The sequence below is a fragment of the Staphylococcus sp. AC872 genome (genome assembly GCF_979255425.1).
Window position 1 is genome coordinate 230,687 of the sequence record NZ_CEEDKW010000002.1, and the last position, 57,671, is coordinate 288,357.

The following is a 57,671-nucleotide window of genomic DNA, read 5'->3' on the forward strand; positions in this document are numbered from 1 at the left end:
GAATACAAATCAAACTTCCTATAATACCTGTTCCTAATACTTCACCAACAGCAGCCATAAAGATATGCTTACGATACATATAAAATAAACTAGCTAAGAATACACCAATCATACTGCCTGGAAATGCAAACACACTCCCTGTACCAAATGTTACGCGTAAAATGGATGATATTAAAGCTTGTGCTAATCCATACCAAGGCCCTACAAAAACTGCACAAAGTACATTAACTAAGTGTTGCATAGGTGCTGCTTTGATTGGACCAAGCGGAATGACAATGATACTGCTTAAGATGACATTAATCGCTATCAATAGCGCTGTTATGGTTAATTTTCTAATATTCAATGCATTGTCTCCTTATCCAATTTATTTGTCGTGGTAGTTCTCATTATGCTCATTTAAGCGATTTTCCATCGTTTTAATCATCATTTGTAATAGATCATTAGCTTCATATTGTGACGCACGAAATTCTTCAACAATTGGTAATTCATTGATTTCATTTTCTAATTGATGGATTTGATCCTCTGATTGATGAAACGCCGTTTCTTTACCATAATTTTGTAAGTTAACTGATTGTTTTTGTTGCTTTTTTAATTGATTCATTTTATTTTCAATCGCTTTATTATTATGAATTTGAGATTCAATTGATTGATATTCTTTAATCATTTCTAAATTTTTAATCTTCTGTGCTAATTGATCCGCATTAGAAAGTATTTGTTTTTTATTATACATTATTATTGCATCACCAATTCTCTTTGATGTTCTCCTATAAAAGTACCATTTAAAGAATATTGTTTAGCTTCATCAATTTTAACATCTACTAACTTACCAACCATTTCTTTTGGTGCTTTAAAATTAACTAATTTATTTTTTGAAGTATATCCCGCTAAAACAGTATCATTTTTTTTACTTGAGCCCTCACATAAAACTGTAACAATTTCATTTTCATATTGGCTCATAGCTTTTTGAGAGTACTCACCGACCTTTTTGTTTAAGCGTTGTAGACGTTCTTTTTTAACATCGGTAGGTACATTGTCTTTCATTTTAGCAGCAGGTGTACCGTCTCTTTGAGAATATAAATAAGTATATGCATGTTCAAATCCTACTTCATCATATAATGTTAAAGTATCCTCAAATTGTTCTTCAGTTTCATTAGGGTAACCTACAATAATATCTGTCGTTAAGGCAATATTGGGAATGGCTTCTTTTATACGAGATACTAAATCTAAATAACTTTCTCTCGTATATTTTCTACCCATAATTTTTAATACTGCATTATTTCCTGACTGCACTGGCAAATGAATATGCGGAACAATATTACCTCCATTAGCAATTACTTCAATCATACGATCTGTAAAGTCCCATGGATGACTAGTTGTAAATCTTACTCTTGGAATATCAATTTTAGAAATATCTTCTAGTAAATCGCCTAAACCATAGTCAAGTCCTTCAATGTCTTTACCATAAGAATTAACATTTTGGCCTAATAATGTAATTTCTTGATACCCTTCTCTTGCCAATTCTCTTACTTCATCAATAATGTCTTCTGGTCTACGACTACGTTCTTTACCTCTCGTAAATGGTACGATGCAATATGTACAGAATTTATCGCAACCATACATAATATTTACCCATGCTTTAATATGACCATCACGAACTTTAGGGAGATTTTCAATAACATCTCCCTCTTTAGACCATACTTCTACAACCATTGCTTTTGATAAGTAGGCTTCCTCTAAAATTTCTGGTAGACGATGTATATTGTGAGTACCGAAAATCATATCGACATTTTGATATGATTTTAATATTTTGTTTACAACTGATTCTTCTTGAGACATGCAACCGCATACCCCAATTAAACAATCTGGTCTTTCCTTTTTTAAATGTTTCAAATTACCGATTTCACTGAACACTTTATTTTCTGCATTCTCACGAATTGCGCAAGTGTTGATTAAAATAACATCAGCAGTGTTAATATCAGTCGTTGCACTATAACCTAAAGCTTCTAAAATCCCCGCCATCACTTCAGTATCATGTGCATTCATTTGACAACCGTACGTTTTAATTAAAAATGTACGTTCTTTACCCATGCCACGATATTTTTCATCTATTTGAAAGTCTCTATTGTACTCAACTTCTTGTTTTCCACGTTTTTTTGCTTCTTTTAAATTCGGTGGTTGATACACATGTTCAAAATATTTGCTATAATCTTTTTCTTCTTTACGATTACGTTCTGCTAAAATATCTATCGTACCAGCTTTTCTCTGCTCTTCATTCACTATTAAAAATCCTTTCTATATGCCCATATATCATTTCTACATTATATTAAATTTAATACAAAAGTGCAAAAAGCGTCACCATTCATTCAAACAAAAAAAGGCTAAAACCAAAGCTACTAGCATCATTGTCTAAACGGATAATATGAAAGAAAAGCTTTCTTTCTGACTACATTAAAAATTTGTTAGCTACAATAAACATAATTGAAATGAATTTATGCTTTGTACATATAACTAATTATTATCCGATTGGAATACCATCATTTGCCACTCAAAACAGTAAAGCTTTTGGTTTTGCCTTATTTGTCCACTATTATTTCTATAAATTTTATAATTCGTTAGGAATTGCAGTAAATCATTTTAATTTTACTCTGCATCATATTTTCCTGTTAATGTTTCTATTTCAATACCTTCAGGGACATGATAAAACTTAACTTGACTTATTGTACTTGGACACTCTAGTTCAACCATTCGTTGATTTAATTTTTGTATTAAAATTAGACATTCATTCATGTCTCCTTGGACTGTTGTCTCGAGAGGACCAACACGGTAATGTAATCCAGATTGGTCAATGATTTTAATTGCTTCATCCACATAAGGAATAACATCTTCATTGTTTGGTGTTTTAGGTATAATTTGAATACTCATCAATGTATCGATCATTTTTTGCACCTCAATTTATATTATATATCGTTTTATATGCTTATTTACATTCTTATCTAATTTTCCACTTTATCAAGTGCTGTTGCAAGTGCATTAGCAAAATCATATAAAAAATCATCCCAATTGCTTTTCTCTTCTCTACTTTTCCGACCAATTTTTCCATCTTTAAAAAATTGCTTTCTTAAAGATTTCGTTAATTCAAGTTGAACGCCACCCTTAATACGAGTTTGATTCACAATATTCTCTTTTTGCTTACCAGACATTGTAGAAGGCGCATGCTCCACATTCACACCAATTTTATCAAGTTCTGATGTGATAAGTTCAATTAACGCTTCATCTTTCCCACCGATGTAAGCGACTGATTCATGTCCAGTACATCCATGTATTGAAATAGCTCTTTTACTTTTTTGAGTCAATTGACAAGCCGTATCATTATCGTAGTGTATAGATGTCACATGTAATTCATTATTACCTTTACTTCTATCCCCTTTAAAAGTAAAAAAATTATAATCATTGGTTTGCGCAGTGACTAATGCTAATTCGCTAGTTGCAGGTTCGATACCACCGCCATGAATAGCTAGAATAGTAACATCATGATGATTATCTATGGATTCGATATGCCAATCTTTATCTTCATTAGTATATTTTTGTAATTCATTCATCGTACTATATTTATCCATACCTAAACCTCCTCAGTTGATCTTTACTATTCTATTCCACAAACATTATATATTTAATGCTAATTTACAAAATCATTATAATACTAACAAATTTATAAAAACGAAAATGCCCTTTTCAAATTATAAAATTGGATATGTAGTTAGTTAAATATTTCTTATGATTTCAAACTTTAAATGTATAAGTCAAAAATATAATTAGCCTGAGACATCTTTTATGCTCCAGGCTAAATAATCAAAGTTATACAAATTGTTTAGTTAAATCATTAAATGTTTCTTCAGAAATGTGAATGTCTTTTTTAGCTAATGCTTCGCCTTCCATTTCTTCAATTTGTGACTCATATGAAGGTGTCTCAGTATCTTGATAAACAATACCTTTAACTAGTGATTCGTGTTCCAACACAGTTTGAATGGCTAGTTGTTTATTAGTTGGATCATAATTTTCAATATCGTCAATACTAATTAAGTTTTCTTTAAACCAGTCATACGTATTAATTTTATTATAAGTCACACAAGGTGAAAATACATTCACAAATGAAAAGCCGTCATGGTTGATTGCATCTTCAATTAATTTCGTTAGTGCTTTGATATCACTTGAAAAACCTTGAGCTACAAACGTTGCACCAGATGATAACGCTAATTCTAAAGGTGCTACATTTTTCTCAATATTTCCTTTTGGCGTTGATTTTGTAACAAAGCCTACAGCTGATGAAGGTGATGTTTGTCCTTTAGTTAAACCATAAATTTGATTATCCATAACAATATAGGTCATATTCATATTTCTACGTAAAGCATGAATTGTATGTCCCATGCCAATAGCATATCCATCACCATCTCCACCAGAAGCGATGACAGTTAAATCTTTATTAGCCATTTTTACACCTTGTGCAAGTGGTAATGCACGACCGTGTATCGCATGGACCCCATATGCATTAATGTAACCAGATAATCTACCTGAACAACCAATTCCTGTAATGAGTGCAACTTCCTCAGGTTCTAGTCCTACATTTGCTGCTGCTTTTTGTATAGCAGCTTGAACAGAGAAATCGCCACACCCAGGACACCAGTTTGGCTTAACATTATTTCTAAAATCTTTAAATGTAGCCAATTAGACCAACTCCTTTAATTCTTTGGCAACTTCTAAACCTTTATCTTCAATTTCATGTGGTAAGAATGGTGTGCCATCATATTTCGTTTGATTCACCAATTTATCTTGACTATTAACGTTCATTTTAATAATACTTGCTAATTGCCCTTGATAGTTATGTTCTGCAATAATTACTTTTTGAGCTTTATCAATTGCATTTTGGATCGTTTCTGTAGGGAAAGGATGCAGTTGTCTAATTTGTAACGTATTAACAGCAACATTTTGATTATTTAAACGTTGTGCACCTTCTTGAATTGCCCCTTTACTAGAAATAAATCCAATATATATAATATCTGCTTGTTCATGATTTTCAGTAAGTTCTACTGGATTTTCTATTAGAAGATTTTTCGTTTTTCTCATACGTTTATCCATTTGTTGTTGACGATTTGCAGCAGCTTCACTTGTCTTACCTTCTTCATTATGTTCAACACCGGTAATGTGATGAATGCCGCCTTTAGTACCTGGAATAGGTCTAGGTGAAATACCGCTTCCTGTTAATGCATATCTTCGGAAGTATGTTTTGTCATCTTCTTCTCGTTCTATATCAGATTGAATGAGTTCTCCGCGTTTAATTTGAATTCTATTATAATCTAGATTTTTAACAGTTTGTTTACCTAATGATAACTGTAAATCGCTTAATATAATTACAGGACATTGGTATTCTTCTGCTAAGTTAAATGCTTCCATGGTTAAATAAAATGCATCTTCTGCATCTGTTGGCGCAACAACGATTTTAGGAATATCGCCATGTGTACCGTATATCATTTGCATTAAGTCTGCTTGTTCTTGTTTTGTAGGTAAACCAGTTGATGGACCACCACGTTGTGTATTAATCACAACAAATGGCGTTTCAGTCATACCTGATAAGCCTATTGATTCCATCATTAATGATAATCCTGGACCTGCACTAGCTGTAAAACCTCTAACGCCTGCATAATTTGCACCAATGGACATCGTTGCAGCTGCTATTTCATCTTCTGTTTGAACAACTGTTCCGCCCACTTTAGGTAAATTAGCAATCATGTACTCCATAATCTCAGATGCTGGTGTAATAGGATAGGCAGCCATAAATCTTGAACCTGCTGAAATAGCACCTAATCCAATAGCATCATTACCAATCATATAAAGATGTGGTGCTTCATTACTTTCCTGTAATTCAAAGTCACCATTGATATCGGTTAATTGTTCTTTCATTAGCTGATATCCTTGATTTAATGCTTGAATATTCATTTCAACTACTTTGTCACCTTTTTTAGTGAACATATTAGTAATTAAATCTTCAAACGTAGATGTATCTAAATGCATTAATGCTGATGTAGCACCGATTGCCACCATATTTTTCATTAATGCAGTACCTAATTCTTTTGCAGTACTTGTAAACGGTAAATCTATAAGTTGTGCCTGACAATTTTCAGGTTTAACTGGTTTCGCTTTTGAATCGGCGATAATAATACTATCTTCACGCATCTCATGATGATTAACTTCAATAGTCTCTTGGTCAAATGCTATTAAAATATCTAAATCATCACTTATCGCATGTACTGGAGATGTAGACACACGAATTTTATTGTTTGTGTGTCCGCCTTTGATACGACTTGAAAAGTGTCTATAGCCATATAAGAAATAACCTTTTCTATTCATTGCCGTCGCAAAGATTTCACCAGTTGATTCAATACCTTCACCTTGTTGTCCGCCCACTTTCCATGATATTTGTGATTTCATATCATAAGCCTCCTGTGGTTTTAATTCATATTAAATGATAACAAAAAGAACCACTGTATTACTATGTAAACAGTGGCGTGTTTTTAAATTCATACTAATGGACGATAACTAATTGTAACTGTAATGTCACATGTCTTTTACTATCATTTCATAGGATTATCGTCATTAATCAGTATTCTTTCAATGTTTGTCGTTTTACCATTTTTATCAATATCAATGATAACACCTGATAACACACTTCGACCATTGTCAGGCACTACATGACGTTGAGGTAAACTTGTAATAAATCGTTCAATTACTTCATCTCTATTAATACCTAATATGCCATCGTAAAATCCAGTCATACCTACATCAGTAATATATCCAGTGCCACTAGGTAAAATACGATTATCTGATGTTTGGATATGAGTATGTGTACCTACTACTGCACTGACTCGACCATCTAAATACCATCCCATAGCATTTTTTTCCGATGTTGTTTCAGCATGAAAGTCTACAAAGATATAAGGCGTCACCTTTTGCGCTTCTTTAACAAGTTCATCAGCTTTTTTAAATGGATCATCTATATCTTGCATAAAAGCTCTACCTTGTAAATTAATAATCGCTAATTTAATATCATTGATTTGAATAATTCGCATACCAACACCAGGTGCTTCACTCGGGAAGTTAGCTGGTCTGACCATTCTTTTAGCTTCATCGATAAATTCATAAATCTCACGTTGACCGTATGTATGATTGCCCATAGTCATAAAATCAACGCCTTCACGAAGCAATTGCTTATATATTTTTTCAGTCAGTCCTTTACCATGTGCTGCATTTTCTGCATTTACGATGGAAACGGTAGGACGATATTCTTGTTTTAACTTGGGTAAATATGTTGAGATTGCATTTCTACCAATCTTACCAACGATATCTCCTATAAATAATATTCTCATGCCATGTTCATCCTCTCATACAAATAAGTTTAATAGATAGATAACTTTATTTAAAGTACTCTTTGAAAATTATTTATTTGAGTATTAACTGTCTTTGCTTTTTTATCAACATATATTATGTTAATATATGTTTATCAAAAGTTTAGGAGTTGTAAATAATAAATGTCTATTAATATCGATCCTGAAAAATTTGCAGAATTAGTAGTAAGTTCTAACCCATCTAAATCAGAAGATGTGGAAGATATCGCAAAAGATAGCTTAAAATTATATATCAACGCATATCGCTTAGCTGAAAGATACGCTAACATTGCTACTAACTGTTATGACACAGCTGAAATTATCCAAGAATTGAAAAAAACAGATTTACAATTAAAATAAACAATTTTAATATTAACACAATACAAATATCAGTGCTTATTGATTTTCATCAAATCAATAAGCACTTTTTTCTTTATATTAAAAGCCCCTAATCATCAATACGATGATTAGGGGTAAGAAATTATTTAGCATATTCTACTGCTCTAGTCTCTCGAACAACTGTCACTTTGATATGACCTGGATATTGTAATTCATCCTCAATTTGAGTTTTAATATCTCTAGCCAATCGGTATGATTTTAAATCATCTATTTCTTCAGGAGATACGACCACACGGATTTCTCTTCCTGCTTGAATTGCGAATGCTTTTTCAACACCATCATAACTTTCAGAAAGTGCTTCTAAACGCTCTAAACGACGAATATAATTTTCTAATGTTTCTTTACGAGCGCCAGGACGAGCTGCTGATAATGCATCAGCTGCTGCAACTAAAATTGAGATAATAGATGTTGGTTCAACATCACCATGATGAGAATGAATAGCATTAATGATTGTTTCATTTTCACCATATTTTTTCGCCAATTCAACACCTATTTCAACGTGACTGCCTTCAACTTCATGGTCAATTGCTTTACCTACGTCATGAAGTAAGCCAGCACGTTTCGCTAAGGTAACATCTTCACCTAATTCTGCTGCTAACATTCCTGATAGATGTGCTACCTCAATTGAATGTTTAAGCACATTCTGTCCATAACTTGTACGATAATTTAAACGGCCAAGTATTTTAACTAAGTCAGGATGCATGTTATGAACATTTATTTCGAATGTTGCTTGTTCACCAGCGTCTCTAATGATATCGTCTACTTCTTTTCTAGCTTTTTCGACCATATCTTCAATGCGTCCAGGGTGGATTCTTCCATCTGAAACTAGGTTAACTAAAGCTGTTCTAGCGATTTCTCTTCTGATAGGATCAAAACCAGATAAAATGACAGCTTCTGGTGTATCATCGATAATTAAATCGATTCCCGTAAGTGTTTCAAGTGTTCGAATATTTCTTCCTTCACGTCCGATTATTCGACCTTTCATTTCATCATTTGGCAAGTTTACAACTGAAACAGTTGACTCAGTTGTATGATCTGCTGCTAATCTTTGTACCGTAGTAGCTAACAATTCTTTTGCGGTTTTATCTACTTTTTCTTTAGCTTCTCTTTCTTTTTCCTTAACAAGTATTGCAATATCTTGTGACAGTTCTTCTTCAACTCGTTGAAGTTGCTCTTTTACAGCTTCTTCTTGAGTGAGACCGGAGATGCGTTCTAATTCTTGTTCATGCTTCATTATTAATGTTTGAACACTACTCTCTTTTGCATCTACTTGTTGTTGTCTTTCTTCAATTTTTGATTCTTTTTGCTCTAAAATCTCATCTTTTTTATCTAATAGATCAGATTTTCGCTCTAAGTTCTCTTCTTTTTGAAGAAGTCGGGTTTCTTGTCTTTGTAATTCACCACGTCTTTCACGTAGTTCATTTTCAGTTTGTTCTCTTAAAATTTGGTTTTCTTCTTTTGCTTCAAGCAACTTTTCTTTCTTAGTGTTGTCTGCTTCTTTGTGTGCTTGATTAACAATGTCGTCGGCTGTTTGTCTAGCCTGAACTTGTTTCTGATGCAATAAATTTCGGGCAACAACATACCCTACAACAACGCCTAGAATTATACCCAGCAAAATGAGTAGGAGGCCTAATAAATTCACATAAACACCTCCTTTATCTAGGGTTTGCTCTGTATATCAAAATCAATATGATTATATGAAATTATATAAGAATCATACATACTAATTGTACGGTTTTACACTTATAAGTGTCAAGATATCAATTTGAACTTATCAGTATCATAAATGTATTAAATGCGTATATTACAAGATTTAATTTTTAACTTTTAAATTTCTATATAAATAAAAAAGAGGTGAAGACATAAAGTTTTGGTACTCTGGAGAACCGATAACCGGTATCCCAACAGTAGGATTTATCTACAGTGCTATTAGTTTTCATATAAAAAAACCACCTAACACTGCATGTTGAGCAATAAAATTCTTATGATTCAACAAACATTTAAAAAGTAAGTTTGCTCATCATACAGTTCTGCTCATATCCTAAATACTTTTGTCTTGACCTCATTCAATCAATACATTAAATTATTTTATTCTTCATCAAATAATGACTTCGGTGCGTCTTCTTCTTTTTCTTCTACATCACCATCAAAAATACCGAGCTTCTCACGTAGTTTTTGATCGATTTCATCTTTAATTTGAGGATTTTCTTTAAGGTAAGTTTTAACGTTTTCTTTACCTTGTCCCATTCTTTCACCATTATATGAATACCAAGCTCCAGATTTATCAACGATTTCATTTTCAACACCAAGATCAATCAGTTCGCCTTCTTTAGAGATACCTTGACCATACATGATATCAACTTCTGCAACTCTGAATGGTGGTGCAACTTTGTTTTTAACTACTTTAATCTTAGTTCTATTACCAACAATCTCTTGTCCTTGTTTCAATTGTTCAGCACGACGAACTTCTAAACGAACAGAACTATAGAATTTTAATGCTCTACCGCCTGGTGTTGTTTCAGGGTTACCGAACATCACACCTACTTTTTCACGAATTTGGTTAATGAAGATGGCAGTCGTATTTGATTTGGAAATAGCTCCAGATAGTTTACGTAATGCTTGTGACATTAATCTTGCTTGCAAACCAACATGAGTATCTCCCATTTCACCTTCAATTTCAGCTTTAGGTGTTAATGCAGCTACTGAATCGACTACTACGATATCGACTGCACCACTACGAACAAAAGCTTCAGCAATCTCTAAACCTTGTTCCCCATGATCAGGTTGTGATAAATATAGATTATCAATATCTACACCTAGTGCTTGAGCATAAACAGGATCTAATGCATGCTCAGCATCAATAAATGCAGCAACGCCACCGTTTTTTTGTGTTTCTGCAATAGCGTGTAATGCAACTGTAGTTTTACCAGAACTTTCTGGTCCATATATTTCAATAATTCTTCCTTTAGGATAGCCACCTACACCTAATGCGTTATCTAATGTAACTGAACCACTTGATGTACTTGAAACTCTGCGACCTTTATTATCGCCTAATTTCATTACTGCACCTTTACCAAATGATTTTTCCATATTTTTTATTACTGTATCGAGAGCTTTTTGACGTTCGTTATCCAAAGCGAGACCTCCTAAATTGAGAATGTTTTCTGTTTAATATCTTAATTCATACTATACAAGCTTTTAAATCAAATTACAAGCATTTTGCGAATATTTGTTCGTGTTATTTCGAGGCTTAGTTACACAAAAACGAACAAACGTGCTATTAATTCCAACAGTAATTGATTTATTTCGATTGTTCTAACCATTTTAACAATTTAATTAATGCATAATTTTGACTTCTGCTTCTAAGTAAATTTCTGTTTTGAGACATTTTAAATGATTCAATTTCCAATTCATCTCCAACAAGTTTTCCTAAATAAACTTCATTGTCATCATGCAATAATGTCATACCCATTTCTACTTTAAACAAATCTTTGACGTATTTAGCACTCTCATATATTTGTTCATTAATATTTTGTTTTACATCAATAAATTGTGAAGAATGTGGTAATGCACCTTTTAATAATTGACTGTCATCTACATTTTTCAACCGAGTATATAATGCCCCATTCGTGACGCCATCATATATTGCAAATGAAGTGCTCATATATTTCATCACTGATTCTTCTATACTGATATCATCAGATCCAAAGTAATACTCGCCAATTCGACTTAAAATTTCATTTTTAATCGGTTGAATTAGTTTCTGACATTGTTCTATAGTTTCTGCATTTGCAGTTAATCTAATATATACTTCATGTGTCCCAGCAAGTGGCGCAATAGTAGGATTAGTTTGTTGGTCAATTAAATCCAATAAGATCGTCTCAACTTTAGACTCACCTATTCCCGCAAATTTAAGTTGTTCTGAGAAGATAACTTTATCATCATCTAATATAAGTGGTAATAACTCATTTTTCGCCATTGGTTGCATTTCTTTAGGTGGTCCAGGTAATAATACTACCTTCTTTTCTGCAATTTCCACTAACATACCTGGTGCCATGCCATTTTTATTTGGAAGTACAGTAGCTCCCTCTATAACAAGCGCTTGTTGTTTATTGTTTGGCGTCATCACTTGTCCTTGGTCCTCGAAATAACTTTCAATATATTGTAAAGAAGGCTCATCTATAACTAATTCTTTATTTAATACTTTTGCAACAGTGTGCTTTGTAAGGTCGTCTTTAGTTGGACCTAAGCCACCAGTTAGTACAATCATGTCAAATCGCTCTAGTCCTTGTCGTATAGTGTACTCTAAACGTTCAGGATTATCTCCAATTACAGTATGTTCAACGACGTTTTTACCTACTCCGTTCAATAATTTAGATAAATATTGAACGTTTGTATTAGCTATTTGACCTAATAATAACTCTGATCCTACTGCAATTATTGAAATATTCATAACATATTTCTCCCCTTTTGATACTCATATATAAGTAATATCACTATTATAAACGTTTGAAAAATTAAAATCTAAGAATGAGATTACTCAATAGCTAGACATTTCAAATCAACCTATAAATCCAAAATAAAAAACGAGTTGAAATAAAACGCCATTCCAACTCGCTAATATATTAATGTTTAAATACATCTCTACCTTTATAAAAGTATTCAATACCAGATAAAATAGTGAAGAATACACCGATATATAATAATACCTGTCCAATTGGGAATCCAATCCAAGTTGCTAAAGGATCACCTAATAAAATCCAAATAATGGCAACCATTGTAACTGCTGTTTTGATTTTACCTAATTGACCGGCTGCACTGACAAATCCTTGTTCAATTTGTAATAATCTAAGCCCAGTCACTGCAAATTCTCTAGCAATAATGATAATAGCAACAACAGAATTGGTTAAATCAAGTTGTACCATCACAATTAATGCACTAGCAACTAATAATTTATCAGCTAATGGATCTAAAAATTTCCCCATGTTTGTAACTAATTGCCATTTACGAGCTAAATAGCCATCTGCGAAATCACTTAATGATGCAATGATAAAGATAAAACCACTTATTAAAAGTTCTATTTTAATATCATATCCGCCTAGGAATGATATTTTCCCAAAACCAAAATTGACTAATGCAAATAAGATAAATACTGGTATGAGTACAACTCTAAATACCGTTATCTGATTTGGTATATTCATTTAAAATCCTCATTTCTAATACTTTTTTATCTAAAATAATAGTACTGCTATAATCCACAACATAAGTGTAACCAAAATCACTAACCCAATAATTACTGCTACTTGTATGGATTCCTTTGACTTTCTTCTATAAGGAGGTGCTTCTCTATTAGCAAATGAATGAATCGCATCATCTAATTGAATACGATTATCCGGTATTTCATCTTGATGAACTTCAATCAAATGATTAGGTTCAATATTAACAACACTGGCATACTTTCTAATAAAACCTTCAGTATAGTTACTGTTTGGTAATTGATTAAAGTCATTATTTTCAATTTGTTCTAAAGTATGACGTTTGAGTTGAGTACGTTGTTCTAATTCATTTAGAGTCATACCTAACCTTTCACGTCTACTCTTTAAAACTTCACCTATTGTTTTCAAAATGATGCCTCCTTAAAAAACTATTCAAAGAATCCAAAACCTCCACCAAATGGGTCACCAAAGTCTAAATTATTTTTACTTTTAGTTTGAACCGTTTGCTTTTTCATCTCTTCATATTGAATTTCTTGATTTTTATTTTCACGTAATTCTATGATGTAATCAAAATCATCCATACTATAATCACATGCTTCTACAAATAAATCAGGATGTTCTACTACTTTTACTGAAGGAAGTGTCATGATTTCTTTGACTAAATCTTGATGTTTCATATTAGATTCACGTGCTGTAACAGCGCCATCAATAATATAAACATGATTTGAATCATATTCACCTTTAATCAGTGAACTTCTAACTGTTTGTTTAATTAAAGTTGAACTAATAAATAACCAACGTTTGTGTGCACAGACACTGCCAGCAACAATTGATTCAGTCTTCCCAACTCTTGGCATACCACGAATTCCTATTAACTTATGTCCTTCTTCTTTAAATAATTCTGCTAAGAAATCTACTAATAGTCCCAGGTCTTCTCGTTCAAAACGGAATGTTTTTTTATCGTCTGCATCTTGCTCTATGTAGCGACCATGTCGGACAGCTAATCTGTCACGCAATTCAGGTATACGTAATTTAGTAATATCAATTTCATTAATTTCTTTAACTATTTGTTCGAAGCGTTCTACTTTTTCTAGTTTGTCTGTTTTAATTAATAAACCACGTTTACCTTGGTCAACACCATTAATCGTAACAATACTAATTCCTAGCATACCTAATAAACTTGAAACATCACCTAACAAACCGGCACGGTTCATTGTAATTTCATATTCGAGATACCATTCTTTTCTTCTCTCTGCAACTGACACCAATACCCACCCCTTGTTTAAACACAACTAAAAGTTCAATTTCAATGATTAATAATAATCACATTATAACATCGAATTGAATATCATGTACTAGAGAAATCACGTTTTATAGTTAATACTATTAATTGAAATGATTATAAATACCATCCACCATTCACTTTTTGTATGGTCCCTGTAACACTTTTAGCCCTCGGATCATATAAATAGGCACAAGTGTGTGCTATTTCGCAAGGTTCTATCATGCGATGTTGAGGGATATCATCTAGAATCTCTTCTAATTCTTCTTCTGACCACTTCTGGCTCATATTACCTGAGACAAATCCTGGTGTAATTGCATTCACTGTCACTGTTGTTTGAGCTAACTCTTGACTTAATGCTTTTACAAAACCTATTTGTGCACTTTTCATTGCTGAATAAATAGTTTCCATACTAGCACCCATTTCACCCCATATAGATGAAATCACTATAATTCTACCATTTTCACTTTGTCTTAAAGTATCAACAAAAAACCTACTTAGTCGAATGAATTGTCTCACATGGATATGGTAAGATTGATCAACTTGACCATCTGTTACATCTTGTATCATGCCATACAATGCTGTACCTGTTGCATAAATCATACAATCAAGATGATTGATATGACCAAAGAACTTATCTAAATTGATATCCTTAGATAAATCACATTGTATTAAATTAACAGGTTGATTTAGATATCGTGTAACTAACTTTGATTTATCGGCTGAAAAAAATTGTAAATCTACTTCATAACCATCTTCTAATAACCGATCAACAATTGCAGTTCCTATTGACCCTGAACCACCTAATACTAATGCTCTCATTTGTTTTTAAGCTCCAAACGGCTATCTACCATCTCATCTAAATCTAAGCATAACTGAGACGTTTCATTGACACTTTCAAGCGTGATATTTTCTACGATGTTTAACATATCAAATACACTAACGCCTTCAAAATATAACTTTGCGTATTGGTTAGCAATGTATTCAGGAGAATTAAGACTTGAAATAAATTCTCCTATAAATTGTTTTTTCAATAAATCAAATGCTTCAACGTCAGTAAGATTACCTTTGTTATCCTTTAATTGTTTGATAAGCAACTGTTTTAATTGATCTGGATGATTGGTTGCACTAGTAATAATTGAAAAGCTATAAGTTGGCTCTAAAACAAATTGATAACCAAATGTTTCATCAATTAAATCATCATTCAATAATTCTTGATAAAACTCTGTTTCTTCTCCAAAAATAAGTTCATAGAAAAATGTCATTTCTAAATCACGTTGAACATATTTTTCTGGTGATTCATCTAAAGGTTGATTTTTAAATCCTAGCATTAACTTAGGAGATTGTAGTTTCATTTCTTCAGATACAACATGTTGATTCACTGATTTTGGTTCATCAATCAATGCACGTTCAATTTTAGGTTGATTCGTTTTATCTCTAAGGTTTTCATGTTCTTCTACAATATCAACAATATACTGTGGTTCTACATCGCCTACTACGAAAAGCACCATATTAGATGGGTGATAAAATGTTTCATAGCAAAGATATAAATCATCTTTTGTAATATCATAGATACTTTCAACACTACCTGCGATATCAACTCTAATAGGATGTTTTTCATACATAGCTCTTAATGTATTAAACATGAGTTTATATCCAGGTTGTTCTTGATACATTTTAATTTCTTCAGCAATTATACCCTTTTCTTTGTCTACAGTTTCTTTTGTAAAATAAGGTGTTTCAACCATAGTCAATAACCGTTTGATATTATTCTCAAGATGATCTGTCGCACTAAATAAATAACTTGTGCGGTCAAAACTAGTAAAAGCATTGGCTTGTGCATTTTCCTCAGCAAATGCAGTGAATAAATCTTCTTCTTCTTTTTCAAATAACTTATGCTCTAAGAAGTGTGCAACACCATCCGGTACAGTTACAAATTCATCTTTACCTAGCGGTTTAAAACGACTATCTAGAGAGCCAAATTGAGTAGTATAGGTAACAAACGTTTTTTGAAATCCTGGTTTTGGTATGACAAATAAACGCAGTCCATTTTGTAATTCATGTTCATAAACTGTCTCATCTATGACATCATAATAATGTTGTTTCACTACTCATTCCCTCCTTTAGTAAGTACATAAATTGTATCTAATACTGCTTCATTAGCTAATTTTATAATATCTTCTTTAGTCACTTTATCTATTTCATTTAAGAAAGCTTCATCACTTTGAGGCTCATCTAACAAAATTTGATTATGTGCTATTTCAATAATACTCTTTGGTCTGTCTGCAGATTCATGTCTTTGAGATGTAATAATTTTTTTAGCTAATGCAAGTTTATTTTCGTCAAATTCACCTTTTTTGAATTTATCAAATTCTTCTAAAATCGTTTGTTTCGCAGTTTCATATTTATCTGCTGATACGCCACTTAGCACAAATAAAAATCCATTTTTACCATCAATTTGAGAATGTATAGAATATGCTAAACTTTGACGCTCACGTACTTCATTAAATAATACTGATGATGGATCTCCACCGAACATGATATTAAACACAATAAAAGCATAATAATTACTTTTACCATAATGAGTTGGGAAACGATAACCTAAATTAAGTTTAGCTTGATCGACATCATCAGTTTCAACTATTGTCTTTGGCAGTTGTTCAATTTTATTGTCTAATTTTTGTGCTTTATTATCAGAAACTTCAAAAGTAAACGGTTTAATTTCGAATTTAGATTGGATTTGATTATAGACTTGTTGTTTATCAACATTACCAACAACATAAATAGCACAGTAGTCGTTTTCAATCATAGATTGATATGTATCATACAGTGATGCAGGTGTTACATGTGGCACTTGTTCAATTTGACCAGTTGCTAAATATTGATATGCTTCATTTTCAAACATATTTTCTAATAATTTTAAAAATGAATATTGTGCTTTGTTGTCAATCATCGCTTCAATCTTTTTACCTAACAATGATTTTTCTTGTTTCACAAATTTGTCGTCAAACTGTTTATTATGTATTAAAGGATTCCATATTAATTCATTTAATAAATCTAATCCATGCTCAAATAATGGTGTTTGATCTTTTAAATATCGTTCATTGACTATTTCTAAAGAAATAGTGATGACATGTTTATCTTTAAATTTCGAAACAAAGCTATTTACATATGCGCCGTAAAGTTCAGATAAACGACGGTTCAGTGCTTTATCGTCCTGCCATTTTTGAGATGCGCGAACAAGTACTTTGCTTAATACTGAACGTGCTGTTATTGTTTCATATTCAAGTGGTGCCATAAATTTAAAAGTAATCGTTGTTGTTTTAAATTTCTCGGTTGGCAACACATGTATATGATTATTTTGATTTTCGTTATGCAACTGCAATACCTCCATTAACATTTTCCATTATTTTTCTCTTGTAATTCTAAATTTGACTAAACTACTCTTCATATAATTTAAAGAATATAAAATTGGATTATTTTGTTCATCAAAATGAGTAACCTTAAGTAACATTAATCCTTCATGTGGTGAGGCATTTAGCATTTCTGAAATATGTGGTTCATAATTAACCGCTTCTAAATCAGTTTCAGCATAAGTGACTGTATGTCCTGTAGCATGTTTAATTGCATTTAACATTGATCCATTACTTTCTTGATAACCTGTACATGTTAAATAGTCCTTTGCAATCTTGTCTAAACAATAAACTACTGGTTGATGATTAGCAGTTTTCAATCTTTCTATAATAGTTACCGGTTGTTTCTCATTAATGCCTAAACGTTTAGCATCTAATAACGTTGCAGGTTGTTCATCAAAGTTTAAATATTCTGTACCAGATTGATAACCAGCACTGTTAATCATTTCAGTAATACTAATTAATTCATTTAATGGATAAAAGAAAGGGGGCAGTGATTTGACACTGGTACCCTCTTCAAAATTATCTACAACTACTTGTTCAGTAATTAATTCTCCTATACCTTCATAAACATCGTCTGTTTTAATATTGAGTTCTCGAGCAATAGCTAAATTACTAGGTAGTTTACTACCAAACTCTAATTCTCCAGACTTAATTTTGTTTAGAATATATTGTTTCACTCTATAAATAGCATTCATTTCCGCCATAATTACACCTCATCTTTATCAATATCAACTAAAATTTGTCTTGGTTTACTACCTTTTTGTGGACCAATCACTTGGTTTCTTTCAAGATCATCCATCAGTCGTGATGCTCGGTTATACCCAATTCTAAACTGTCTCTGTAATAAAGATGTACTTGCTTTTTGTTTTTCAATTACAAATAAATAGGCTTCATCATATAAGGCATCTTCACTTTTCATTTCTGACTTATCTACTGGTGCATCAGGTTCCATTTCTTTGACATAATTTGCTTGTTGTTGCTCAACAACATAGTTAACTACATCTTGAACTTCTTGGTCGCTTAAGAATGCACCTTGTATTCTTGTTTTAGTTGAATCTCCATTTCCAACGTACAACATATCACCTTTACCTAATAATTTTTCAGCTCCACCAGATCCAATGATGGTTCTTGAGTCTGTTTGAGAACTTACAGCAAAGGCAATTCTTGATGGAATATTATTTTTAATAATACCTGTGATAACATCCACTGATGGTCTTTGTGTTGCAACGATTAAATGTATACCCGCTGCACGAGCCATTTGTGTAATACGTTGAATTGCATTTTCGACTTCTTTACCAGCTACCATCATCAAGTCAGCTAATTCATCGACAATGACTACTATATAAGGTAACTCAGCTTGTTTTTCATCTAATTCTTTATTTTGTTTTCTAATAAATTGATTGTAACCCTCAATGTTTCTAGTTGATGAATGTTGGAATAAATCGTATCGTCTCTCCATTTCAGCTACTATTTTTTCCAATGCTTGTGCTGCTTTATGTGGATTAGTTACAACTGGTATTAATAAATGGGGAATACCATTGTATACATTTAATTCTACCATTTTTGGATCAATCAGCATAAGTTTTACTTCATGCGGTTTCGCGTTTAATAACAAGCTTGTAATAATTCCATTGATACATACTGATTTACCACTACCTGTAGACCCTGCTACTAACAAGTGAGGCATTTCATTTAATTGAATGGTAATAGGGTCACCTGAAATATCTCTACCCAAACCTACTTCTAATTTATCATTAGAAGGAAATTTTTCTTCTAAAACTTCTTTGAGTGCCACAAGAGAAATTTTATCATTTGGAACTTCAATCCCCACTGCTGAACGACCTGGGATTGGTGCTTCTATTCTTACATCTTTAGCTGCTAACGCTAAAGCAATATCATTATGCAAGTTTACTATTTTATTGACTTTCACACCTTGCGCGGGTTGTACCTCATATTGTGTTACTGCTGGACCTATTTTAATTTGCGTCACTTTAGCATCTACACCGAAGTTTTTCATCGTAGATTCTAGAACTTGTCCTTTTCTTTTCACTTCTGCTTTTGATGTCGATTGCTTATGTGTAGGTTGGTTTAATAATGATAATGGTGGCACTACATAAGCTGCATTCATTTCTTCTCCAGCTTCTGAAATAGAATTTTCATTATCTTCATCACTAGACTGTTGATGATTTTCTGGCTCATCTACTGTTGATGGTTGTGAAGTGTTCTGAATGTCGCTTGCCTTTGGTGACATTTGTTCTGAATCATTACTAAATGATCGTTTTTTTCGTCTAGATGGGGTAGGTTCTTGCTCAGAATCACTGTGCCCATAAATAGGAATATCACTATCTTGAGGTACTTCTGGTAAATCTGAGACATCTTTGATTTCTTCTTTATCTTTTGTACGATGTCGTTTGTCTATTCTTTCAGCTTTATCTTTAGCTCTTTGTTCTTTATTTGATTTTTTGACTTCACGTTTTTCTTTTAAATTTTGAGTGGCTGAAATACTCGATGTTCTAATATTTTCAAAAACTTTTTTAGTTACATCTCTATGGCGTAAATTAAATAATAAAATAATACTTGAAGCAACAAGTAAAACAGTTATGATAAATACGCCAATAATAGAAATAAGTGGAATAAATAATTCTAATAAATAGTATCCAATTAAGCCCCCACCAAAATTAGGAAAGTGACTATGTTTGTATGATTGATAAACGTATGATAAAACGGGTTCTCTTTCAGATACGACACCTTTACTAAAGTGATAATATAGTTGAGAAATAAATAATAATGCTACTTGTAAAGTAATCGTTCCTACCGTACGTCTTGTTTTAGGAATTTTTTTAGAATATGTGATAAATCCTGTTGCTAATAATATTAATATATATGTTAAATAACGACTCATTCCGACAAAATAATTAAAGAAACTATCTATCATTCTTCCAACGATGCCTAATTGAAAAGCACCTAAAATGACTAAAATAACCACAATGATAGCAACAATATATCTTAATGGGCTCTCCGTTTGCTTTTTCTTTGTGGTTGATTTCTTTCTAGTTGTATTCGATTTTTTCTTTGTCGGCGATTTTTTCTTTGCTTGTGGCAAATTCGTACACCTTCTTTTTTTAATCTTTCGTATGTATCGTATTTATTTAAAGTTTTATTAAATAAGATGAAAGAGGTAAGGACGTCACACACATAATAGAACATCTGTATGATACAACGAATCTATCTTGATGCAGATTCGCATTTCAACATTTGTCTATTGAAGTCTGTAGTGATTGACATACTTAAACTACAAACAACGTGAGTTTGTCCCAACCTCTTTAGTTTATTTTATAATGATTATATTTCAGATATAACTGGAATAATCATTGGACGACGTTTTGTACTTTCGAAAAGTAATTTACTAATTTTATCTCTCATGTTTTGTTTGATTTCTGACCATTCAATTCGTTTTTCTTGTAAGCCAGCTTCTACAATTTCTCGCACTTTTTCTTCAGCTTCTTTTAATAATTCTTCGCTTTCTCGTACATAAACAAAGCCTCTTGACTGAATTTCAGGACCAGCAGCAATTCTACGGTTTTTAGGGTCCAGCGTTACAACAGCAATAAAAATACCATCTTCAGCTAACAAATGACGATCTCTTAATACAATATTACCGACATCTCCTACACCAATACCATCAATTAATACATTGCCAGAATGTACTTTTTCATTTAATACCATATTCTTGCCATCGTAATTGATGACATCCCCTTTTTCAACAAGGAAAATCTTTTCAGGAGCAACCCCTGCTTCAGCTGCTAACTTAGCATGCGCAATTTGCATTTTGAATTCACCTTGAACTGGTACAAAGTATTCTGGTTTCATGATGTTAATCATCATTTTTAACTCTTCCATGCAACCATGACTTGACGCATGTATTTTTTTATTATTTGGAATAATATGTGCACCAGCACGTACTAATTCATTTAATGTATCAGCTATAATGACTTCCATATTGGCAGATGCAGTAATCGCTAAGAATACTGAATCACCTTTTTCGATGTTCATAATTTTATGTTTTTGTTGAGCCATTTGACTTAACGCTTCTACAGGTTCGCCTTGCATTCCTGTCGCAATAATGATGACTTCATTTTTCGGATAATTTTCGACTTCGCTAATTGGAATAAGTAAGTCTTTAGGAATATCGAAATATCCCATTTTGCGTGCGATATTAAATGAACTTTCTAATGAACGACCTAAAAATGAGACTTTTCGATTCAATTGGCTAGCAATATTTAACACTTGTTGAATTCTTATAAAATTCGATGCATAACATGATACAATCAAACGACCTTTAACTTTTGCAAATGCATCATACATATGATGTTCGATGACATTTTCAGGTGTATTGTACCCCGGCTTTTCTGCTTCTGTAGAATCACTAATTAATGCAAATACGCCTTCTTCACCAATTTCCGCCATACGTTTGAAATCTGGAGAATATTGCCCTCTTAAACTTTGGTCAAATTTAAATTCACCAGTATAAACGATTGATCCATATGAAGTATGAATACAAATACCTAAACTATCAGGGATACTGTGTGTAGTATTAAAGAAACTAATATTCACATTTTTAAAACGCATCACAGATTCATGATTGACTGAATAGTAACGTACTTTTTTATTAATATTTCGAGACTTCATATTCTCTTTAACAAGTGCAATTGTTAATTTTGAACCATACACAGGTGCATCAACTTGTTCTAAAATATAACTTACAGCACCCATTGCATGCTCGTGACCATGTGTAAGGAATATCCCTTTTAACTTTTCTTTATTTTCAATGACATATTGAATGTCTGGTATTACTATATCTACACCTAACATTTCATCTTCTGGAAACATTAAGCCTGCATCTAGCATAAACATTTCATCGTCTACTTCAACGATATACATATTTTTCGCAATTTCTCCAACACCACCAAGTGGTATGATGCGAATGTCTTTGTTTTTTTTCTTTATTAAACTCAAAATGTTACCTCCTATAATTAATCCCCGTCCATATATAAACTCACCATTTATTATAAGTTAAAATTTGCTTGATGTACACTATTAATGCACGTCATGACTCTATATTATAATAGGATATTTGAATTCTTTGTATGAACTAAAAAAGATTGGAAACCTTTATTGGGTTTCCAATCTTGTAAGATATCATTATTTTTCATTAATTGCTTTGTGAGATGCATTAACGCGGCCTTGTTTATCAATTTCAGTTACTTTAACTTCGATTGAATCACCTAATTTTAATACATCTTCAACTTTATTAATACGCTCAGTTGAAATTTGTGAGATGTGTAATAATGCATCTTTTCCAGGGAACAATTCTACGAAGGCACCATATTTTTCAATGCGTTTAACTTTAGCATTATATACTTGACCAACTTCTGCTTCACGTGTGATTTCTTCAATAATTTCACGTGCGCGATCAATCATTTCTTGATCCACAGCACCGATGAATATTTGACCATCTTGTTCGATATCTAATTTAACACCTGTTTCATCAATAATTTCATTGATTTTTTTACCACCAGGTCCGATTACGTCTCTAATTTTTTCAGGTTTAATATTCATAGTAACCACTTTAGGTGCATATGCACTTAATTCGTTTCTTGGTTGATCAATTGTTTGTAACATATGATCCATTATCGCTAAACGACCTTGACGCGCTTGTTCTAAAGCTTCTTCAATTACTTCACGTGTTAAACCATCAATTTTAATATCCATTTGGATTGCAGTAATACCATCTTTAGTACCTGCTACTTTAAAGTCCATATCACCTAGCGCATCTTCCATACCTTGAATATCAGTTAAAATAGTATAACTATCTTCACGTGTAACTAATCCCATTGCAATTCCGGCAACTGGTGCTTTGATTGGTACACCGGCATCCATTAGCGCTAATGTTGAACCACAAATTGAAGCTTGTGATGATGAACCATTAGATTCTAATACTTCACTTACAATTCGCACTGTATAAGGGAAGTCCGATGTATCTGGAATAATATATTTAAGTGCTCTTTCACCAAGGGCACCGTGACCAATTTCACGACGTCCTGGTGCTCTTACAGGCCCAGTTTCACCTACAGAGAAGTTAGGGAAATTATAGTGATGCATGAAGCGCTTTTCTTCTTCAGGTCCTAGACCATCAATTAATTGATAATCTCCTAGAGCACCTAGTGTTAAAACAGACAATGCTTGTGTTTGACCACGAGTGAATAAGCCTGAGCCGTGCGCTCTTGGTAGAAGTCCTACTTCCGATTCTAAAGGACGGATTTCATCAGGTTTACGACCATCTGGACGTATTTTTTCGTCTGCAATCAAACGTCTAACTTCTTCTTTAACTAAATCATTTAAAATAGCATATACTTCTTTAATTAACGCTTCATTATCAGGATCTTCTTCATCAATAAATTCAGCAACGATATCTTCTTTCAAAGCGTCTAAATTAATGTCACGTTGTTGTTTATCAAAAGTTAATACTGTATCTTTTAATCCTTTAGCTTCAGTTAATGATTTAACTTTTTCAACAAGTTCTTCATCTCTTTCAACTGGAATAAACTCTTGCTTTTCCGGTTGAATATAATCAATGATTTCTTGTTGGAAAGCGACTAATCGTTTAATTTCATCATGACCAAAGAAGATTGCCTCAAGCATTTCACTTTCTGTGATTTCACTCGCACCAGCTTCAACCATATTAACTGCATCTTTATGGCCTGCTACTTCTAAATCTAAACGCGATACTTCTTTTTCAGCAACAGTTGGATTAATCACATACTTGCCATCTACATATCCTACATTCACACCTGCAATAGGCCCCAAGAATGGAATATCAGACACACTTAAAGCCATTGAAGAACCAATCATAGCGGCCATTTCAGGTGAACAATCAGGGTCAGCACTAAGCACAATATTCATAATTTGAACATCATGCTTATATCCTTTAGGGAACAATGGTCGTATTGGTCTATCTATTAAACGTGCAGTTAATGTTGCGTCATCTCCTGGACGTCCTTCTCTTTTTTTAAATCCTCCAGGAATCTTACCTGCAGCGTACATTTTTTCTTCATAATTAACTGTTAATGGGAAAAAGTCACCATCACGTGGTTCCTTAGAAGCTGTAGCAGTTGATAAGACAACTGTATCACCATAACGTACTAAAACAGCACCGTTAGCTTGTTTGGCTAATTGTCCTGTCTCAATTGTTAATGATCTGCCAGCCCACTCAGTTTTAAAAACTTTCTTCTCTTGAGACATTATGAATCTCCTCTCTAAATTCTATTATCTATATCATATCATTTATTACATTTAATTTATATTAGTTCTTATTTGTTAGACAATAAAAAAAGGAAAGTACCAATCGAATGGTGCTTTCCTAATTTATTATTAAGATTAACGACGGATACCTAAAGATTTGATTAATTCACGGTAACGTTGAATATCTTTACCACGTAAGTAGTTTAATAAATGTCTACGACGACCAACCATTTTTAATAATCCACGACGTGAATGGTGATCTTTTTTGTGCTCACGTAAATGTTCGTTTAATGCAGAGATTTCTGCAGTTAAAACAGCGATTTGTACTTCTGGAGAACCAGTATCTGTTTCGTGAGTACGGTATTCTTTAATTAATTCATTTTTACGTTCTTGTGAAATTGCCATTGTCAATTTCCTCCTTTAATTTGTATACTCCTTTATCCGAGTTAGGCGTCGGAGTCTCGACCTACTAAGAAAAAGGTTGTCTCTTAAACAAGTCTGTCTTGTTTTAATCAACTTTATATATTATATGATACATCGTCTCCAAAATCAACAGATAATAAATATTTAGCACGAGCTTTGTCATCATTCATCTGCTCTACTAATGGATCGATACCATCAAATTTTATTTCAGGGCGTAAGAAATGATGCCAGTATACCACTACTCGTTCTCCATAAATATTTTCATCGAAATCAAAAATATTAACTTCTATGACAACTTCTGCCTTTGCTGGATCATGGAAAGTGGGTTTAACACCAACGTTTGCAACGCCTCGATATAATTTTTGTTCGGTGCCAATTTCCATACTTACTGCATAAACGCCTTTTTTGGGTAACAAATAATCATCACTAGGATGAACATTAGCAGTTGGGAATCCAATTGTTCGTCCACGTTTTTCACCTTGAACAACAGTACCTTTTATTTTATATAAGTAACCTAATTCCTCATTCGCTTTTTGCAATTCACCGCTTTGTAATGCATCTCTAATCGCTGTAGTAGAAATTTTTTCATCGTCTAATTCTTGTTTGCCCACTATTGTCGTATTAAATGAATCAACCTCATTTAACACCGTCATATTACCTTTACCAAATTTACCAAACGTAAAGTCAAATCCAGCAATAACTTCTTTGACATTATTTTTAATAATATATTCTTCAATAAATTCTTCAGATGTTACATTTGCAAACCTAGATGAGAAATTAATAACGATACAGTAGTCCACATCATGTGAAGCTATCATATCAATTTTGTCTGAAAGTGGTGTTAAGTAAGTCGTTCTTTTGCGTTCAGGATTTAACACAACAGATGGATGTGGATCAAACGTCATAACAGCCTTCTTCAGTCCACGAGATTGTGCCTGTTGATCTAATGTTTGAAAAACTTTATCATGCCCTTTATGCATACCATCAAAGAAACCAAACGCCATCGCAACGTTTTCATTTATTCGTTGGTCATCTTGAATTGGATGGGTAATTTCTATCACTTTCATAATAAATCTCCTTTAATTAAATACTTTTTTAGGTTTTAATTCATCTGGTTTATCTGGATGTACAATGTATATTGCCATTGCTTTTTGAGTAGAATCATCAACAAATACAAATTGGTCATTCGTTATATTTTGAAATTGTTTTTTATAAAACTTTTGACCATTCAAAATGCGTTGTTTGATTTGTTCATTATCTATATTGATTTGCGGTAAACCTTTCAAACCATATTCTATAGGAAACAATTTATCTTGTAATGCATCATACTCATGTAATGAACGTATATCTTCAAGAGTCAGACTTTGTTCGAGGTCAAATCCCCCTGATTGGACACGTGTTAACAACGACATATGTGCTGGCAAACCTAATTTTGAACCTATATCCGTCGCTAATGTTCTAATATATGTTCCCTTACCACAATTTACTGAAATATCAAAATGACATTCGCCGTCTTTGAATCGTAAAGGGGATGTACGTGCAATATGTTTAATCGTTACATTTCTCACTGGTCGTTCCACAGTTTCATTATTGCGTGCATACTCATATAACCTTTTCCCTTTAACTTTAACCGAAGAGTACATTGGTGGAATTTGTTCTATCGTACCTTCAAACTGTCTGATAATATCGTCAACTTGAATGTCAGTTAGTTCATTTTCTTCTATTTTTTGATATTCAACTGTTTCGCCTGTCTGATCTTCTGTAGTTGTACTTCTACCAATTGTTACAGTTGCTTCATAGGATTTACCCATTTCCATAACATAATCGCTCACACGTGTTGCTGAGCCAATACATATAGGTAAGACGCCTGATACTTCAGGATCCAACGTACCCGTATGACCAACTTTTTTAGTTTTAAGTATCTTTCTTAGTTTAAAGACCACATCATGACTGGTTAATCCTCGGTCTTTATATACTGGTAATATACCGTTATACATGGTTTCACACCTTTTATTTTTCAAAATTGATATACTTATTTATTATAACATTTAACTATGAAATGGATGATATTGTTCATACTTTAATATTAAATGATTTTGATATGTATATAGCCTGAGAAACATTTTCCCAGGCTAAAATAAAATGATTATTATTTATCTTGTTTGTGTAAATCTTGGATCATACGTTCGATTTTATTACCATATTCTATTGATTCATCATATTCGAATGATAATTCTGGAATAATACGTAATCTCATACGTGAGCCAAGTTCAGATTTTATAAATCCTTTAGCTTTTTCCAATGCTTTAAAAGTATTATCTACTTCTTTTTGATTGCCTAGAACTGTTAAATAAACTTTACCTTGAGATAAGTCATTTGTTAATTCAACATCTGTAATTGTAATAAAACCAACTCTAGGATCTTTCACTTTATTATTAACGATATCCATGATTTCTTTTTTCATTTGTTCGCCAACACGTTCTGCTCTCATATTACTCATTTATTGTCACCTCTCTTATTCTTTAATTTTCAGTTTAAATAAGAGGTGAGACAAAAGACAATTATTTATTAGAACATTGTTTACCGCTCTAATATATATCGCCTGTCTCAACCTCCAAACTTCATCATAATATTAACGATTATCTTTTGATTTCAACCATTTCGAATGCTTCAATAATGTCGCCTTCTTTTAGGTCATTATATTTTTCAATCGTAATACCACATTCATAACCTTGTGCTACTTCTTTAGCATCGTCTTTGAAACGTTTTAAGGTATCTAATTCACCTTCAAATTGAACGATGCCATCACGAATGACACGTACGCCTGCATTACGAGTAATTTTACCTTCTGTAACATAACTACCTGCAATTGTACCAACTTTAGATACTTTGAATGTTTGACGTACTTCTGCTTGACCAATGACTTGTTCTTCATATTCAGGGTCAAGTAGACCTTTCATAGCTGATTCAATCTCTTCAATAACGTTATAAATAACACGGTGTAAACGCATATCTACGTTTTCTGCTTCAGCTGCACGCTTAGCACCTGCATCCGGACGTACATTAAATCCGATGATAATACCTTTTGATGCGTTGGCTAAAGTAACATCAGATTCGTTAATTGCACCTACTGCAGTGTGAATAATACGTACATTTACACCTTCAACATCTATTTTCATCAATGATGCTGCTAAAGCTTCTACAGAACCTTGAACGTCACCTTTAATAATAACGTTTAAGTCTTTCATTTCACCTTGTTTCATTTGTTCAAACAAGTTATCTAATGTAACGTTTTTACTTTCTTGACGTTGTTGAATGACACTTTCTTCATGACGTGCTTCACCTATACGACGTGCTTGTTTTTCATCTTTAAATACTACAAAGCGATCGCCTGCTTGTGGTACATCATTAATACCTGTAATTTCAACTGGTGTTGATGGACCAGCAGTTTTGATACGTTGTCCTAAGTCATTAACCATGGCACGAATACGACCATACGTATTACCTACAACAATTGAATCTCCTTGATGTAATGTACCATTTTGTACTAGTAATGATGCTGCAGGGCCTCTTGATTTATCTAATTCAGCTTCAATCACAGTACCTACTGCTTGTTTTTCAGGATTTGCTTTTAATTCTTGAACTTCTGCAACTAATCCAATCATTTCTAGTAAACTATCGATACCTTCACCACTTAATGCTGATAGTGGTACGAAAATCGTATCGCCACCCCAGTCTTCTGGGATTAAACCGTACTCTGTTAATTCTTGCATTACACGGTCAGGGTTTGCTGTTGGCTTATCTATTTTATTAACTGCAACAATTGTAGGAACATTCGCTTCTTTAGCGTGATTGATTGCTTCAATTGTTTGAGGCATAACACCATCGTCGGCAGCTACTACAAGAATTGTTATATCTGTAACTTGAGCACCACGTGCACGCATTGTAGTGAATGCTGCGTGTCCAGGTGTATCAAGGAAAGTAATTTTTTTACCTTCATTTTCGATTTGGTAAGCACCAATATGTTGTGTGATACCGCCCGCTTCGCCTGCAGTAACTTTTGTATGACGAATTGAATCTAATAACGTTGTTTTACCATGGTCAACATGTCCCATAATAGTAACAACTGCAGGACGTTCGATAGCATCTGGATCTTCAGTTTCATCGTCGAAGTAAATAGATAAATCTTCTTCTTCGATAATGACTTCTTCTTCAATTTCAACACCGTAATCATCTGCAATTAACTCAAGCGTCTCTTGGTCTAATGATTGGTTAATATTTGCAACAATACCTAATAAGAATAATTTCTTAACTATACCTGAAGATTCAACATTCAATTTATCTGCTAATTCTCCTACTGTGATGCCTTCTTGATAAGTAATTTTAGATGGCATTTCTTTAGGTTCTGCTTGTTGTGGAGAACTTTGCTTTTGATTATTCTTTTTATTATTTTTGTTGTTTTTGTTATTTTTATTATTCTTCTTATTGTTGTTGTTATTTTGATTATTTTGTTGTTTACCTTTGTTGTTATTATTCTGCTTGTTTTGATTATTTGATTTATTATTATTTTGTTTTTGGTTATTTTGTTGCTTATTTTCAGATTTATTGTGATTATTTTGAGTATTCTTTTGTGTTTCGTTACTTTGTCCTGGTTTGAACTTTTTGTCTAAAGCTTTAATTTGGTCATCTTCTAAAGCTTGCATATGGTTCGACACTTCAACGTTCATACTCTTTAATTCATCTATAATCTCTTTACTCTTTAGATTTAATTCTTTCGCATATTCGTAAATTCTTTGTTTACTCATATAATCACTCCTCACGATATTCATCTATCATAGACAGCAACTTTTTGGCAAAACCTTGATCTGTAATGCCAACGTTGACTCTCTCGCCTTTACCAAGTGCTATCCCTAATTCTTCTCTTGTTCCAAATACCCTTAAAGGCACTTTATAACTCGAAGTTTTATTCTTAATTAATTTCGTAGTGTTTGGAGAAGCATCATTAGCTAATATAACTAATTTAATATTGCCCTTTTGCATATCACTGACAATAACTGATTCACCCGTTTTCACTTTACCTGCTCTCATCGCAAGACCTAAAAAATTAAATATCTTCTCATTAATCATTTTGTTGGAATCTCTTCTCTATAAATTAAACGAATAACCTCTTTATATACAGGCTCTAATTGCTCTTTTGAAGCTTTAAAATATTTTTCTAAAACCTCTTTTTGTTGTGCTTTTTCTACTAATTGAACATCTTTTGAAACATAGGCACCACGGCCTTGTTTTTTACCAGTAGCATCAGCAAATATTTCGCCTTCTTTATTAATCACAACTCTAATCATATCTTTCTTAGGATGCATTTCATTAGATATGATACATTTACGCATTGGAATTTTTTTCTTTTTCATGTTCAATCATCACTCCAAACTATTTTTCTGTATCTTTATCTTCAGTAGTTACTTCATCCGTTTCTTCTAACGATTCATCAGTTTCTGCTGCTAATTCTGCAGTAGTTAAATTTGATTCCTCTAAATTCACATCATCAAATTCAATATCCTCATCACCTGAATTTACAACTTCATCAGCGATTTCTTCTGATTCAATAACAGGATAAACGCCTGCATCACGTGCATCACTTTCAGATTTTATATCAATTTTCCAACCAGTTAATTTAGCTGCTAAACGTGCGTTTTGACCACGTTTACCAATTGCTAAAGATAATTGATAATCTGGAACGACCACTACTGTTGATTGATTTTCTTCATCTACGATAACCTCTAACACTTGTGATGGACTTAAAGCATTTCTTACAAACACTTTAGGATCTTCGTTCCATTGAACAATATCAATCTTTTCACCACCAAGTTCTTCAACTACAGCTTCAACTCGAGCACCTTTTGAACCCACACATGCACCTACTGCATCGATTTCAGGGTTTTCAGAGTAAACACTGATTTTAGAACGATCGCCTGCTTCACGTGCAACTGATTTAACGATAACGGTACCATCAAAGATTTCAGGTACTTCTTGTTCAAATAATCGTTTTAAAAGGCCTGGATGACTTCTTGACACGTAAATTTGAGGTCCTTTAGTTGTTTGTTCAACCTTATTAACGAAGACTTTAATTCTTTCGTTAGGAATATAGCTTTCATTAGGACTTCTCTCTGCTTCAGATAATACTGCTTCAATACGACCTAAATTAACATAAACATATCTATGGTCTACACGGTCAATCACACCAGTTAAAATATCTTCTTCTTTATCGATAAATTCATCATAAAGAATTTCTCTTTCAGCATCTCTTAAACGTTGCATGACTGCTTGTTTAGCTGCTTGAGCACCAACACGTCCGAAATCTTGTGGTGTCACATCTTCTTCATATATGTCACCAATTTCATATGCTGGATTTTTAACTAGTGCAGTACTAATATCAACTTCTTCTCTATCATCGAATACTTCTTCGACAACTTCTTTTCTCGCAATTACTTTGAAAGTACCTTCATCCATATTAAGTTCTACCCTTACATTTCTGGCACTATCATAATTTTTCTTGTAAGCAGTAATTAAAGCTGCTTCAATGGCATCAATTAATACTTCTCTCGGAATTTTCTTTTCCTTTTCTAAATATTCAGTTGCTAATAATAATTCATTACTTGACACGGCTCTTCCTCCTCACCACGTTATAGCATTACTGCATGACGTGCTTTTGCAATTTTATTGCGTGGTATCTCTATCGTTTTTGTTTTAGATTTCTCTTTGACTTCTATTAATATAATATCCTCTTTGACTTCTTTTAAAATACCTAACCATTCTTTTTCATTTTCGATTGGTACATAAAGTGAAATAAAAATGGGATGTGATACTGCATTTTTAAGCGCTTTCTCATTCTTGATAGGTCTTTCTGCGCCTGGTGATGCTACATCTAAGTAATACATTTCAGGTATTGGATCATTTGCATCCATAGCTTCGCTTATTTTTTCTGAGGCTAACGTACAATCATTAAGATCAACGCCACCTTCTTTGTCTATTGAAATTCTTAAAAAATGATCTTTACCTTCTTTAACGTATTCAATTTCAACTAGTTCAAAGTTAAGCTCATCTAATACGGGTTGAATAATAGGTTCAACTTGTTCAGCTATTTTACTCATACAGGCCTCCCTTTTAGGCAAATAGAAAAGAGCGGGTATATGCCCACTCTTTTGCCTGAGTTACTAATTTTTTAAGCAAGTTAAGTATACCATAAGTTATGCAAGTAAACAAATCACACCCTAACAAATGGGATCTTAACTATATTTACATAAAAAATTAATTCACTTATTTGTTTTTTACATTACATATCAAAAATAGATAATTGTGCTTTATCAGGTAATCCTGGTAATGAACCTAAATCATCTAAGTATTCAATAACTTTTTGTGATAAACCTGCTTTTTTGTTTAAATCTTCTTTAGATAAAAACGGCCCTTCTTCTCTTGCTTCAACAATTCTTTTGGCAACATTTTCACCAAGACCTGGTACTGCTATAAATGGTGGAATCAATGAATCATCTTCTATAATGAAATCAAACGCTTGGCTTTTTTCTAAACTAATCGGTTGCATACGGTAACCTCGATGAGCCATTTCATTCATTATTTCTAATACTGTTAATACATCTTTTTCTTTTTTACCTAAATCCATATAGCGAGAGTACATATCTTTTACAGTGTTTTTAATACCTGTTTTATCTTTAATCATAGTAATTAAATCAAAATCAGATGCTCTAACTGTAAAGTAAGACGCATAATAATATAAAGGATGATGTACCTTAAAGTATGCGATACGGACTGCCATTAATACATAGGCTGCCGCATGGGCTTTAGGGAACATGTATTTGATTTTACGACAAGAATCTAGATACCAATCAGGAACGTCATTTTCTTTCATAGCTTCAACCATTTCATCAGTTAAGCCACGTCCTTTACGTACGAACTCCATTGTTTTGAAGGCCATTGATGGTTCTAATCCTGCATACATCAGATATACCATGATATCATCACGACAACCAATAACTGATGATAAATCACAGATACCTGCACGGATTAATTCTTGTGCGTTACCTAACCAAACATCTGTACCATGTGATAGTCCAGAAATTTGTACTAATTCAGAAAATGTTGTTGGTTTAGTATCTTCAAGCATTTGTCTTACAAATCCTGTACCAAATTCCGGTACACCAAATGTCCCTGTTTTACATAAAATGTCTTCTTCAGTCACACCTAAACTTTCTGGACTACTAAATATTTTCATAGTTTCTTTATCGTCGACAGGAATCGTTTTAGGATCAATGCCGGATAAATCTTGTAGCATACGTATCATAGTTGGATCATCGTGTCCAAGTATATCGAGTTTTAAGACGTTATCATGGATAGAATGGAAATCAAAATGTGTTGTCATCCAAGCAGAACTTTGGTCATCTGCTGGATATTGTATAGGTGTAAAATCATAAATATCCATGTAGTCTGGAACTACGATAATACCACCAGGGTGTTGTCCAGTTGTACGTTTAACACCTGTACAACCCTTAACTAATCGATCCACTTCAGCACCACGTTTATGAATACCTTGGTCATTTAGATAACCTTTAACAAATCCAAATGCGGTTTTTTCGGCAACTGTACCAATTGTTCCTGCACGGAATACTTTATCTTCACCGAATAATACTTTTGTATAGTTATGTGCATTAGGTTGATACTCACCGCTGAAGTTTAAGTCGATATCTGGTACTTTATCTCCTTTAAATCCTAAGAACGTTTCGAAAGGTATATCTTGTCCCTCTTTAATCAGTTCATTACCACATTCAGGACATTTTTTATCAGGTAAATCGAATCCCGAACCTACAGAACCATCGTCGAAAAACTCACTCGTTTTACAATGCGTACAAATATAATGTGGGGGAAGTGGGTTAACTTCAGTGATTTCTGTCATAGTCGCTACAAAGCTTGATCCTACAGAACCACGTGAACCTACCAAGTAACCATCATCTAAAGATTTTTTAACCAAGCGTTGTGAAATAAGGTATATAACTGAGAAACCATTCCCTATAATACTATCTAATTCTTTCTCTAGACGATCAATTACAATTTGAGGTAAATCCTCACCATATAACTTTTTAGCATTGCTATAACTTAATTCTCTAATTTCTTCATTCGCACCATCCATTCGTGGTGTATATAATTTATCTTTAATTGGTACGACACGTTCAATTCGATCTGCTAAGGCATTAGTATTGGTTACAACTAACTCATAAGCCTTTTCTTCACCTAAGAAATGCAATTCATCCAACATTTCATCAGTTGTTCTAAAATGTGCTTCTGGTAAAGTTGAACGATTCAATGGATTCCCCGGTTGAGAAGCAATTAAAATTTTACGAGCAATAGCATCATGCTCATATAAATAGTGTGCATTACCAGTTGCAATAACTGGAATATTAGCACTTTTACCTGCTTCTATTAAACGGTGATAAATTTCATGAAGTGTTTCTGTATCTCTAATGAGTTCACGATCAATAAGGTCTTGGTAAAGCGCAGGAGGCTGTACCTCAATAAAGTCATAATACTTCGCTATTTTTTCTACTTCTGATTGATCTCTTTGCATGACAGCTGTAAATAGTTCACCTTCATCACATGCCGTTCCGACTACCAGACCTTCTCTATATTCATTTAATAAAGACCTTGGTATTCTTGGCGTTCTATAATAGTACGTTACCAATGATTCACTCACGATTTTGAATAGATTTTTTAAACCTTGTTGATTTTGGACGATTAATGTGACGTGTGATGGTCTAGCACGTTTATATGCATCTTCGTTAGATAATTTTTGATTAATATCTATATGATTAGTTACCCCAAGTTCTTTCATTTGTTGAACCATTTTGATAAAAATGTACGCAGTAGCTTCAGTGTCATATATCGCTCTATGATGTTGTGTTAAGTCGACACCATATTTTTTGGCAAGGAAATTCAATCCATGCTTACCATACTCTGTGTTTATAGTACGAGATAATTCTAATGTATCAATTACACCGTTTGTTGAAGGACCAAATCCGAGGCGTTCATAACCCGTATCAATGAACCCCATATCGAATGACGCGTTATGCGCCACGAATATAGCATCTCCTACCCATTCTTTAAAATCAGTAAGTACATCTTCTATTTCAGGAGCATCAGTTAACATATCATCAGTAATATGCGTTAAATTAATAATTGTTTCTGATAATTTCTCATGAGGATTACTAAATCTTTCAAACTTATCTATGATTTCTCCATTATGTACTTTGACAGCTGCTAATTCTATAATTTTGTCATATTGATTTGATAAACCAGTCGTTTCTACGTCAAAAACAACATATGTAGCATCTTTTAAATCGCGATCTGTAGGTTTGTAAGCGATAGGTACACCATCATCCACTAACATACCTTCCATACCATATATCATTTTGATACCGTGTTTTTCAGCCGCAGCATGAGCATCAGGAAATGCTTGAACAACATTATGGTCTGTAACAGCAATCGCTTGATGACCCCATTCAGCCGCTTGTGCTACATAGCCACCAATATTGGGTATACCATCCATTTGGCTCATTGATGTATGTAAATGAAATTCAACCCTTTTATCTTCTGCCTTATCTTTTTTAGGTGATTTTTTAATTTCTTCAATATCGGACATCATCATCACTAAATCTCTAACAAACGTATCTTCTTCAATACGGCCTTGTGCACGAACCCACTTTCCTACACTTAAGGCTTTAAAATGATCTAAATCATTTTTATTTTTACGAGTAAACATTTTTAACACTAGTGAATCTGTATAATCTGTCACTTTTAATTCTACGATATGACGTCCACTTTTCAATTCTTTTAAATTAATATCAAAAATAACACCTTCAATAGCTACTTTAAATTCTTCTTCTATAATCGATTCTATAGATCGTAAATTTTCAACTTGAATTGGTTTACCAATTTGACATTTATCTACATCGCTCTCGTTATTATCTTGTTGTTTTGCTTTTTCTGCTTTCATTTTTTCAAGTTTTTCAGTAGCTTCACGCGCACTTTGTTCATCTTCTTCTTGAATATGTGCTTCTAAAGATGCTAAATCTTCATCATGGTTAGTATTATCTGTTTCAAATACTACTTTATCGATTTTAAATCCACATTTTTTAAAAGCAGCTACTAAACTACCATTACATGCTTTATCAAAATGGTTTCTTTCAATATCATTAGAAACCATAACTTTTAGAACATTACCTGACATAATCAAGCGCTTTTGTTTTAACTGCCCTTTTACTTTAGGAGATAAGGCAGTTTGATCGATACAATGTGCAAAATATTTAATTGCCTGTTCATCTTGATTATCAGTGTTTTCAATCGTGAAATGACAACTTACATCGGCTATTTCTTTAAATTCTTCCACAATCGCATGATTAAAAAGTAAATAATCTTCATGAGATAAGAAATATGGCAATGTAATATGAAATTCCCATGTTCTATTTTTACTTGAGACATCAATTCTAGTTAGTTCACCTTGCGCTAATATTTCTGAATCTAATTGATTAGAAATTTTTATTTGATCAGCAAGTACTTTAAATTTTTCTTGATTTGTCATTGCCAATGTGAAAACCACCTTAAATATATACTTCTTTAACATTATTTGAACTAGTCATTTGGAATTATGAAATCAATCATACAAATTATACTGATGAATCATTCGAAGTTCAAAGCAAATTTATATTTTATTATACGCTTAATTGGTATAGATTTCATCGATATGAATTAAATACTTTTTACGAAAAATAAGGAGCGGACAAGAATTCGTATTGAATCCATCATCGCACTCCCAATACATGAAACCTATAAGGTCAAATGCTCATTTTTAGTTTAAAGTTAAATACAAATCATTAATATAATTTTCTAAATCGTCAATATGAATCTCTTTACTTTCACCTGTTGAACGTTGTTTAACTTCTACAATACCTTCTTCAGCACGTTTACCAACAACAACTCGTATTGGTAATCCTATTAAATCCGCATCGTTAAATTTAACACCCGCACGTTCTTGGCGATCATCATATAGTACATCATAGTTATTCATTAACTGATCATATAATTGGTTACCTAACTCACGTTGGTCCTCTTTTTTAGGATTAATTGTAATTAAATGTAAATCAAATGGTGTAACAGATTTAGGCCAAATAATACCATTATCGTCATGATGCTGTTCTACTATAGCACTTAATGTTCTAGACACACCAATACCATAACAACCCATAATAAGTGGTTGTGCTTTACCTTGATTATCTAAGAACGTCGCATTCATTGTTTCAGAATATTTAGTTCCAAGTTTAAATACTTGTCCAACCTCAATCCCTTCAGCGAATTGTGCATTTCCAGAACCATCACTTAATGGTTCACCTTCTAAAATAAATCTAAAGTCTCCAAACTCGTCAACTTTAAAATCACGATCTAATTGTGCATTTTCGAAATGATATCCATCTTCATTTGCACCAATCACAAAATTATTTAAGTCTTGAACAAAATTGTCAGCATAGATTTTGATATCTTTATCATGAATAGGACCTAATGAACCTGGATGTGCTCCCACAATATTAATAATCTCATCTTGGTTTGCCATTTCAATTTGGTCTGTACCAAAATAAGCTTTTAATTTCACATCATTTAATTCATGATGTCCTCTTATAAGTACCATGATAAATTCGCCATCAACTTTGCAAATCATTGTTTTCACAATTTCATCTAACGGACGTTTTAAGTATTTAGCTACTTCTTCGGCAGTTTTAATATTAGGCGTTTCTATCTTTTTCAATTCAGCAACTTCAGTATTTTTAGGGTTAGCTGTATAAACAACTTCTGCTTTTTCAATGTTTGCAGCATAATCACTTTCATTACTATAAACGATAGTATCTTCGCCAATTTCACTTAACGCCATAAATTCATGTGTATGGTTACCGCCTATTGCACCTGAATCTGCTACAACAGGACGTGCATTGATGCCTACTCGTTTAAAGATACGATCATACGCGTTATACATATCTTGATACGTTTCATCTAATGATGCTTCATCCGCATGGAAAGAATAAGCATCTTTCATGATAAATTCCCTACCACGAAGTAACCCAAAACGAGGGCGTTGTTCATCTCTAAATTTAGATTGGATTTGGAATAACGTTAGAGGTAAACGTTTATATGACTTTAACTCATCTCTAACAAGTGATGTCACCACTTCTTCATGAGTTGGTCCTAATGCAAACTCACGTCCGTTACGGTCTTTTAAACGCATTAATTCTGGACCATATGCACCCCAACGGCCTGATTCTTCCCATAATTCAGCTTGTTGAAGCGCCGGCATTAATATTTCAACCGCATCTACTTTTTCCATTTCTTCACGTATAATCTTAGAAATATTATTAAGAACACGTGTAGCTAATGGTAAGTAGCTATATATCCCACTTGTACTTTGTTTAATTAAGCCTGCTTTCAATAATAAACGATGACTTAAAGCTTCAGCTTCTGCTGGCACTTCTCTCATAGTTGGTATAAAAACTTTAGATTGTTTCATAGTTACATTGCCTCCCTATTTATAAGAAATATCTTTGAATATCGTTCCATGTTACTAAAATCATAATGATAACTACAAAGATTGCACCGACTGCAATAATACCTGTTTCTGCCTTTTTATTAATAGGCTTTCTAAATATTGCTTCGTAAATTACAAATAAAATTCTTCCGCCATCTAATGCTGGAATTGGTAATAAATTCATAATACCTAAGTTAACACTTAATAAGGCCGTATATGTGATCAAGTTAATAATTCCTGATTTAACTACAGAATCCACATTATGATAAATACCTACTGGCCCATTCAACATGTCTAATGAAAAACCACCTGTAAAGATACTCGCAATCATGCCAACGACTGCTGTAAATATTAATGTACCTGCTTTAAAGAACTGTTCAACACCAGCGACAAGCGGCTTAAATACCGTATGTTCTGCTTTCGGTTTAAATCCAATTTGATAAACTGTCTCAGTTTTATTCTTTGTTTGTTTGATTTCAGTTTTCTTAGGTTCGATATCGATTGATTTCATCTTACCGTCTCGCTCAACTTTAACAGTTGTTTTTGCCGATTTATTTTTATCTAAAATATTTGAAATATCATTATAGTCTTTGACTTTGTGGTTACCAATTTGTTCAATTTTATCGCCTGCTTTCAAGCCTGCTTTTTCAGCAGGGTAACCTTTAGCTAAATCACCTACAGTTGTTGTAGGTGTACCATGATAATATGCTAATCCGATAAACAATACGATGGCTAGAATAAAGTTAAATAACGGTCCTGCAAATAATGTTAAAAATTTGGGTAACGGTTTCTTATGTGTGAATTGACGTTCTTTCGGTGCTATTTGAATTAAGCTACCATTTTCAACAAAATATGCTTTCTCAGCAATATTAAAATGGTGACGCTCTTCATCATATGATGTAATACCCTCAATATATAAATCGTCTTTAAAATCACATTTTTTAACTTCAATAGCTTCAATTTGTTGGAATTTATGTTGATCATCTAAAATGATATGTGTGATTTGATCTTTATCATTTAATTTAATTTTAACGTTCATACCTGGTTCGACAGGTGGCTCTTCAAGACCATCCCCTGCCATACGAACATATCCGCCTACTGGCAAAATACGAATTGTATATAACGTTTCATCTTTTCTAAAACTAAAGATTTTCGGTCCCATACCAATGGCAAATTCTGGACACATAATGCCCGCTCTCTTAGCAAAAAACATATGTCCATATTCATGTACAGTTACAAGAACACCAAAAACGATGATGAACGCTAATATTGTTATTAATGAGCTCACTCGCTACACCTCTATTTTAAGTAATATTTCTAATTTCTTTCGATTAATTATAAATAAGATAATATAAGACATTATATTACGATTGACTTAATTAGCATATTAATTTGGCTAATAAAGTTCGTTATATTTTTATACCTGTAAAAAATTATGTATAAGTTATGAAAAGGAGTTAAGAAATGCTTTGAGCATCTCAATAACTCCCCCATTATAACATTTTATTTATAAAAAAATGCTTTATGATATTAAATTTGAATTAAAAGAATATTTAACAATGGTAACACAAACATGAAACTATCAAATCTATCTAATATACCACCATGTCCTGGTAAAATTCTTCCAGAATCTTTCACACCAAAATGACGTTTAAATCCGGACTCTACCAAATCACCTAATTGTCCAAACATACTTAAGATAATGGTTACAATTAACAATAACCACACATTTAAATTAAAATCTACAAAAAATTGCATAACTAGTGGTACAAGTAAACTACAGAAAATACCACCAATAAATCCTTCAATCGTTTTGTTTGGACTTATAACCGGCCATAATTTATGTTTCCCTATTAAACGACCAAAAATGTATGCACCAGTATCAGTTAACCAAACTATTAAGAATGCATATAAAATGTAGTGTAATCCTTCTGAACGTGTTTCATAAAAGTACATAAAACCAATTCCTACATATGCAACGCTCATTAAACAAAATGCTGCATCCATAAAACTAAATCTATTTTTCGATAAAACAGTATAACTGAGTACTATAAAACTCATTGCGACTAAACTTTTCAACTGTATGACTTGTACCCAATCTCCGGCATCTTGAGGAAGCATAATAATAATTAAACCGATTGCACTTATTATCCCGGGAATTGAAATAAATTTAATCATATTCATATTTAAAAGTTCTTTTAATGCAATTAATGCTAATAAATAAGCAAAAAGCATTAGTACTAATCCACCCTTTAAAAGGATAGGCAAGAAAATTAATAAAGCAATAATCGCTGTCAATGTTCTTACTTTCATACTTTACTCCTCACTCAATCCTCCAAAACGTCTTTGGCGTGATTGGTAAATTTTTAAACAATTTTTCAATTCGTCACCATCAAAGTCTGGCCATAATTTTTCATTAAATATGAATTCACTATATGAAACTTGCCAAATTAAAAAGTTGCTTATTCGTTGCTCACCAGAAGTTCTAATTAATAATTCTGGATCAGGATAATTCTTAGTCATCAAGTGTTGATTAATTAAATCTTCGTTAATATCATCACTACTCAATCCTTTATGTTGGAGTTCATCTACAATCGTTTTAAAACTTTGAACGATTTCAGCACGGCCGCCATAATTGATGGCAAAAATCAATCTTAATCCTGTATTATTTTTCGTTTTTTCTTTGGCATGATCAATAGCTTCGATTGTTGATGTCGGTAACCCTTTTTGAAAACCAATTGTTTCAACTTTAACATTCTTCTCTATCAATTCTGGTAGAAATGTTTTTAAAAAGTTAACTGGTAAATTCATAATATAGTTTACTTCACTTTCAGGTCTAGACCAATTTTCAGTGGAGAAAGCGTATAAGGTAAGATATTTAATACCGATATCACTGGCTTCTCGTGTGACCTTCTTGATTGTTTGCATACCTTCATAATGTCCTTTGATACGAGGCATTTTACGTTGTTTAGCCCAACGGCCATTACCATCCATGATAATTGCAACATGTTCAGGTATATTATGTAAATCTAAATTATTAAATTGATTACTTTCACTCTTATTATTATTTCTAAGCTTTTTAAACATGGTCTTTCCTCCGAGCCTGATCATCTCTGTATTATTGTATAGGTTGTTTAAACAATCATCTACCATTTTATCATACTCATTTATAGCATTGAATAAGCAAATAAAAAAACTGTACCAAAGTCTTACTTGGTACAGTCTAGACTAGAATGAATATTGAATCATTTTGTCTTACATTAACACTATATAAGTGCAATCTACAATTAGTTAATACTATTTTCAATTTGTCAGAAGATTATACTGACATAATGTCTTTTTCTTTGTCATCAACTAATTGATCAATCTCTTTAATTGAATTATCCGTTGCTTTTTGAACGTCATCTGTTTGACTTCTTAAATCATCTTCAGTAATGTCGCCATTCTTTTCATCTTTTTTAAGTTGATCGTTAACGTCACGACGAATGTTTCTAATTGAAACTTTAGCATCTTCTCCAATTTTTTTAACGTCTTTAACTAATTCTTTACGACGTTCTTCTGTTAATGCAGGTACAGAAATACGAATCACTTCTCCATCACTAGTAGGGTTAACACCAAGGTTAGCCGCATTAATAGCTTTCTCTATATCAGCCACTGAAGATTTATCGTAAGGAGAAATAACAAGTAATCTTGCTTCTGGAACATTAATACTTGCTAATTGTTGTACTGGTGTTGGCGCACCATAATAATCAACATTTACACCATTTAATAAATTAGAATTCGCTCTACCTGCACTGATATTAGCTAATTCTTTAGATAAATTATCGATAGATTTTTGCATTCTTGCTCTAGTATCTTTAATAATGTCACTCATTTTTTACACCTCATATTATTTTGTAATTAATGTACCAATTTTTTCGCCCATTACAGCTCGTTTAATATTACCCTCTTCCATAATAGAGAACACATTTAATGGGATATTGTTATCCATACAGAATGAAGAAGCTGTAGAGTCCATGACTTGTAAGCCTTCTTGAAGCATTTGAATGTGTGTTAAATGTTCATATTTAACTGCATCTTTATCTACTTTAGGATCTGCAGAGTAAACACCATCAACATTATTTTTACCCATTAATATAACGTCTGCTTCTACTTCAGCCGCTCTTAATGCCGCTGTTGTATCAGTAGAGAAGTAAGGGTTACCAATACCTGCTGCAAAGATCACAACACGTTTTTTCTCTAAATGACGAATGGCACGACGACGAATGTAAGGTTCAGCAACTTGTTTCATTTCAATAGAAGTTAATACACGTGTATCACATTCTAATTGTTCTAGACTATCTTGTAATGCAAGTGCATTCATAACAGTAGCTAACATTCCCATATAGTCAGCAGTTCCGCGATCCAATCCTAAATCGCTTCCTGTTTTACCTCTCCAAATGTTACCGCCACCAACAATAACAGCAATTTCGCAATCCATTTTTGCTACTTCTGCTACTTGTTTAGCAACACTTTTAATAATCATAGGATTAATGCCAAATCCTTTATCACCTGCAAGTGCTTCACCACTAAGTTTCAAGACTACACGTTTATATTTAGAAGTTTGAGCCATTTTCTTATCCTCTCTATAGTAGAAATATGTAAAAGTATATAAGTAAAGAAGACACGGGTGTCTTCTCTATATTAAAAACAAATGCTTTTAATCTGAGAAAACCTTTCAGGTGTCTTCTTTCTTGTTAACAATATGACTTATTATTTCATTTGTCCTTTAACTTCATCAGCAAAGTTTTCTTCGCGTTTTTCCATTCCTTCGCCTACTTCATATCTTACGAAGTCAACAAGTTTACCACCTTTAGATTTTAAGAAAGCTTCAACTGTTTCATCTGGGTTTTTAACGAAGTTTTGGTCAACAGCACAAATTTCTTGTAAATATTTACGTAAACGACCTTCAACCATTTTTTCAACAATGTTTTCTGGTTTACCTTCATTTAATGCTTGTTGTTTAAGTACTTCTCTTTCATGATTAATTTCATCTTCACTTACTTGATCAGATGAAACATATTTAGGATTGATAGCAGCAATGTGCATAGCTACATCTTTAGCAGCTGCTTCATCATTAGTACCTTCAATTACAGTTAACACACCGATACGTCCACCCATGTGTAAGTATGCACCAAATGCATCGTTGTCAGATTTAGTTCTTACTGCAAAACGACGGATGCTTAATTTTTCACCGATTGTTGAGATAGCTTCTTTCATTTTTTCGTCAACAGTTTTACCGTCTTCGAATTTAGTTTCCATTAATGCTTCAACTGATTCTGCTTTAGTAGCAAGTACTTGGTTAGCAATTTCTTTTACTAAGTTTTGGAAACCTTCGTTACGAGCAACGAAGTCTGTTTCTGAGTTGATTTCAACGATAGCTGCTTCGTTACCATTGATTTCAACATGTACAAGACCTTCTGCTGCGATACGATCAGCTTTTTTAGCTGCTTTAGCAATACCTTTTTCACGTAAGTAATCGATAGCTTTGTCCATATCACCATCAGTTTCAGTTAGCGCTTTTTTACAATCCATCATGCCAGCGCCAGTTTTTTCACGTAATTCTTTAACAAGTTTAGCTGAAATTGCCATTAATTATTCCTCCAGTATATATAATTCTGTTACAGATATATTTAAATTTTACCATTATTCCTAGTAAAATTTCCAATACTCTATACTTTTAATTTATTTTTTAAAAAAAGGTGATAAGCATTAGTATCTTATCACCCATTTAAACTATAACTTAGTTTGATTCAACAGAAGTGTTTTCTTCAGTTGTTTCTGCTTTGTCAGATTCTTCTTTTTCATCTAAATTGATGTTTTGTTCTGCAGCTACTTCTTCGTTTGATACACCTTGTTGACCTTCTAAAACAGCGTCTGCCATTTTACCAGTTAATAATTTAACGGCACGGATAGCATCGTCGTTTGCTGGGATTACATAATCAATTTCGTCTGGGTCACAGTTAGTGTCAACAATACCCACGATTGGAATATTTAATTTACGTGCTTCAGCAATTGCGTTGCGCTCTTTACGAGGGTCAACTACGAATAATGCTTGAGGCATAGTTTTCATATCACGAATACCGCCTAAGAATTTAATTAAACGGTCGTATTCTTTTTTAAGTTCAACAACTTCTTTTTTAGGTAATACTTCGAATAAGCCGTCTTCTTCCATTTTTTCAATTTCAGAAATACGTTTGATTCGTTTTGAGATTGTTTTGTAGTTAGTTAAGATTCCACCTAACCATCTTTGGTTAACGTAGAATTGACCAGCACGTTCTGCTTCAGCTTTAACTGAATCTTGTGCTTGTTTTTTAGTACCTACGAATAAGACTTTACCGCCATCTTCAGATACTTGTTTGATGAAGTTGTATGCTTCTTCAACTTTTTTCACTGTTTTTTGTAAGTCAATGATATAAATACCATTTCTCTCAGTGAAGATATATTTTTTCATTTTTGGGTTCCAACGACGTGTTTGGTGGCCGAAGTGAACACCAGCTTCTAACAATTGTTTCATTGATATAACTGCCATTATAAATTCCTCCTATTGGTTAATTACCTCCATAACAAACTCATATAAAGACAATAATTAAATATTGCACCCTCTATATTTGCATTTATTATGTGCGTATTGGCTTTATAGCCGAAAATAAATATATCATAATTCGACGTTGATTGCAATGCCTTTTGAATAATAAATGATTGATTAAAACAAACCCTATCTAGTGTTATTTATTATTTATTTTTGATTGCTAAAGTGTTACCAAATATCATTTTCAATTTCTCACAAAAATTAAGGTTTAGGTACCTCAATAGTCGTCCCTAAACCTCAATAGTTTTATTTATTACGTTCTAATTCATCTAAGAATTTTTCTTTTTTAACTTTGATAAATGTACCTTTCATACCTAAAGAACGTGACTCGATGACACCAGCGCTTTCTAATTTACGAAGTGCATTTACAATTACTGAACGTGTAATACCGACTCTATCAGCAACTTTAGAAGCGATTAATAATCCTTCATTACCACCTAATTCATCAAAGATATGTTCGATAGCTTCTTTTTCTGAATAAGATAATGAATTGATTGCCATTGTTATTGATGCTTTATCTCGTGCTTCTTTTTCAACTTCATTGTGCTTTTCACGTAAAATCTCCATACCAATGACTGTTGCAGCATATTCACCTAAAACTAAATCATTTTCATTGAAATCATCTTGAACTCTTCCTAAAACTAACGTACCTAATCTTTCTCCTCCACCTAAAATAGGGAATATTGTTGTTCTACTATTAACAAACACTTCTCTATTTTCTGGTGGGAATACCGTTAAAACATTATCAATATCAATATTAGATTGCGTTTCTTTAACATCCATTAATTGATCTGTATATTCTGCTGGGATATGTCTGTCTTCAAGCATATGAATAATACGATCGCTTTTAAGTAATTCGTTTAAGCTCGACCCTAAAATTTTACCTCTTCTCGACACAATAAATACATTAGTTACTGTAACGCTACTAATCGTTTGTGCAACGTCCTTAAAATCTACTGCGATGCCTTTATGTTTCTGTAATAACGTGTTTAACTCTCTTGTTTTAGATAATAAGCTCATAATTTTTCTCCTTCTTTTTATTTTTATAGAATAAATGCACTTAAATCTTTATTCGTTGAGATTGATTTTAATTTATCATCAACATATTGTGGTGTGATATCAACAACCGCATGTGGCATATTTGGTGCTTCGAAAGATAAATCCTCTAACATTTTTTCTAAAATTGTGTGTAATCGACGAGCACCAATATTATCAGTATCTTGATTGACTTGATATGCAATTTCAGCTAATCGTGTAATGGCTTCATCTGAGAAGTTAACTGTTACTTCCTCTGTTTGTAGTAAAGCTTCATATTGTTTAACTAGTGATAATTTAGGTTCTTTAAGAATTCTAACGAAATCTTCTACTGATAAACTATCAAGTTCGACTCTAATTGGAAATCGTCCTTGAAGCTCTGGAATTAAATCACTAGGTTTAGACACGTGGAATGCACCAGCGCCAATAAATAGCATATGTTCAGTATTTACAGTACCATATTTAGTTTGAATCATGCTACCTTCAAGAATTGGCAAGATATCACGTTGAACACCTTGTCTTGAAACATCTTGACCACTATTTTGATTATTTGTTGCCACTTTATCGATTTCGTCGATAAAGATAATTCCCATTTGTTCAGCTAACTCTAATGCTTCTTGATTAGCTGTTTCTTGATCGATCAATTCATCTGCAAAGTCATCAGCAAGTATTTTACGTGCCGTCTTAACAGGAACTTCACGTTCAACTTTCTTTTTCGGCATAAGTTGATTCATCATATCTTGCATTTGTTGGTTTTGATTAGTACCTAACATTCCTAAAGCACCAGGATCTTGTTCAACTTTGATACGCACTTTTTCTTCTTCAAGTTTTCCTTCTTCAAGTTGCTTTTTGATTTCTGAACGTTTAGTTTTAATTTCCTCTGTTGGTGGTTCTTCCTCTTCTTCATTATTTTGATTGAAGTTTGGAATTGCTCCACCAAATAAAGACTCTAAGGGATTATTGCCTTGAGATGCTTTTTTCTTCATACTAGGAACAAGTAACTTCACTAATTTATCGTTAGCTTTTTGTGTTGCTTCATCTTTGACCATTTCTTTCTTTTCGTCTTTAACTAATCGCACTGACACATCAACTAAATCTCTGACCATACTCTCAACGTCACGACCTACATAACCAACTTCTGTAAATTTAGTTGCTTCAACTTTAATAAATGGTGCACCTACAATTTTGGCCATTCTACGTGCGATTTCTGTTTTACCTACACCTGTTGGTCCAATCATTAAAATATTTTTGGGTGCAATTTCTTGTTTTGATTCTTCATCTAATAAGCTTCTTCTGTATCTATTACGTAAGGCAATCGCTACTTTTCTTTTCGCATCATCTTGCCCTACAATATATTCGTTTAATTTAGATACAATATCTTTCGGTGTTAATTTTATACCATTTGTATCCATATATGGATGACCTCCAATTTTCTTACTTTCTGAAATCAATGTTATTTATATTTACTACAAATCAATTTGCTCGATTGATTATTGATACTTATAATGTTTCAACTATAATATTATCATTTGTGAAAACACAAATGTCAGATGCCACCTTCAAACTCTCGTAAGCCATTTCTTCTGCTGACATTTGTCCTGCGTGTCGTTTAAGTGCTCGACCTGCACTTAATGCATAATTTCCACCTGAACCTATAGCTATTAAATCATCATCAGGAGCTATTACTTCTCCTGTACCGCTGACAACTAAGATTGCATCTTTGTCCATAACAATTAACATTGCTTCTAACTGACGAAGCTGTTTGTCGCCTCGCCACTCTTGTGCAAGTTCAACGGCTGCTCTTTCAAGATTTCCACTAAATTGTTGAAGTTTTGTTTCGAACTTTTCAAAAAGTGTAAACGCATCGGCAACGCTACCTGCAAACCCTGCTAGTACCTTCCCATCGTATAAACGTCTTACTTTTCTTGCTGTTTGTTTCATAATCACTTGTTGTCCTAATGTGACTTGTCCGTCACCGGCCATCGCTGCGCCACCATTATGTCTTACAGCATATATCGTAGTTGCATGTAATGAGTTATCCATCATTCATTCTCCTTTTTTGCTCGAGGATGTGCATTAAGATAAACTTTCCTTAATTGTTGATTAGATACGTGTGTATATTTTCCTGTGGTTGATAAATTAACATGACCAAGTAATGATTGCACTGTTCTCAAATCCGCACCTTGATTTAACAAATGCGTTGCAAAGGTATGTCGTAATTTATGAGGGTGAATGTTCGTTACACCTGACGTACGTTTCACCACATCATTAAGTACGTATCTAACTCCTCTTTCTGTTATTGGTTGACCTTGCATATTTACGATTAAATAGTCATGATCAACATGTTTTAAAGGTTTAAATTCCTTTAAATATCGTTCTATACTTTGCTTACAAAATTCGCCGAAAGGAATAAATCTTTCTTTATTACCTTTACCCAATACTTTAACACCAGGTAACTTCATATCTAAATCTTGTGTTTTGATGTGCACCAACTCAGAAACACGTATACCTGTTGCATATAATAGTTCAAGTATTACTTTATCTCGCATACCTTTTTTACTATCAGTCTCTACTGTTTTAAATAAAGCTTCCATTTCTTCTTCATAAAAAAATTGTGGTAGATACTGTTCTTTCTTAGGGTGTACAAGTTGAACAAATGGATTAACAACTGACTCATCTTGTGTCATCCAATATTCATAAAAAGTACGTAACGTAGAAATTTTACGTGAAACTGTAGTTCTTTTCAAATTTTTCGAATATAAAAAACTTAAATAATTTCTTGCGTCTTTATATTCAAAGTCATTTAAATCTAAAGATTCCTGATATAAAAAATCATTAAATTGCACAATATCATCACGATATGATTTAAGCGTGTGATCAGAAAAATTTCGTTCTACTTTTAACATATAGAGAAACGCTTTTTGAATATCATTCAATAAATTTCGCCTCCATCATATTGAATTGTAGCATATCCGTGGTAGGGCTTACAGTGATTTGATATTCAATTCAAAATCTTTCGAGAATTGTAACATATCCCTTTATCAATCATAACCAACAAAAAACTAGATAGCATAAGCCACCTAGTTCATGTTCTTAAAAATTATAAAGTCTTTTTATAATTTTCAAGATATTCTAATGCACGATTTGCTTGTGTTTCATATCTTTCTTTTTTATCTTTAATTCTCTTTTCTAATGATGGTAATAAACCAAAGTTGGCATTCATTGGTTGGAAGTTCTTTTCATTTTTAGCATGTGAAATATAATAAGCCATACTACCAATCATTGTTTCTCTAGGGAAAATAACCTCACCTTTATCTAGTAATTTATGTGCTAAGTTAATCCCTGAAACTAATCCGCTTGCTGCACTTTCAACGTAACCTTCCACACCAGTCATTTGTCCTGCAAAGTAAATATTTTCATGACCAATTAATTCATACTTTTCGTTTAAGACATCTGGTGAATTAATAAATGTGTTTCTATGCATTACACCATAACGTACAATATCTACATTTTCTAATCCTGGGATTAATTTAATAACTTCCTTTTGCGCACCCCATTTTAAATGTGTTTGGAAACCAACAATATTATATAACGTGCCCGCTGCATCATCTTGTCTTAATTGAACAACCGCAAATGGACGTTTACCTGTTTTAGGATCTTCTAATCCAACTGGTTTCATTGGCCCAAAAAGCAATGTTTTTCTACCGCGTTCTGCCATGACTTCAAACGGCATACAGCCTTCAAAATATTTTTCTTTTTCAAATTCATTAACTGGTGCGACTTCCGCTTCTAATACAGCATTATAAAAACGATCAAACTCTTCTTCGGTCATCGGACAGTTTAAATATGCTGCTTCTCCTTTATCATATCTAGATTTTAAATAAACTTTATCCATATCTATTGAATCTTTTTCGATGATAGGTGCTGCAGCATCATAGAAGTACAATTGATCTTTGCCTGTAATATCTACGATTTCTTGTGCTAAATTTTCTGTAGTAAGTGGTCCAGTAGCAATGATTGTATATCCTTCTGGAATACTGTGAACTTCCTGATTTAAAACTGTCACATTGGGATGATTTCTAAGTGTGTCAGTGATATAACCAGCAAAGTCATGTCTATCAACTGCAAGAGCGCCTCCTGCTGGTACTCTAGCTTTATCTGCAGCCTGTATAATTAAAGAATCTAAGCGTCTCATCTCTTCTTTCAATACACCTACAGCATTTGTAAGTGCATTACCTCTTAATGAGTTTGAACATACTAACTCTGCAAATTTATCTGTATGATGCGCAGGTGTTTGTTTAACTGGGCGCATTTCTATTAAATTAACTTTAATTCCTCTTTCTGCTAATTGATATGCAGCTTCGGAACCAGCTAAACCAGCACCAACTACATTGACTGTTTGTGTCATGCTTATGCCTCCTGTAGACTTCTTTTGGTTATATTTTAACGATTTATGGTCTTTATTTAAACTATAAAAATAGCTCGCACAACTTGATTGTGTAGCTATTTTTATATAAGTCATATCTATTTTTGTACTTCTTCTTTGTAATCACAATTTGAACAAGTGACTTGGCTGCTTCGACCTTTTTTCTTATCAACGAGATAATGATTACATTTTGGACAATCTCTACCTACCGGTTTATCCCATGAAATGAAATCACATTCTGGGTAATTTGAACAACCATAAAAAATTCTATTTTTCTTAGATTTACGTTCAACTACTTCTCCATCTTTACATGTAGGACACTTAACACCGATAGTCTTCACGATTGCTTTTGTATTTCGACAATCTGGGAAGTTGGAACATGCCATAAATTTTCCGTATCTTCCCATTTTGATAACCATTGGAGAGCCACAAACTTCACAGTCTTCTCCAGCAGGTTCATCTTTTATCTCGATTTTTTCCATTTCTTCTTCAGCACGTTCAACATCTTGTTTGAAACTATTGTAGAAGTCACCAACAACTTTTCGCCAATTCATGTCACCTTCTGCAATTTTATCAAGTAATGTCTCCATATTAACTGTGAATTCAACATCGATAATTTCTGGGAAGTATTCTTTCACTTGTTCATAAACAATTTCACCCAATTCAGTTGGCATAAAACGTTTACTTTCAAGTTTAACGTAGTTACGTTTTTGAATTGTATCTATCGTTGGTGCATACGTCGAAGGTCGTCCAATTTTTAATTCTTCTAACGTTTTAACTAATCGTGCTTCCGTATATCTCGGTGGTGGCTGTGTAAAATGTTGTGCTGGTTCAATTTGTGTAGCTGTGACTTTATCACCTTGCTCTAATTTAGGTAATTTATTTTCTTTATCACTGTCTTTGTCATCTTTAGTTTCAACATATAATGTCATGAAACCTTTAAATTTTATTGTCTGACCATTAGCTCTGAATTTAATATCATTTTGAGTGACATCTAAAGCAATAGTATCTAAAATAGCTGGAGCCATTTGACTTGCCACAAAACGTTCCCATATCAATTTATATAATCGATGTTGATCACGTGTTAAGAACGATTTCATTTCTTCTGGTGTTCTTAATGTGCTTGTAGGTCTAATAGCTTCATGGGCATCTTGATCCCCTTGTTTACCAGATGCTTTTCTTTTAGATACGTATTCATTGCCATACTTATCAATGATATAATTTTTAGCTTCTGATTTAGCTTGATCTGAGATACGTGTTGAATCAGTACGCATATAGGTAATTAAACCAACTGTTCCTTGTCGCTTCAAATCAATACCTTCATAAAGTTGTTGCGCAATCATCATTGTTTTACGCGCTTTAAAATTCAATTTACGTGCTGCTTCTTGTTGAAGCGTAGATGTTGTAAATGGATTAGCTGGATTACGTGTTTTTTCTTTTTTATTAACGTTTGTTATTTCAAACTCGTCTCCATCTAGCGCTGCAGTAATCTTTTCAACATCTTCTTTTTTATTTAATTTATATGGTTTATTTTTATAATGAAGGAATTTGGCAGTAAATTTAGACTTTTTATATCTAAACTCACCTTCAATTGTCCAATATTCTTCTGGTTTAAAGTTTCTTATTTCATTTTCTCTATCAATAACAAGTTTCAATGCTACAGATTGTACACGTCCTGCTGATAAACCTTTTTTAACTTTCTTCCATAATACAGGAGAAATATTATAACCTACTAATCTATCAAGTATACGACGTGCTTGTTGCGCATCTACTAGATCCATTTCAATACCTCTAGGGTGTTTGAAACTATCTTTGACTGCATCTTTTGTTATTTCATTAAATACAACTCTGTTTTCTTTTGAATCTTCTAATTCTAATATTTTTGACAAATGCCAAGCAATCGCTTCACCTTCGCGGTCCGGGTCACTAGCTAGAAAAACTTTTTTAGCTTTTTTCGCATGCTTTTTCAATTCTTTTACAACAGGACCTTTACCACGTATTGTTATATATTTGGGTTCATAGTTATCTTCAGTGTCCACGCCCATTTGACTTCTAGGTAAATCACGAACGTGTCCCATTGAAGCAATAACTTTATATCTTTTTCCTAAATACTTTTCAATGGTTTTAGCTTTTGCAGGCGACTCAACTATGACTAAATTATCTGCCAAAGTGATTTCCCCCTTGCTAATCTAATTACTAAAGATAAATGATAAACGTTTAATTTTGTTTTTGTCAATGTTTTAATATTTTATCAAGCATTTTGTTTTAACTTTTATTTAATTTTCCATTCATTTCTTTAATGATTTTAATCCATTTTCTTAAAGTCTAATTGTCTCACACTAACTATTTTATCAATTTAAATAGTCTTGTAAAATGTCTTCAGCACTAACGACCATAGAAGCTCCTTCTTGATGCAATAATAGATTTCCTTTTGTTTTTGAATCAAATAATTTACCCGGTAAAACATACACATTTCTATTTTGTTCTAATGCACAATCAACTGTGATTCTGCTACCACTTCTTTCATTTGATTCAGTTAATAATACACCTTTTGATAATCCACTAATAATCCTATTTCTTTCTGGAAACTTATACTTAGCAATTGGCGAAAATGGTGGGTACTCCGAAATAACTAACCCCTTTTCTTCAATATTTTTTCTTAATGAAACTAAGTTTCTAGGATAATAATAATGGTGACCAAACCCTAATACTGCAATGGTTGATAAATCGATTTTCAAGGCTTGTATGTGTGCTTCACTATCGGCACCTTCTGCTAACCCAGAAATAATCGTAATATTTTTTTCTTTAAATGAAGGAAAAAGATATTGTAGTGCTTCTTGCGTATAATTTGAACATTTCCTAGCACCAACAATTGCCAAAGTTTGATTACTTAAAAATAATTTCTTATCTCCCTTATAAAATAGAACAAATGGATAATCATAGATTTCTTTTAATAAATAAGGATAATCTTCGTCGAAAAAAGTGATATATTTTACATGTAATTGTCGAAGAATTTTCATAATTTCTACTATATTTATTTGTTTATATTTATGAAATTTTGATAAAAGCGTAGGATGATGTTGAGTAATCCAATATAATAATGAAATTTCTTGTTCATTAGAAGTCATTTGGAAAATATGAGGGTTGTACCGATAAAATTGATGGATTTGTGAGGTTGTAAAATGTGACCAGTATAATTTAAGTAAAAAGTTTTCGTTCAAATTCATTACTCCTTTAGCTCAATTATACAAAGAAATAACTCATTAAAACATTACAGTTAACAAACATCTTAATACGATTTGTAATGAACTTTTAAGAAGTAAAATCATCATTTCTTTATACACCTGAAATGAAATATGGCCGTAAAATGAATAGTAAGAATATAAATTTAATATGCGCACAAAAAAAGCTTAGACACTCATATAAAGTGTCTAAGCTCATTACATACATTATTCGTACGATTATTTTACAGTTAATAATTCGTCATAAATACCAGCTTTTTTAGCTGCTTCGATTAATGTTGTACCAATTTCAGAAGGTGTGTCAGCAGTTTCTACACCACAACTATTTAAAGTTTTAATTTTTTCAGATGCAGTACCTTTACCACCAGAGATAATCGCACCAGCATGGCCCATACGTTTTCCTGGAGGTGCTGTTTGACCACCAATGAATCCTACTACTGGTTTAGTCATATTAGCTTTAATCCATTCAGCTGCTTCTTCTTCAGCTGTACCACCGATTTCACCAATCATAACAACAGCTTTTGTTTCTGGATCTTCATTGAATGCTTTTAATACATCGATGAAGTTAGTACCGTTAACTGGGTCGCCACCGATACCTACAGCAGTTGTTTGGCCAATACCTTCTTCAGTTAATTGGTGAACTGCTTCATAAGTTAATGTACCTGAACGAGATACAACACCTACGTGACCTTTTTTGTGGATGTAACCTGGCATAATACCAATTTTACATTCATCTGCTGTGATAACACCTGGGCAGTTTGGTCCTACTAAACGTGTTTTTCTGCCTTGTAAATAACGTTTAACTTTAACCATATCTACAACAGGAATATGTTCAGTAATACAAATAACCATGTCTAATTCAGCATCAGCAGCTTCTAAAATAGAGTCTGCAGCAAATGGTGCAGGCACGTAAACTACTGATACATTAGCACCAGTTTCTTGTTTTGCTTCTTCTACAGTATTGAATACTGGAACACCTTCTACTACTTGTCCACCTTTACCAGGTGTTACCCCTGCGACAATTTGTGTTCCATAATCTAACATTTGTTTTGTATGGAAAAGGGCAGTAGACCCTGTAATACCTTGTACCATTACTTTAGTATTTTTATCTATAAATACACTCATCTTAGTGTTCCCATCCTTTCCTTATGATTCTTTCACAAGTTTAACAATTTTTTGAGCGCCTTCAGCCATAGTAGCTGCTGGTTCAATCGCTAAACCTGAATCATTTAAGATTTCTTTACCGCGTTCTACGTTAGTACCTTCTAAACGTACTACAAGTGGTAAAGTTAACTCTACTTCTTTAACTGCTGCAACAATACCTTCAGCAATGACGTCACATTTCATGATTCCACCAAAGATATTTACAAAGATACCTTTAACATGTTCATCACCTAAGATGATTTTGAATGCTTCAGTAACTTTTTCTTTAGTAGCACCGCCACCAACGTCTAAGAAGTTAGCCGGATTTCCACCAAAATGATTGATTGTATCCATTGTAGCCATGGCTAAACCTGCGCCATTAACCATACAACCAATATCTCCATCTAAAGCAATATATGATAAATCATATTTAGATGCTTCGATTTCTTTTGGATCTTCTTCTTCTAAGTCTCTTAATTCCATAATGTCTTTATGTCTGAATAAAGCGTTATCATCGAAATTAAGTTTAGCATCCAATGCTAAAACATCACCGTCACCAGTAGTTACTAGTGGGTTAATTTCAACGATTGAACAATCTTTTTCAATGAATACATTGTAAAGTGAAATTAAGAATTTCGCTGCTTTATTAATTGATTCTTTTGGAATATTAATATTGAAAGCAATTCTACGTGCTTGGTAAGGTGATAAACCTACAACCGGATCAATTGTTTCTTTAAAGATTTTTTCAGGTGTTTTAGCAGCTACTTCTTCAATTTCAGTACCGCCTTCTTCTGAAGCCATTAAAGTCACTTTATCAGTAGCACGATCAATTACAAAACCTACATAATATTCTTTTTGAATATCGCAACCTTGTTCGATATATAAGCGTTTCACTTCTTTACCTTCAGGTCCTGTTTGATGTGTAACTAATTGTTTACCTAATAATTCATTAGCGTAAGTTTCAACTTCAGATAGTGATTTTGCAATTTTAACACCGCCTGCTTTACCTCTACCCCCAGCGTGTATTTGTGCTTTAACCACATATACATCTGAATCTAATTCTTTCGCTTTTTCCACCGCTTCTTCAGCAGTAAATGCTACTCGTCCTTCTGGAACGGCTACGCCCATTGAACGAAATATTTCTTTACCTTGATACTCGTGGATATTCATCTTCCATCCTCCTGTTTCTTAGGTTAAGTTCCCTTTTAATTATAAAAAATGAAAGCGTTATTGTAAACTGATACACCATCTTTTTTGCAATTAATTTAAAATTCAAACTATTGTAAGATTGATTTTATCGGTTCAAAAGTTTTACGATGTTCTGATATGACACCATTTTGAGCAATACCTTCAAGATGAGCTTTAGTACCATAACCAACATTATTTTCAAAATCATAACCGGGATATTGTTTCGCTATATCCTTCATATAGTTATCTCGGTACTCTTTAGCCATAATACTTGCAGCTGCAATAGATACACTTTTAGCATCACCTTTAATAATCGACGTTTGATTAATCTCATTATCTAAAGTCATCGCATCAATTAATAAATGCGTTGGTTGAACCTTTAATTGATCAATGGCACGTTGCATAGCCAATCGTGTTGCTTGATAGATATTCATTTCATCAATTTCTGCTGATGTAGCAATACCATATGCATAATCTGTCACACCATCTATTAATTGTTGATTCAAGACAGCTCTATTTTTAGCAGATACTTTTTTAGAATCGTTAAGACCTAAATATCGATGGCCTGGATTTAAAATCACTGCACATGCCACGACTGGTCCAGCTAGTGGACCTCTTCCGACTTCATCAATACCGCATATAAATGCTTTACTATTTTGAGCTAAAATATCATTTTCATACAAATTCATTTCTTCATAATTTCGAATTAATGTTAATTCTTTTTCTAATTGTTTTTTTCGTGAGGTAATTGCTTTTTGAACACCTTTACGGTCATCGTTATTACATTCGTGTTGTTCAAGGACTTCTAACGAATCAATTTGATCAATAATTGATTTTATTTCTTTAATTGTTTTAGCCATGTTCAATGTCACGCTTCATTTCTTTATATATATCAAAAC

At 32.9% G+C, this 57,671-nt stretch carries 50 protein-coding genes and 2 pseudogenes (2 of these 52 running past the window's edge); 1 reads left to right on the forward strand and 51 read right to left on the reverse strand.

The annotated features are described in order from the left end of the window. The 8 genes from thiW to ACZ267_RS04030 form a co-directional block, all read right to left on the reverse strand. Positions 1 to 343: the 5' portion of an energy coupling factor transporter S component ThiW gene (gene thiW, locus ACZ267_RS03995; protein WP_002465647.1), read on the reverse strand. Its footprint begins 149 nt before the window's first position; the window shows 343 of its 492 coding nt (coding positions 1-343); it begins with the start codon at positions 341 to 343; its stop codon lies beyond the left edge, outside the window. A gap of 21 nt (positions 344 to 364) precedes the next feature. After that, a complete protein-coding gene (locus tag ACZ267_RS04000) occupies positions 365 to 730 on the reverse strand; it encodes a YlbF/YmcA family competence regulator (protein ID WP_015365058.1) in 366 nt (121 codons plus the stop codon). A gap of 2 nt (positions 731 to 732) precedes the next feature. After that, positions 733 to 2,277 (reverse strand): tRNA (N6-isopentenyl adenosine(37)-C2)-methylthiotransferase MiaB, encoded by a 1,545-nt coding sequence (miaB, locus tag ACZ267_RS04005; protein WP_079449096.1) that lies wholly within the window; start codon positions 2,275 to 2,277, stop codon positions 733 to 735. Between the two features lie 363 nt (positions 2,278 to 2,640). Further along, complete coding sequence (locus ACZ267_RS04010) at positions 2,641 to 2,937, reverse strand: thiamine-binding protein (RefSeq protein ID WP_002465478.1); 297 nt, start codon at positions 2,935 to 2,937, stop codon at positions 2,641 to 2,643. A 56-nt stretch (positions 2,938 to 2,993) separates the two neighbouring features. Continuing rightward, positions 2,994 to 3,617 carry a poly-gamma-glutamate hydrolase family protein gene (locus tag ACZ267_RS04015; RefSeq protein WP_015365059.1) on the reverse strand — a complete coding sequence of 208 codons (624 nt, stop codon included), beginning with the start codon at positions 3,615 to 3,617 and terminating at the stop codon, positions 2,994 to 2,996. Between the two features lie 238 nt (positions 3,618 to 3,855). After that, positions 3,856 to 4,722, reverse strand: a complete 867-nt coding sequence (locus ACZ267_RS04020; protein WP_002451251.1) for a 2-oxoacid:ferredoxin oxidoreductase subunit beta — start codon at positions 4,720 to 4,722, stop codon at positions 3,856 to 3,858. Beyond that, positions 4,723 to 6,483, reverse strand: a complete 1,761-nt coding sequence (locus ACZ267_RS04025; protein WP_079449097.1) for a 2-oxoacid:acceptor oxidoreductase subunit alpha — start codon at positions 6,481 to 6,483, stop codon at positions 4,723 to 4,725. 143 nt (positions 6,484 to 6,626) lie between these two features. Further along, positions 6,627 to 7,418, reverse strand: coding sequence for a TIGR00282 family metallophosphoesterase (locus tag ACZ267_RS04030; protein WP_015365061.1), 792 nt, complete (start codon positions 7,416 to 7,418; stop codon positions 6,627 to 6,629). A 162-nt stretch (positions 7,419 to 7,580) separates the two neighbouring features. Here ACZ267_RS04030 and ACZ267_RS04035 point away from each other — a divergent pair, with 162 nt between their 5' ends. Next, complete coding sequence (locus ACZ267_RS04035) at positions 7,581 to 7,796, forward strand: hypothetical protein (protein WP_002467042.1); 216 nt, start codon at positions 7,581 to 7,583, stop codon at positions 7,794 to 7,796. 121 nt (positions 7,797 to 7,917) lie between these two features. On the opposite strand, the gene rny is transcribed toward ACZ267_RS04035, so the two are convergent. The 43 genes and pseudogenes from rny to ylqF form a co-directional block, all read right to left on the reverse strand. Beyond that, a complete protein-coding gene (gene rny / locus ACZ267_RS04040; RefSeq protein WP_015365062.1) occupies positions 7,918 to 9,477 on the reverse strand; it encodes a ribonuclease Y in 1,560 nt (519 codons plus the stop codon). A gap of 446 nt (positions 9,478 to 9,923) precedes the next feature. After that, a complete protein-coding gene (recA, locus tag ACZ267_RS04045; protein WP_002451246.1) occupies positions 9,924 to 10,970 on the reverse strand; it encodes a recombinase RecA in 1,047 nt (348 codons plus the stop codon). A 166-nt stretch (positions 10,971 to 11,136) separates the two neighbouring features. After that, a complete protein-coding gene (locus tag ACZ267_RS04050; RefSeq protein ID WP_047210786.1) occupies positions 11,137 to 12,288 on the reverse strand; it encodes a CinA family nicotinamide mononucleotide deamidase-related protein in 1,152 nt (383 codons plus the stop codon). Between the two features lie 172 nt (positions 12,289 to 12,460). Further along, the gene (gene pgsA / locus ACZ267_RS04055; protein WP_015365063.1) at positions 12,461 to 13,036 is read right to left on the reverse strand and encodes a CDP-diacylglycerol--glycerol-3-phosphate 3-phosphatidyltransferase; all 576 of its coding nucleotides are present in this window, start codon (positions 13,034 to 13,036) and stop codon (positions 12,461 to 12,463) included. A gap of 30 nt (positions 13,037 to 13,066) precedes the next feature. Continuing rightward, the gene (locus tag ACZ267_RS04060; RefSeq protein ID WP_002465806.1) at positions 13,067 to 13,459 is read right to left on the reverse strand and encodes a helix-turn-helix domain-containing protein; all 393 of its coding nucleotides are present in this window, start codon (positions 13,457 to 13,459) and stop codon (positions 13,067 to 13,069) included. 20 nt (positions 13,460 to 13,479) lie between these two features. Next, positions 13,480 to 14,316, reverse strand: coding sequence for a YmfK family protein (locus ACZ267_RS04065; protein ID WP_015365064.1), 837 nt, complete (start codon positions 14,314 to 14,316; stop codon positions 13,480 to 13,482). A 134-nt stretch (positions 14,317 to 14,450) separates the two neighbouring features. After that, on the reverse strand, positions 14,451 to 15,155 hold the full coding sequence (gene ymfI, locus ACZ267_RS04070) for an elongation factor P 5-aminopentanone reductase (RefSeq protein ID WP_002465810.1): 705 nt from the start codon (positions 15,153 to 15,155) through the stop codon (positions 14,451 to 14,453). Then, positions 15,152 to 16,441 carry an EF-P 5-aminopentanol modification-associated protein YfmH gene (gene yfmH / locus ACZ267_RS04075; RefSeq protein ID WP_015365066.1) on the reverse strand — a complete coding sequence of 430 codons (1,290 nt, stop codon included), beginning with the start codon at positions 16,439 to 16,441 and terminating at the stop codon, positions 15,152 to 15,154. The genes ymfI and yfmH overlap by 4 nt, the downstream gene beginning before the upstream one ends. Further along, positions 16,441 to 17,727, reverse strand: a complete 1,287-nt coding sequence (gene yfmF, locus ACZ267_RS04080; protein WP_037539758.1) for an EF-P 5-aminopentanol modification-associated protein YfmF — start codon at positions 17,725 to 17,727, stop codon at positions 16,441 to 16,443. The genes yfmH and yfmF overlap by 1 nt, the downstream gene beginning before the upstream one ends. A gap of 12 nt (positions 17,728 to 17,739) precedes the next feature. Then, complete coding sequence (locus ACZ267_RS04085; protein ID WP_015365067.1) at positions 17,740 to 18,453, reverse strand: GntR family transcriptional regulator; 714 nt, start codon at positions 18,451 to 18,453, stop codon at positions 17,740 to 17,742. 2 nt (positions 18,454 to 18,455) lie between these two features. After that, positions 18,456 to 19,907: pseudogene (locus tag ACZ267_RS04090) on the reverse strand (DNA translocase FtsK); the annotation flags it as partial. Between the two features lie 111 nt (positions 19,908 to 20,018). After that, a pseudogene (locus ACZ267_RS04095) lies at positions 20,019 to 20,852 on the reverse strand (cell division protein FtsK); the annotation flags it as partial. Between the two features lie 239 nt (positions 20,853 to 21,091). Beyond that, positions 21,092 to 22,765, reverse strand: a complete 1,674-nt coding sequence (gene rnjB, locus ACZ267_RS04100; protein ID WP_015365069.1) for a ribonuclease J2 — start codon at positions 22,763 to 22,765, stop codon at positions 21,092 to 21,094. A 186-nt stretch (positions 22,766 to 22,951) separates the two neighbouring features. Beyond that, positions 22,952 to 25,051: a polyribonucleotide nucleotidyltransferase gene (pnp, locus tag ACZ267_RS04105; protein ID WP_002466036.1), complete on the reverse strand. Its 2,100-nt coding sequence runs from the start codon at positions 25,049 to 25,051 to the stop codon at positions 22,952 to 22,954. Positions 25,052 to 25,186: 135 nt separating this feature from the next. Beyond that, positions 25,187 to 25,456 carry a 30S ribosomal protein S15 gene (gene rpsO, locus ACZ267_RS04110; RefSeq protein ID WP_002450539.1) on the reverse strand — a complete coding sequence of 90 codons (270 nt, stop codon included), beginning with the start codon at positions 25,454 to 25,456 and terminating at the stop codon, positions 25,187 to 25,189. Between the two features lie 113 nt (positions 25,457 to 25,569). After that, a complete protein-coding gene (gene ribF / locus ACZ267_RS04115) occupies positions 25,570 to 26,541 on the reverse strand; it encodes a riboflavin biosynthesis protein RibF (protein WP_002466033.1) in 972 nt (323 codons plus the stop codon). A 12-nt stretch (positions 26,542 to 26,553) separates the two neighbouring features. Beyond that, positions 26,554 to 27,471 carry a tRNA pseudouridine(55) synthase TruB gene (gene truB / locus ACZ267_RS04120; RefSeq protein ID WP_079449098.1) on the reverse strand — a complete coding sequence of 306 codons (918 nt, stop codon included), beginning with the start codon at positions 27,469 to 27,471 and terminating at the stop codon, positions 26,554 to 26,556. A 152-nt stretch (positions 27,472 to 27,623) separates the two neighbouring features. Next, a complete protein-coding gene (gene rbfA / locus ACZ267_RS04125; protein ID WP_002466047.1) occupies positions 27,624 to 27,974 on the reverse strand; it encodes a 30S ribosome-binding factor RbfA in 351 nt (116 codons plus the stop codon). Positions 27,975 to 28,113: 139 nt separating this feature from the next. Further along, complete coding sequence (infB, locus tag ACZ267_RS04130) at positions 28,114 to 30,279, reverse strand: translation initiation factor IF-2 (RefSeq protein ID WP_047210781.1); 2,166 nt, start codon at positions 30,277 to 30,279, stop codon at positions 28,114 to 28,116. Positions 30,280 to 30,283: 4 nt separating this feature from the next. Next, entirely contained in the window at positions 30,284 to 30,601 is a 318-nt protein-coding gene (locus ACZ267_RS04135) for a L7Ae/L30e/S12e/Gadd45 family ribosomal protein (protein WP_002466040.1), read from the reverse strand. Continuing rightward, positions 30,598 to 30,885 carry an RNase P modulator RnpM gene (rnpM, locus tag ACZ267_RS04140; RefSeq protein ID WP_002450545.1) on the reverse strand — a complete coding sequence of 96 codons (288 nt, stop codon included), beginning with the start codon at positions 30,883 to 30,885 and terminating at the stop codon, positions 30,598 to 30,600. Before rnpM ends, ACZ267_RS04135 begins: the two co-directional genes overlap by 4 nt. A gap of 19 nt (positions 30,886 to 30,904) precedes the next feature. After that, positions 30,905 to 32,137 carry a transcription termination factor NusA gene (gene nusA / locus ACZ267_RS04145; RefSeq protein WP_015365073.1) on the reverse strand — a complete coding sequence of 411 codons (1,233 nt, stop codon included), beginning with the start codon at positions 32,135 to 32,137 and terminating at the stop codon, positions 30,905 to 30,907. A 20-nt stretch (positions 32,138 to 32,157) separates the two neighbouring features. Next, positions 32,158 to 32,625 (reverse strand): ribosome maturation factor RimP, encoded by a 468-nt coding sequence (gene rimP, locus ACZ267_RS04150; protein WP_015365074.1) that lies wholly within the window; start codon positions 32,623 to 32,625, stop codon positions 32,158 to 32,160. A 182-nt stretch (positions 32,626 to 32,807) separates the two neighbouring features. Beyond that, entirely contained in the window at positions 32,808 to 37,118 is a 4,311-nt protein-coding gene (locus tag ACZ267_RS04155) for a PolC-type DNA polymerase III (protein ID WP_102949375.1), read from the reverse strand. A 267-nt stretch (positions 37,119 to 37,385) separates the two neighbouring features. Further along, on the reverse strand, positions 37,386 to 39,089 hold the full coding sequence (locus ACZ267_RS04160) for a proline--tRNA ligase (protein WP_079449099.1): 1,704 nt from the start codon (positions 39,087 to 39,089) through the stop codon (positions 37,386 to 37,388). Between the two features lie 19 nt (positions 39,090 to 39,108). Next, entirely contained in the window at positions 39,109 to 40,395 is a 1,287-nt protein-coding gene (gene rseP, locus ACZ267_RS04165) for an RIP metalloprotease RseP (protein ID WP_002466035.1), read from the reverse strand. 242 nt (positions 40,396 to 40,637) lie between these two features. Beyond that, complete coding sequence (locus tag ACZ267_RS04170; protein ID WP_079449100.1) at positions 40,638 to 41,420, reverse strand: phosphatidate cytidylyltransferase; 783 nt, start codon at positions 41,418 to 41,420, stop codon at positions 40,638 to 40,640. Positions 41,421 to 41,423: 3 nt separating this feature from the next. Next, positions 41,424 to 42,194 carry an isoprenyl transferase gene (locus ACZ267_RS04175; protein WP_002466060.1) on the reverse strand — a complete coding sequence of 257 codons (771 nt, stop codon included), beginning with the start codon at positions 42,192 to 42,194 and terminating at the stop codon, positions 41,424 to 41,426. A 232-nt stretch (positions 42,195 to 42,426) separates the two neighbouring features. Next, positions 42,427 to 42,981 (reverse strand): ribosome recycling factor, encoded by a 555-nt coding sequence (gene frr / locus ACZ267_RS04180; RefSeq protein WP_002450553.1) that lies wholly within the window; start codon positions 42,979 to 42,981, stop codon positions 42,427 to 42,429. Positions 42,982 to 42,996: 15 nt separating this feature from the next. Continuing rightward, positions 42,997 to 43,719: a UMP kinase gene (pyrH, locus tag ACZ267_RS04185; RefSeq protein ID WP_079449101.1), complete on the reverse strand. Its 723-nt coding sequence runs from the start codon at positions 43,717 to 43,719 to the stop codon at positions 42,997 to 42,999. A 140-nt stretch (positions 43,720 to 43,859) separates the two neighbouring features. After that, a complete protein-coding gene (tsf, locus tag ACZ267_RS04190) occupies positions 43,860 to 44,738 on the reverse strand; it encodes a translation elongation factor Ts (RefSeq protein ID WP_002466038.1) in 879 nt (292 codons plus the stop codon). A 151-nt stretch (positions 44,739 to 44,889) separates the two neighbouring features. After that, positions 44,890 to 45,678 carry a 30S ribosomal protein S2 gene (rpsB, locus tag ACZ267_RS04195; RefSeq protein ID WP_002466032.1) on the reverse strand — a complete coding sequence of 263 codons (789 nt, stop codon included), beginning with the start codon at positions 45,676 to 45,678 and terminating at the stop codon, positions 44,890 to 44,892. A gap of 306 nt (positions 45,679 to 45,984) precedes the next feature. Further along, positions 45,985 to 46,758: a GTP-sensing pleiotropic transcriptional regulator CodY gene (codY, locus tag ACZ267_RS04200; protein WP_002450557.1), complete on the reverse strand. Its 774-nt coding sequence runs from the start codon at positions 46,756 to 46,758 to the stop codon at positions 45,985 to 45,987. Positions 46,759 to 46,781: 23 nt separating this feature from the next. After that, entirely contained in the window at positions 46,782 to 48,185 is a 1,404-nt protein-coding gene (gene hslU / locus ACZ267_RS04205) for an ATP-dependent protease ATPase subunit HslU (protein WP_015365077.1), read from the reverse strand. A gap of 88 nt (positions 48,186 to 48,273) precedes the next feature. Further along, the gene (gene hslV, locus ACZ267_RS04210; protein ID WP_002450559.1) at positions 48,274 to 48,819 is read right to left on the reverse strand and encodes an ATP-dependent protease subunit HslV; all 546 of its coding nucleotides are present in this window, start codon (positions 48,817 to 48,819) and stop codon (positions 48,274 to 48,276) included. Continuing rightward, complete coding sequence (xerC, locus tag ACZ267_RS04215; protein WP_002466041.1) at positions 48,816 to 49,709, reverse strand: tyrosine recombinase XerC; 894 nt, start codon at positions 49,707 to 49,709, stop codon at positions 48,816 to 48,818. Before xerC ends, hslV begins: the two co-directional genes overlap by 4 nt. A gap of 164 nt (positions 49,710 to 49,873) precedes the next feature. Next, entirely contained in the window at positions 49,874 to 51,181 is a 1,308-nt protein-coding gene (gene trmFO, locus ACZ267_RS04220) for an FADH(2)-oxidizing methylenetetrahydrofolate--tRNA-(uracil(54)-C(5))-methyltransferase TrmFO (RefSeq protein WP_002466058.1), read from the reverse strand. A gap of 116 nt (positions 51,182 to 51,297) precedes the next feature. Beyond that, complete coding sequence (topA, locus tag ACZ267_RS04225; RefSeq protein ID WP_026088907.1) at positions 51,298 to 53,373, reverse strand: type I DNA topoisomerase; 2,076 nt, start codon at positions 53,371 to 53,373, stop codon at positions 51,298 to 51,300. A gap of 177 nt (positions 53,374 to 53,550) precedes the next feature. After that, entirely contained in the window at positions 53,551 to 54,426 is an 876-nt protein-coding gene (gene dprA / locus ACZ267_RS04230; protein ID WP_370657649.1) for a DNA-processing protein DprA, read from the reverse strand. Positions 54,427 to 54,660: 234 nt separating this feature from the next. Further along, positions 54,661 to 55,566 (reverse strand): succinate--CoA ligase subunit alpha, encoded by a 906-nt coding sequence (gene sucD / locus ACZ267_RS04235; protein WP_002466045.1) that lies wholly within the window; start codon positions 55,564 to 55,566, stop codon positions 54,661 to 54,663. Between the two features lie 21 nt (positions 55,567 to 55,587). Then, positions 55,588 to 56,754, reverse strand: a complete 1,167-nt coding sequence (sucC, locus tag ACZ267_RS04240; protein WP_002466034.1) for an ADP-forming succinate--CoA ligase subunit beta — start codon at positions 56,752 to 56,754, stop codon at positions 55,588 to 55,590. A 107-nt stretch (positions 56,755 to 56,861) separates the two neighbouring features. After that, positions 56,862 to 57,632, reverse strand: a complete 771-nt coding sequence (locus ACZ267_RS04245) for a ribonuclease HII (RefSeq protein WP_002466053.1) — start codon at positions 57,630 to 57,632, stop codon at positions 56,862 to 56,864. Beyond that, positions 57,625 to 57,671, reverse strand: partial view of a ribosome biogenesis GTPase YlqF gene (ylqF, locus tag ACZ267_RS04250; protein ID WP_002466050.1) — the 3' end only. Its footprint extends 829 nt past the window's final position; only the last 47 of its 876 coding nucleotides appear in the window; the start codon falls outside the window, past its right edge; the stop codon is at positions 57,625 to 57,627. The genes ACZ267_RS04245 and ylqF overlap by 8 nt, the downstream gene beginning before the upstream one ends.

Coding starts and splice junctions, on each gene's coding strand:
- ACZ267_RS04025 (WP_079449097.1), bottom strand. CDS start 6,483: ATGAAATCACAAATATCATGGAAAGTGGGCGGACAACAAGGTGAAGGT.
- ACZ267_RS04170 (WP_079449100.1), bottom strand. CDS start 41,420: ATGAAAGTAAGAACATTGACAGCGATTATTGCTTTATTAATTTTCTTG.
- sucC (WP_002466034.1), bottom strand. CDS start 56,754: ATGAATATCCACGAGTATCAAGGTAAAGAAATATTTCGTTCAATGGGC.
- ACZ267_RS04030 (WP_015365061.1), bottom strand. CDS start 7,418: ATGAGAATATTATTTATAGGAGATATCGTTGGTAAGATTGGTAGAAAT.
- ymfI (WP_002465810.1), bottom strand. CDS start 15,155: ATGAGAGCATTAGTATTAGGTGGTTCAGGGTCAATAGGAACTGCAATT.
- trmFO (WP_002466058.1), bottom strand. CDS start 51,181: ATGACACAAACAGTCAATGTAGTTGGTGCTGGTTTAGCTGGTTCCGAA.
- rimP (WP_015365074.1), bottom strand. CDS start 32,625: ATGAGTAAAATAGCTGAACAAGTTGAACCTATTATTCAACCCGTATTA.
- pyrH (WP_079449101.1), bottom strand. CDS start 43,719: ATGGCTCAAACTTCTAAATATAAACGTGTAGTCTTGAAACTTAGTGGT.
- ACZ267_RS04245 (WP_002466053.1), bottom strand. CDS start 57,632: ATGGCTAAAACAATTAAAGAAATAAAATCAATTATTGATCAAATTGAT.
- hslU (WP_015365077.1), bottom strand. CDS start 48,185: ATGGATACAAATGGTATAAAATTAACACCGAAAGATATTGTATCTAAA.
- infB (WP_047210781.1), bottom strand. CDS start 30,279: ATGAGTAAACAAAGAATTTACGAATATGCGAAAGAATTAAATCTAAAG.
- frr (WP_002450553.1), bottom strand. CDS start 42,981: ATGAGTGACATTATTAAAGATACTAGAGCAAGAATGCAAAAATCTATC.
- codY (WP_002450557.1), bottom strand. CDS start 46,758: ATGAGCTTATTATCTAAAACAAGAGAGTTAAACACGTTATTACAGAAA.
- ACZ267_RS04035 (WP_002467042.1), top strand. CDS start 7,581: ATGTCTATTAATATCGATCCTGAAAAATTTGCAGAATTAGTAGTAAGT.
- ACZ267_RS04050 (WP_047210786.1), bottom strand. CDS start 12,288: ATGAATATTTCAATAATTGCAGTAGGATCAGAGTTATTATTAGGTCAA.
- yfmF (WP_037539758.1), bottom strand. CDS start 17,727: ATGGAGGTATTGCAGTTGCATAACGAAAATCAAAATAATCATATACAT.
- rpsB (WP_002466032.1), bottom strand. CDS start 45,678: ATGGCAGTTATATCAATGAAACAATTGTTAGAAGCTGGTGTTCACTTC.
- ACZ267_RS04135 (WP_002466040.1), bottom strand. CDS start 30,601: ATGATTAATGAGAAGATATTTAATTTTTTAGGTCTTGCGATGAGAGCA.
- ACZ267_RS04000 (WP_015365058.1), bottom strand. CDS start 730: ATGTATAATAAAAAACAAATACTTTCTAATGCGGATCAATTAGCACAG.
- ACZ267_RS04175 (WP_002466060.1), bottom strand. CDS start 42,194: ATGTTTAAAAAGCTTAGAAATAATAATAAGAGTGAAAGTAATCAATTT.
- truB (WP_079449098.1), bottom strand. CDS start 27,471: ATGTATAACGGTATATTACCAGTATATAAAGACCGAGGATTAACCAGT.
- ACZ267_RS04085 (WP_015365067.1), bottom strand. CDS start 18,453: ATGGCGGAAATGAATGCTATTTATAGAGTGAAACAATATATTCTAAAC.
- rbfA (WP_002466047.1), bottom strand. CDS start 27,974: ATGAGTAATATGAGAGCAGAACGTGTTGGCGAACAAATGAAAAAAGAA.
- rpsO (WP_002450539.1), bottom strand. CDS start 25,456: ATGGCAATTTCACAAGAACGTAAAAATGAATTAATTAAAGAATACCGT.
- hslV (WP_002450559.1), bottom strand. CDS start 48,819: ATGATGGATAACTCATTACATGCAACTACGATATATGCTGTAAGACAT.
- ACZ267_RS04160 (WP_079449099.1), bottom strand. CDS start 39,089: ATGAAACAATCTAAAGTTTTTATACCAACTATGAGAGAAGTGCCAGCA.
- ACZ267_RS04155 (WP_102949375.1), bottom strand. CDS start 37,118: ATGACAAATCAAGAAAAATTTAAAGTACTTGCTGATCAAATAAAAATT.
- tsf (WP_002466038.1), bottom strand. CDS start 44,738: ATGGCAATTTCAGCTAAACTTGTTAAAGAATTACGTGAAAAAACTGGC.
- dprA (WP_370657649.1), bottom strand. CDS start 54,426: ATGAATTTGAACGAAAACTTTTTACTTAAATTATACTGGTCACATTTT.
- ACZ267_RS04010 (WP_002465478.1), bottom strand. CDS start 2,937: ATGATCGATACATTGATGAGTATTCAAATTATACCTAAAACACCAAAC.
- pnp (WP_002466036.1), bottom strand. CDS start 25,051: ATGTCTCAAGAGAAGAAAGTTTTTAAAACTGAGTGGGCTGGCAGATCA.
- pgsA (WP_015365063.1), bottom strand. CDS start 13,036: ATGAATATACCAAATCAGATAACGGTATTTAGAGTTGTACTCATACCA.
- sucD (WP_002466045.1), bottom strand. CDS start 55,566: ATGAGTGTATTTATAGATAAAAATACTAAAGTAATGGTACAAGGTATT.
- ACZ267_RS04015 (WP_015365059.1), bottom strand. CDS start 3,617: ATGGATAAATATAGTACGATGAATGAATTACAAAAATATACTAATGAA.
- rnpM (WP_002450545.1), bottom strand. CDS start 30,885: ATGAAAAAGAAAAAAATTCCAATGCGTAAATGTATCATATCTAATGAA.
- ribF (WP_002466033.1), bottom strand. CDS start 26,541: ATGAAAGTGATAGAAATTACCCATCCAATTCAAGATGACCAACGAATA.